Annotated in this window: 51 protein-coding genes and 1 pseudogene (2 of these 52 running past the window's edge); 23 read left to right on the top strand and 29 right to left on the bottom strand. The window is 71.5% G+C overall.

The window, feature by feature from the left end; translation table 11 throughout:
• The 5 genes in view from ACZ61C_RS32375 to ACZ61C_RS32355 are tightly spaced (at most 28 nt apart) and all read left to right on the top strand, a layout consistent with a single transcriptional unit that may run on beyond the window.
• Positions 1-434 carry the final stretch of a carbohydrate ABC transporter permease gene (locus ACZ61C_RS32375; protein WP_465311652.1) on the top strand. The gene continues 448 nt to the left of window position 1, outside the view, so 434 of the gene's 882 nt are visible here — the last part of the coding sequence; its start codon lies off the left edge, out of view; its stop codon occupies positions 432-434.
• Positions 434-2,722, top strand: a complete 2,289-nt coding sequence (locus tag ACZ61C_RS32370; RefSeq protein WP_465311651.1) for a glycosyl hydrolase family 95 catalytic domain-containing protein — start codon at positions 434-436, stop codon at positions 2,720-2,722. The genes ACZ61C_RS32375 and ACZ61C_RS32370 overlap by 1 nt, the downstream gene beginning before the upstream one ends.
• A complete protein-coding gene (locus ACZ61C_RS32365) occupies positions 2,722-3,681 on the top strand; it encodes an acetylxylan esterase (protein WP_465311650.1) in 960 nt (319 codons plus the stop codon). Before ACZ61C_RS32370 ends, ACZ61C_RS32365 begins: the two co-directional genes overlap by 1 nt.
• Position 3,682: 1 nt before the next feature.
• Positions 3,683-5,038, top strand: a complete 1,356-nt coding sequence (locus ACZ61C_RS32360) for an ABC transporter substrate-binding protein (RefSeq protein WP_465311649.1) — start codon at positions 3,683-3,685, stop codon at positions 5,036-5,038.
• Between the two features lie 28 nt (positions 5,039-5,066).
• Entirely contained in the window at positions 5,067-5,738 is a 672-nt protein-coding gene (locus ACZ61C_RS32355) for a GntR family transcriptional regulator (RefSeq protein ID WP_465311648.1), read from the top strand.
• 179 nt (positions 5,739-5,917) lie between these two features.
• On the opposite strand, the gene ACZ61C_RS32350 is transcribed toward ACZ61C_RS32355, so the two are convergent.
• Both ACZ61C_RS32350 and ACZ61C_RS32345 read right to left on the bottom strand, forming a co-directional pair.
• Positions 5,918-6,472, bottom strand: a complete 555-nt coding sequence (locus ACZ61C_RS32350) for a snapalysin family zinc-dependent metalloprotease (protein WP_465311647.1) — start codon at positions 6,470-6,472, stop codon at positions 5,918-5,920.
• Between the two features lie 175 nt (positions 6,473-6,647).
• Positions 6,648-7,139 carry a winged helix-turn-helix transcriptional regulator gene (locus ACZ61C_RS32345; protein WP_465311646.1) on the bottom strand — a complete coding sequence of 164 codons (492 nt, stop codon included), beginning with the start codon at positions 7,137-7,139 and terminating at the stop codon, positions 6,648-6,650.
• Positions 7,140-7,241: 102 nt separating this feature from the next.
• On the opposite strand from ACZ61C_RS32345, the gene ACZ61C_RS32340 reads away from it, so the two are divergent.
• The 3 genes from ACZ61C_RS32340 to ACZ61C_RS32330 all read left to right on the top strand — a co-directional run bounded on the left by ACZ61C_RS32340 (position 7,242) and on the right by ACZ61C_RS32330 (position 9,899).
• Positions 7,242-7,946, top strand: a complete 705-nt coding sequence (locus tag ACZ61C_RS32340) for an SDR family oxidoreductase (protein ID WP_465311645.1) — start codon at positions 7,242-7,244, stop codon at positions 7,944-7,946.
• A 126-nt stretch (positions 7,947-8,072) separates the two neighbouring features.
• Positions 8,073-8,636, top strand: a complete 564-nt coding sequence (locus ACZ61C_RS32335) for a TetR/AcrR family transcriptional regulator (RefSeq protein WP_465311759.1) — start codon at positions 8,073-8,075, stop codon at positions 8,634-8,636.
• A 99-nt stretch (positions 8,637-8,735) separates the two neighbouring features.
• Positions 8,736-9,899, top strand: a complete 1,164-nt coding sequence (locus ACZ61C_RS32330; protein WP_465311758.1) for a cytochrome P450 — start codon at positions 8,736-8,738, stop codon at positions 9,897-9,899.
• On the opposite strand, the gene ACZ61C_RS32325 is transcribed toward ACZ61C_RS32330, so the two are convergent.
• The 6 genes from ACZ61C_RS32325 to ACZ61C_RS32300 all read right to left on the bottom strand — a co-directional run bounded on the left by ACZ61C_RS32325 (position 9,866) and on the right by ACZ61C_RS32300 (position 21,762).
• Entirely contained in the window at positions 9,866-10,189 is a 324-nt protein-coding gene (locus ACZ61C_RS32325; protein WP_465311644.1) for a hypothetical protein, read from the bottom strand. The two genes, ACZ61C_RS32330 and ACZ61C_RS32325, sit on opposite strands and share 34 nt — an antisense overlap.
• A 21-nt stretch (positions 10,190-10,210) precedes the next feature.
• A complete protein-coding gene (locus ACZ61C_RS32320; protein ID WP_465311643.1) occupies positions 10,211-11,446 on the bottom strand; it encodes a hypothetical protein in 1,236 nt (411 codons plus the stop codon).
• A gap of 22 nt (positions 11,447-11,468) precedes the next feature.
• Positions 11,469-15,350, bottom strand: coding sequence for a hypothetical protein (locus tag ACZ61C_RS32315; RefSeq protein WP_465311642.1), 3,882 nt, complete (start codon positions 15,348-15,350; stop codon positions 11,469-11,471).
• A gap of 10 nt (positions 15,351-15,360) precedes the next feature.
• A complete protein-coding gene (locus ACZ61C_RS32310; protein ID WP_465311641.1) occupies positions 15,361-18,579 on the bottom strand; it encodes a hypothetical protein in 3,219 nt (1,072 codons plus the stop codon).
• A 118-nt stretch (positions 18,580-18,697) separates the two neighbouring features.
• Entirely contained in the window at positions 18,698-19,492 is a 795-nt protein-coding gene (locus tag ACZ61C_RS32305) for a siderophore-interacting protein (protein ID WP_465311640.1), read from the bottom strand.
• A complete protein-coding gene (locus tag ACZ61C_RS32300) occupies positions 19,489-21,762 on the bottom strand; it encodes an ATP-binding cassette domain-containing protein (RefSeq protein ID WP_465311639.1) in 2,274 nt (757 codons plus the stop codon). The genes ACZ61C_RS32305 and ACZ61C_RS32300 overlap by 4 nt, the downstream gene beginning before the upstream one ends.
• 76 nt (positions 21,763-21,838) lie before the next feature.
• Between ACZ61C_RS32300 and ACZ61C_RS32295 the strand changes: the two genes are divergently transcribed.
• Positions 21,839-22,627, top strand: coding sequence for a TetR/AcrR family transcriptional regulator C-terminal domain-containing protein (locus ACZ61C_RS32295; protein WP_465311638.1), 789 nt, complete (start codon positions 21,839-21,841; stop codon positions 22,625-22,627).
• Here the strand turns inward: ACZ61C_RS32295 and ACZ61C_RS32290 are convergent.
• The 7 genes and pseudogenes from ACZ61C_RS32290 to ACZ61C_RS32260 all read right to left on the bottom strand — a co-directional run bounded on the left by ACZ61C_RS32290 (position 22,605) and on the right by ACZ61C_RS32260 (position 29,634).
• Positions 22,605-23,372 carry a methyltransferase domain-containing protein gene (locus tag ACZ61C_RS32290; RefSeq protein WP_465311757.1) on the bottom strand — a complete coding sequence of 256 codons (768 nt, stop codon included), beginning with the start codon at positions 23,370-23,372 and terminating at the stop codon, positions 22,605-22,607. The genes ACZ61C_RS32295 and ACZ61C_RS32290 overlap by 23 nt on opposite strands.
• A 30-nt stretch (positions 23,373-23,402) precedes the next feature.
• A pseudogene (locus tag ACZ61C_RS32285) lies at positions 23,403-23,549 on the bottom strand (putative acetyltransferase); the annotation flags it as partial.
• The gene (locus ACZ61C_RS32280) at positions 23,546-23,776 is read right to left on the bottom strand and encodes a glutaredoxin domain-containing protein (protein WP_465311637.1); all 231 of its coding nucleotides are present in this window, start codon (positions 23,774-23,776) and stop codon (positions 23,546-23,548) included. The pseudogene ACZ61C_RS32285 and the gene ACZ61C_RS32280, both read right to left, overlap by 4 nt.
• Positions 23,773-25,887 carry a phage holin family protein gene (locus tag ACZ61C_RS32275; protein WP_465311636.1) on the bottom strand — a complete coding sequence of 705 codons (2,115 nt, stop codon included), beginning with the start codon at positions 25,885-25,887 and terminating at the stop codon, positions 23,773-23,775. Before ACZ61C_RS32275 ends, ACZ61C_RS32280 begins: the two co-directional genes overlap by 4 nt.
• Positions 25,884-26,477: a DedA family protein gene (locus ACZ61C_RS32270; protein WP_465311635.1), complete on the bottom strand. Its 594-nt coding sequence runs from the start codon at positions 26,475-26,477 to the stop codon at positions 25,884-25,886. The genes ACZ61C_RS32275 and ACZ61C_RS32270 overlap by 4 nt, the downstream gene beginning before the upstream one ends.
• Complete coding sequence (locus tag ACZ61C_RS32265; protein ID WP_465311634.1) at positions 26,474-27,265, bottom strand: MBL fold metallo-hydrolase; 792 nt, start codon at positions 27,263-27,265, stop codon at positions 26,474-26,476. The genes ACZ61C_RS32270 and ACZ61C_RS32265 overlap by 4 nt, the downstream gene beginning before the upstream one ends.
• A 200-nt stretch (positions 27,266-27,465) precedes the next feature.
• Positions 27,466-29,634, bottom strand: coding sequence for a terpene synthase family protein (locus tag ACZ61C_RS32260; protein ID WP_465311756.1), 2,169 nt, complete (start codon positions 29,632-29,634; stop codon positions 27,466-27,468).
• A 203-nt stretch (positions 29,635-29,837) separates the two neighbouring features.
• On the opposite strand from ACZ61C_RS32260, the gene ACZ61C_RS32255 reads away from it, so the two are divergent.
• Complete coding sequence (locus ACZ61C_RS32255; RefSeq protein WP_465311633.1) at positions 29,838-30,134, top strand: GNAT family N-acetyltransferase; 297 nt, start codon at positions 29,838-29,840, stop codon at positions 30,132-30,134.
• Positions 30,135-30,296: 162 nt separating this feature from the next.
• A complete protein-coding gene (locus tag ACZ61C_RS32250) occupies positions 30,297-31,313 on the top strand; it encodes a S1 family peptidase (protein WP_465311632.1) in 1,017 nt (338 codons plus the stop codon).
• Between the two features lie 60 nt (positions 31,314-31,373).
• Here ACZ61C_RS32250 and ACZ61C_RS32245 read toward each other — a convergent pair whose 3' ends face one another.
• Complete coding sequence (locus ACZ61C_RS32245) at positions 31,374-31,991, bottom strand: SAM-dependent methyltransferase (RefSeq protein WP_465311631.1); 618 nt, start codon at positions 31,989-31,991, stop codon at positions 31,374-31,376.
• A gap of 75 nt (positions 31,992-32,066) precedes the next feature.
• A complete protein-coding gene (locus ACZ61C_RS32240) occupies positions 32,067-33,650 on the bottom strand; it encodes a discoidin domain-containing protein (RefSeq protein ID WP_465311630.1) in 1,584 nt (527 codons plus the stop codon).
• A 171-nt stretch (positions 33,651-33,821) separates the two neighbouring features.
• Between ACZ61C_RS32240 and ACZ61C_RS32235 the strand changes: the two genes are divergently transcribed.
• The 3 genes from ACZ61C_RS32235 to ACZ61C_RS32225 all read left to right on the top strand — a co-directional run bounded on the left by ACZ61C_RS32235 (position 33,822) and on the right by ACZ61C_RS32225 (position 36,686).
• Positions 33,822-34,553, top strand: a complete 732-nt coding sequence (locus ACZ61C_RS32235; RefSeq protein ID WP_465311629.1) for an SDR family oxidoreductase — start codon at positions 33,822-33,824, stop codon at positions 34,551-34,553.
• Between the two features lie 97 nt (positions 34,554-34,650).
• The gene (locus tag ACZ61C_RS32230; RefSeq protein WP_465311628.1) at positions 34,651-35,859 is read left to right on the top strand and encodes a cytochrome P450; all 1,209 of its coding nucleotides are present in this window, start codon (positions 34,651-34,653) and stop codon (positions 35,857-35,859) included.
• Positions 35,856-36,686 (top strand): SCO6745 family protein, encoded by an 831-nt coding sequence (locus ACZ61C_RS32225; protein ID WP_465311627.1) that lies wholly within the window; start codon positions 35,856-35,858, stop codon positions 36,684-36,686. The genes ACZ61C_RS32230 and ACZ61C_RS32225 overlap by 4 nt, the downstream gene beginning before the upstream one ends.
• A 61-nt stretch (positions 36,687-36,747) precedes the next feature.
• Here the strand turns inward: ACZ61C_RS32225 and ACZ61C_RS32220 are convergent, their stop codons facing one another.
• Complete coding sequence (locus ACZ61C_RS32220; protein ID WP_465311626.1) at positions 36,748-37,572, bottom strand: hypothetical protein; 825 nt, start codon at positions 37,570-37,572, stop codon at positions 36,748-36,750.
• A gap of 18 nt (positions 37,573-37,590) precedes the next feature.
• Positions 37,591-38,751 carry an OmpA family protein gene (locus ACZ61C_RS32215; protein ID WP_465311625.1) on the bottom strand — a complete coding sequence of 387 codons (1,161 nt, stop codon included), beginning with the start codon at positions 38,749-38,751 and terminating at the stop codon, positions 37,591-37,593.
• Between the two features lie 365 nt (positions 38,752-39,116).
• On the opposite strand from ACZ61C_RS32215, the gene ACZ61C_RS32210 reads away from it, so the two are divergent.
• The 3 genes from ACZ61C_RS32210 (at position 39,117) to ACZ61C_RS32200 (ending at position 42,229) form a co-directional block, all read left to right on the top strand.
• Complete coding sequence (locus tag ACZ61C_RS32210) at positions 39,117-40,586, top strand: PfkB family carbohydrate kinase (RefSeq protein ID WP_465311624.1); 1,470 nt, start codon at positions 39,117-39,119, stop codon at positions 40,584-40,586.
• A complete protein-coding gene (locus tag ACZ61C_RS32205; protein WP_465311623.1) occupies positions 40,586-41,245 on the top strand; it encodes a GTP cyclohydrolase II in 660 nt (219 codons plus the stop codon). Before ACZ61C_RS32210 ends, ACZ61C_RS32205 begins: the two co-directional genes overlap by 1 nt.
• A 228-nt stretch (positions 41,246-41,473) precedes the next feature.
• Positions 41,474-42,229, top strand: a complete 756-nt coding sequence (locus ACZ61C_RS32200) for an SDR family NAD(P)-dependent oxidoreductase (RefSeq protein WP_465311622.1) — start codon at positions 41,474-41,476, stop codon at positions 42,227-42,229.
• Here ACZ61C_RS32200 and ACZ61C_RS32195 read toward each other — a convergent pair.
• Positions 42,204-42,632, bottom strand: coding sequence for a VOC family protein (locus ACZ61C_RS32195; protein ID WP_465311621.1), 429 nt, complete (start codon positions 42,630-42,632; stop codon positions 42,204-42,206). The two genes, ACZ61C_RS32200 and ACZ61C_RS32195, sit on opposite strands and share 26 nt — an antisense overlap.
• Before the next feature lie 71 nt (positions 42,633-42,703).
• Positions 42,704-43,264, bottom strand: coding sequence for a TetR/AcrR family transcriptional regulator (locus ACZ61C_RS32190; RefSeq protein WP_465311620.1), 561 nt, complete (start codon positions 43,262-43,264; stop codon positions 42,704-42,706).
• A 111-nt stretch (positions 43,265-43,375) separates the two neighbouring features.
• Here ACZ61C_RS32190 and ACZ61C_RS32185 point away from each other — a divergent pair, with 111 nt between their 5' ends.
• Positions 43,376-44,212, top strand: a complete 837-nt coding sequence (locus ACZ61C_RS32185; protein WP_465311619.1) for an oxidoreductase — start codon at positions 43,376-43,378, stop codon at positions 44,210-44,212.
• Positions 44,213-44,383: 171 nt separating this feature from the next.
• On the opposite strand, the gene ACZ61C_RS32180 is transcribed toward ACZ61C_RS32185, so the two are convergent.
• Positions 44,384-44,959, bottom strand: a complete 576-nt coding sequence (locus tag ACZ61C_RS32180; protein WP_465311618.1) for a CGNR zinc finger domain-containing protein — start codon at positions 44,957-44,959, stop codon at positions 44,384-44,386.
• A 102-nt stretch (positions 44,960-45,061) separates the two neighbouring features.
• Here ACZ61C_RS32180 and ACZ61C_RS32175 point away from each other — a divergent pair, with 102 nt between their 5' ends.
• Both ACZ61C_RS32175 and ACZ61C_RS32170 read left to right on the top strand, forming a co-directional pair.
• Positions 45,062-45,916 (top strand): alpha/beta fold hydrolase, encoded by an 855-nt coding sequence (locus tag ACZ61C_RS32175; protein WP_465311617.1) that lies wholly within the window; start codon positions 45,062-45,064, stop codon positions 45,914-45,916.
• 299 nt (positions 45,917-46,215) lie between these two features.
• Positions 46,216-48,303, top strand: coding sequence for a PQQ-dependent sugar dehydrogenase (locus ACZ61C_RS32170; protein WP_465311616.1), 2,088 nt, complete (start codon positions 46,216-46,218; stop codon positions 48,301-48,303).
• A gap of 137 nt (positions 48,304-48,440) precedes the next feature.
• Here ACZ61C_RS32170 and ACZ61C_RS32165 read toward each other — a convergent pair whose 3' ends face one another.
• The 5 genes from ACZ61C_RS32165 to ACZ61C_RS32145 form a co-directional block, all read right to left on the bottom strand.
• Positions 48,441-48,842: a hypothetical protein gene (locus ACZ61C_RS32165; protein WP_465311615.1), complete on the bottom strand. Its 402-nt coding sequence runs from the start codon at positions 48,840-48,842 to the stop codon at positions 48,441-48,443.
• On the bottom strand, positions 48,842-49,660 hold the full coding sequence (locus tag ACZ61C_RS32160; protein WP_364520978.1) for a heavy metal-binding domain-containing protein: 819 nt from the start codon (positions 49,658-49,660) through the stop codon (positions 48,842-48,844). Before ACZ61C_RS32160 ends, ACZ61C_RS32165 begins: the two co-directional genes overlap by 1 nt.
• 9 nt (positions 49,661-49,669) lie before the next feature.
• Positions 49,670-50,467: a heavy metal-binding domain-containing protein gene (locus tag ACZ61C_RS32155; RefSeq protein ID WP_465311614.1), complete on the bottom strand. Its 798-nt coding sequence runs from the start codon at positions 50,465-50,467 to the stop codon at positions 49,670-49,672.
• Positions 50,468-50,751: 284 nt separating this feature from the next.
• Entirely contained in the window at positions 50,752-51,462 is a 711-nt protein-coding gene (locus tag ACZ61C_RS32150; protein WP_465311613.1) for a heavy metal-binding domain-containing protein, read from the bottom strand.
• Entirely contained in the window at positions 51,462-52,490 is a 1,029-nt protein-coding gene (locus ACZ61C_RS32145; protein ID WP_465311612.1) for a carbohydrate kinase family protein, read from the bottom strand. Before ACZ61C_RS32145 ends, ACZ61C_RS32150 begins: the two co-directional genes overlap by 1 nt.
• 117 nt (positions 52,491-52,607) lie before the next feature.
• Between ACZ61C_RS32145 and ACZ61C_RS32140 the strand changes: the two genes are divergently transcribed.
• Together ACZ61C_RS32140 and ACZ61C_RS32135 are read left to right on the top strand one after the other, a co-directional pair.
• The gene (locus ACZ61C_RS32140; RefSeq protein WP_465311611.1) at positions 52,608-53,357 is read left to right on the top strand and encodes a DeoR/GlpR family DNA-binding transcription regulator; all 750 of its coding nucleotides are present in this window, start codon (positions 52,608-52,610) and stop codon (positions 53,355-53,357) included.
• Positions 53,354-54,631: a 6-phospho-beta-glucosidase gene (locus ACZ61C_RS32135; RefSeq protein ID WP_465311610.1), complete on the top strand. Its 1,278-nt coding sequence runs from the start codon at positions 53,354-53,356 to the stop codon at positions 54,629-54,631. Before ACZ61C_RS32140 ends, ACZ61C_RS32135 begins: the two co-directional genes overlap by 4 nt.
• Here ACZ61C_RS32135 and ACZ61C_RS32130 read toward each other — a convergent pair.
• Both ACZ61C_RS32130 and ACZ61C_RS32125 read right to left on the bottom strand, forming a co-directional pair.
• On the bottom strand, positions 54,628-55,353 hold the full coding sequence (locus ACZ61C_RS32130) for a nucleotidyltransferase domain-containing protein (RefSeq protein ID WP_465311609.1): 726 nt from the start codon (positions 55,351-55,353) through the stop codon (positions 54,628-54,630). The two genes, ACZ61C_RS32135 and ACZ61C_RS32130, sit on opposite strands and share 4 nt — an antisense overlap.
• 10 nt (positions 55,354-55,363) lie before the next feature.
• The gene (locus ACZ61C_RS32125; RefSeq protein ID WP_465311755.1) at positions 55,364-56,065 is read right to left on the bottom strand and encodes an SDR family oxidoreductase; all 702 of its coding nucleotides are present in this window, start codon (positions 56,063-56,065) and stop codon (positions 55,364-55,366) included.
• 179 nt (positions 56,066-56,244) lie between these two features.
• On the opposite strand from ACZ61C_RS32125, the gene kstD reads away from it, so the two are divergent.
• A protein-coding gene (gene kstD, locus ACZ61C_RS32120; RefSeq protein ID WP_465311608.1) for a 3-oxosteroid 1-dehydrogenase crosses the window boundary here: on the top strand, positions 56,245-56,490 show its start. It continues 1,476 nt past the right edge of the window; the window shows 246 of its 1,722 coding nt (coding positions 1-246); the start codon lies at positions 56,245-56,247; its stop codon lies beyond the right edge, outside the window.

Below are 56,490 nucleotides of genomic sequence, written 5' to 3'. Positions count from 1 at the left end.
TGCTCAACAGTTTCGGCGGGATGATCCTGCCCACGGCGTTCTTCTCCGCGTTCAACATCTTCTTCCTGCGCCAGTTCATGCTCGGGCTCAGCACCGAGATCGAGGAGGCCGCGATCATCGACGGCGCGGGCCCGCTGCGCGTCTGCTTCCGGATCGTGCTCCCGATGAGCGCCGCGCCGATCGCGACGCTCGCGCTGCTGACGTTCATCAACACCTGGAACGACTACCTCTGGCCGCTGCTGGTCACCAACGACGACACCGTCCGCCCGCTGACCCTGGCGCTCGCGGTGTTCAAGCAGTCCTCGCCGCAGGCGGCGCTGGACTGGTCCGGCCTGATGGCCGCCACGCTCGTCTCGGCGCTCCCGATGCTGCTGCTCTTCGTGGTGTTCGGCCGCCGGCTCGTCAATTCCATCGGCTTCACGGGACTCAAGTGATGGACGACCTCCTGCTCTCCTGGCCGGCCCCGGCCGCGGAATGGACCGAAGCGATGCCGGTCGGCAACGGCCGGCTCGGCGCGATGGTCTTCGGCGGCGCCGGGCGCACGCGGATCCAGGTCAACGACGCCACCGTCTGGTCCGGCACCCCGCTGGGGCCGGCGTCCGCCTTGAAGGACATCGACGCCGGTCCCGAGCGGCTCGCGGAAGTACGCGAAGCCGTGTCGGCAAAGGACTACCGGCGGGCCGAAGAACTCCTGATGGCCTTCGAAGGGCCGTACAGCCAGGAGTTCCTGCCCTATGTGGACCTCTGGCTGACGCTCCCGGAAGGGACGTCGCACGGCCGGACGCTCAACCTCGACAACGGCGTCACCACCGAGCGGCTCACCATCGACGGCCACGACGTCGAGCGGACGACCTGGGTGAGCCGGCCCGCGCAGGTCCTGTGTGTCGCGCTGTCCGGCCCGGTCGAGGTCGACGTCGACCTGTCGACACCGCTGCGCGAGGTGTCGCGTGACGGTCTCGACGTCGGCATCGAGATTCCCGTCGACGGCGCGCCGCGGCACGAACCGCAGGTCGAAGAGCCACTGCGGTACGGGACCGTCGAGGGGTACGACCCGTTCGCCGCGGTTTCGGTCCGGGTCGCGCGGACGGAGTCCGGCGTCCTGATCGTCCTGGCCAGCTCCACCAGCGCGTACGACGCCTGGATCGGCGACCGCCAGCACACGCGCGACGAGCACCGGCGCCGCGCGGCTGTCCTCGCCGAGCGGGCCGTCAAAACCGGCGCCGCGGAGCTGCGACGGGCCCACGAGGCCGACCTGCGGCCGCTGCTCGGCGCGTCGTCGCTCAAAATCGGTGAGCGCCGCGGCGGCACCCACGACGTCGCCGGGTTGCTGTCCGGAAAGGACGACCAGCTCACGGCGACCGTGCTCTTCCAGTACGGCCGGTACCTGCTGGCGAGCGCGTCCCGGCCGGGCGCGCCGCCCGCGAACCTGCAGGGCATCTGGAACGACGACCTCCGCCCGGCCTGGTCGTCGAACTACACGGTCAACATCAACACCCAGATGAACTACTGGGCCGCCGAGACGACCGGGCTCGGCGAATGCCACCTCCCGCTGTTCGACCTGCTCGGGAAGCTCGCGGTCACCGGCGCCGACGTCGCGCGGGAGCTGTACGGCGCCCGCGGCTGGGTCACCCACCACAACACCGACCCGTGGGGCTGGGCGCTGCCGGCCGGGATGGGGCACGGCAACCCGTCGTGGGCGATCTGGGCGATGGGCGGCGCGTGGCTGGTCCAGCACGCCTGGGACCACTACGACTTCACCCGCGACCGTGCCTTCCTCGAGCGGACGGCGTGGCCGCTGCTGCGCGGCTGCGCCGAGTTCTGCCTGGACTGGCTGGTCGACGGCCCGGACGGCTTCCTGGAGACGTGCCCGTCGACGTCCCCGGAGAACCTCTTCCTCTCCGAGGCCGGGACGAAGGAGTCGCTGACCTCGTCGGTGACGATGGACGTCGTCCTGATCCGCGCCGTGTTCGAGCGCAGCCTGGCCGCGGCCGAGGCGCTGGGCGCGCACGACCCGCTGTGCGCCCGGATCACCACCGCGCTGCCGCGGCTGCGCCCGCTGCCGGTGCTGCCGGACGGCCGGCTGGGGGAGTGGGCGAGCGACCTCCCCGAGGAGGACCCGGCCCACCGGCACATGTCACACATGATCGCGCTGTACCCGCTGGGCCGGATCGACGCCGTCGAGACGCCCGGGCTCGCGGAGGCGGCCCGCCGGGTCCTCGAGCGGCGCGGACCAGGCGCGATGGGCTGGTCGTGGGCGTGGAAGATCGCGCTGCGCGCCCGGCTCGGCGACGGCGAGACGGCGAGGAAGCTGCTGAGCGAGGCGTCCCAGCCGTTCACCGGCGACCGCCACCGCGACGCGCCGGTCGACGGTTCCGAGTGGGGCGGGCTGCTGCCCAACCTCTTCAGCACCCACCCGCCGTTCCAGATCGACGGCAACTACGGCTTCCCGGCCGGCCTCGCGGAACTGGTGCTGCAGAGCCAGAACGGCGTGCTTTCCCTGCTCCCCGCCCTGCCGGCGGACTGGCCGTCCGGGGAAGCGCGGGGGCTGCGCGGCCGCGGCGGGCTCGCGGTCGACGTCGAATGGCGTGACGGCGAGCTGCGCTACGCGGTCGTCCGGCGGCTGTCCGGGGACCCGGCCGAGCTGGTGCGCGTGCGCTACCGCGGCCGGGAGACCGAGCTGCGCCTGCGGTCCGGCGAATCGACCGTCCTGAAAGGACTGTGATGCTCACCGACCTAGGTCTCGACGCGCTGTGGGAGTACCGCAGCGACTACGTGCCACCGCCGGACTTCGACGAGTTCTGGACGTCTACTTTGGACTCCGCGCGGGCGTTCGACCTGGCCTTGGACTTGCGGCCGGTCGAGACGCCGCTGCGGACGCTCGACGTCTTCGACGTGACGTTCGCCGGCTTCGGCGGCCACCCGATCCGCGCGTGGCTGCGGCTGCCCCGGGGGGTCGAGGCGCCGCTGCCGGCGATCGTCCAGTTCCACGGGTACGGCGGCAGCCGGGGCAGCGCGCTGCAGGAGCTGACCTGGGCGTCCGCCGGGTACGCGCACCTGCAGGTCGACGTGCGCGGCCAAGGTGGGGTCACGGCCGATCCGGTGGGCAGCGGACCGGCGTACCCGGGCCACCTGACCCGCGGCATCGAGAGCCGCGAGACCTACGTCTACCGGCGGATCTTCACCGACGCGGCTCGCGCGGTCGACGCCGTGCGCGCGCTCCCGGCTGTTGATCCGGCGCGGGTGGCGGTGCTCGGCAACAGCCAGGGCGGCGGCATCGCGCTGGCCACGGCGGGGCTCGTCCCGGACGTGGCGGCCGTGCACGCGCAAGCGCCGTTCCTCTGCGACTTCCGGCGAGCGAGCCTCGTCGGCGGCGAGCGGCCCTACGTCGAACTGTCCCGGTACCTGGCGGACCACCGTGACGCCGTCTCGCGGGTGTTCGACGTGCTGTCCTATTTCGACGGTGTCGGGTTCGCCTCGCGCGCGACGGCCCCGGCCTGGTTCAGCGCCGGGCTGATGGATCCCGTCGTGCCGCCGTCCACGGTGTTCGGCGCCTACCACGTCTACAAGGGACAGAAACAGCTCGCCGTCTGGGCGTACAACGGCCACGAAGCCGGTGGCCCCGACGACGTTCAGGCGGTACTCGAAGGATTCCGGTCCATCCTGCGTCCACAATGGAGTTGACATGAAGTTTCGCGTAGTGGCGGCCGCCGGTCTGGCGGCGACGCTGGGAGCACTGGTGGCCGCCTGTGGTGGCGGCTCGGCGAGCGGCAGTGGGACCACCGTCAACTGGTGGACCTGGGACGACAAGCAGGCGGCGGCGTACCAGAGCTGCGTGTCGGCGTTCGAGAAGGCCAACCCGGGCACCACGGTGAAGATCACGCAGTACAATGTGGACGACTATTTCACCAAGCTGACCGCCGGGTTCGTCGGCGGCACCGCGCCGGACGCGTTCCAGAACAGCGTCCAGTACTTCCAGGCCTATGCTTCCCAGCACCAGCTGCTGCCGCTGGACGACCTGATCGCGCGGGACAAGTTCGACCTGAAGAAGTTCTCCGTCGGCGTCGACGCGTGGAAGTTCACCGACGGCAAGCAGTACGCGCTGCCGCTGGACTGGTCGGCGACCGGGCTCTACTACAGCGTCGACGCGATCACGAAGGCCGGGTACACGCCCGCGGACATCGCGAAGCTGACCTGGAACCCCGACGACGGCGGGACGTTCGAGCAGGTCGCGGCGCACCTGAGCGTCGACAAGAACGGCGTGCGCGGCGACCAGCCCGGGTTCGACAAGGACCACGTCGCGACCTACGGCACGGGGCAGCTCGCGTCGCGGGACTTCATCGGCGAGTCGACGTGGAGCTCCTTCGCGATGACGACCGGCTGGCGCCTGGCGGACAAGCAGTCCTGGCCGACGAAGTTCAGCTACGACGACCCGGTGTTCGCGAAGACGATGCGCTGGGTGCGGTCGCTGGCCGACCGCGGGTTCGCGCCGAAGATCGGCACGTTCACCACCGGTGGCCAGGCCACGATCAGCGACGTCGACCTGATCGGCTCGGGCAAGGTGGCGATGGAGACGGCCGGCTCGTGGTCGGCGAGCACGTTCGCGAAGCTGCCGGGGGTCAAGGTCGGGATCGCGCCGACGGTGCTCGGGCCGACGGGGAAGCGGGCTCTGCTGTCCAATTCGAACGGCAACAACGTCTGGGCGGGCACGAAGAACCCCGACCTGACGTGGAAGTGGGTGTCGTACATGGGTTCGCCGGAGTGCCAGTCGGCGGCCGGCGCGAGCGGCACGTTCTTCCCGTCGATCCCGGCGTCGATGGACACGGCTGCGTCGGCGATGAAGGGCCGGAGTGTCGACCTGTCGGTGTTCACCACGATGCTGAAGGACGGCTCGCTCGTCCCGGCGGTGGTCTACGGCAACGGCGCGGCCCTGCAGGACGCGGAGCGGCCGCTGTTCGAGGCGTACTTCGCCCACCAGCGCGACGACGACGTGTTCGCGGAGATGGCGTCGAAGAGCCGCGACGTGCTGGGCAAGCAGTAGCCTGTAGGCACAACACGTGAGGGGAGTCATGGTGGAGGGTCGGCGGCTCGAAGCCCTGCCGAACCGGCAGGTGCTGGCCGACGGCGTCTACGAGCAGATCCGGGCGCTGATCATGAACGACGGCATCGAGCCCGGCGCGCGGGTCAACATCGACGAGATCGCGCGCGAGCTCGGCGTCTCGGGCACCCCGGTGCGTGAGGCACTGGCGCGGCTGGAGTCCGAGGAGCTGGTCAGCAGGCTGCCGTTGCGCGGCTACCGCGTGACGGAACTGCTGAACCGCAAGGAAGTCGACGACATGTACGCGCTGCGGCTCCTGCTGGAGCCCCCGTCGGCGGCCCTGGCGGCGGCGGCGATGTCGGACGAAAACGTGGCTCTGCTCGAAGCCGAGCTGGCGACGTGCCCGACCGCGCCGATCGAGGACGCCTACAGCGACTACAAGGCGTTGACGGCCCATGACGCCCGGCTGCACGAGCTGATCCTGCGCATGGCGGGCAACGTGGCGGTGGAGCAGGCGTTCGCGCGCACCCACTGCCACCTGCACTTCTTCCGGCTGAACTACAACCAGCCGTTCGGGGAGCAGACGATCTCGGAGCACCGCGTGATCGTGGACGCCCTGGTGGCGGGCAACGCGGCCGCGGCCGGCAAGGCGATGACGGACCACCTCGAGGTGGCCCGGGACCGCCTCCTGTCCCGCCTCTGACGTGACAAAAGAGGCATCACGCGTGATTGGAGAGGCATCACGCGTGATCAGAAGGGCATCGCGGCTGATGCCCCTCCAGTCACGCGTGATGCCCGCCTGATCACGCGTGATGCCCCGTACGTGCGAAGGCCGCACCGGGCGTACCCGGTGCGGCCTCCCCCGACGACGTCAGACGAACGTCACTTGACCGGCATGGTCACTTCGTAGACGCGGGTCGGCGCCTTGCGCGCGCCGGCGAAGCCGTTGGCCCACAGGGATTCCACCTGCGAGGACTCCTCCGCGTTGGGGTTCGCGTTGGTGCACGACGGGCCGGGGCCGCCGCCCGACATCAGCTCGGAGCAGGGGCCCTCGTAGTGGTCCGGCAGGCCCAGCGCGTGACCGGTTTCGTGGGCCGCGATGCGGGTCTGGTTGTACTGCTCCGCCTGGGTGTAGTCGATGAAGATCGTGCCGCTGCCGTGGCCGTCGGTCTGGGCGTACGAGCCGCGCGGGTCGTTGCCCTCCGTGTAGTGCAGCGACGCGCCCGAGGAGCTTTCCTCGAGCTTGACGTTCGACACCGCCGCGTTCCAGTTCGCCGCGCCCGCGTTGATCACGTCGCGGAAGGTGGGGGCGTCCGAGGTGTCGTAGTAGACGACCGTGGCCGCTTCCGGGGCCGCGAAAGCCGGGCCGGCGGTGAGCGGGGTGGCGATCATCGCCAGCGCGACGGCGGCGCCGGGCAGCAGGTACTTCCTGGACATCGGGACGACTCCTTGCCGTGGGGAATTTGCCGGGTTTGCGCGCGCTGGGTGTCGAACTTACGGAACGTCCACGCGTTTGTGACCCGACTTTCGTACTGCGCTGCGAACGGTGATTTACCAACCATTTCGTCCGGTTGACATGCGCAGCCACGCATACAAGGATGCGCCGCCCGGCTCAGGCGACGGGGTCCGCCAGGGGGATCTCGCCTTCCGACAGCCACGAGCCGCGCCACGCCAGGTCGTCCCTGACCAGCGGTTTTCCGCAGGCGTCACACGTCTCGCCCGGCCGGGTGAGCCGGCCGCACGCCGTGTGGGCGAGCTTCATCGGGCCGGACGACGTCGCCGAGTCGGTGTGCGCGTTGCCCCACGTGCCGAGCGCGTGGATGACCGGCAGGGTGTCCGAACCGGCCTGCGTCAGCCGGTACTCGTGCCGGGTCCGGCCGCCGTCGCGGTAGGGGAGCTTCGTCAGCAGCCCGCGTTCGACGAGCTTCGCCAGCCGGGTCGTGAGCACGTTGTCGGCGATACCGAGCTCGGTGCGGAAGTCCTCGAACCGGGTGGTGCCGGCGGTCGCGTTGCGCAGGATCAGCAGCGTCCACGGCTCGGCCAGGACGTCGGCGGCGCGGGCGATCGGGCAGGAGGCGTCCTCCCAGGTGATGCGACGGCTCATGACGGTGATCCCTTCGAGCTGACTTGCTCCGAGCAAGTCTACGCCGTACAGTCGGCCGCAGCTAGCTTGCAACGAGCAAGCCAGGTGCGAGAGGAGCTCGTCATGGAGATCACGGGTGCGGTGGCGCTGGTCACCGGAGCCAACCGGGGCCTCGGCCGGCAGTTCGCCGCCGCTCTCCTGGAGCGCGGCGCGGCCAAGGTCTACGCGGCCGCGCGCAACCCCGAGTCGGTCGACCTGCCGGGCGTGGTGCCGCTGAAGCTGGACGTCACCGATCCGGCGTCGATCCGGGAAGCCGCCGCGCAAGCCGGCGACGTCACGCTGCTGGTGAACAACGCCGGGTCGTCCACCGGAGCGTCGCTGCTCGGCGGGTCCATCGCGGACATCAAGCTCGAGATGGACACGCACTACTTCGGCACCCTCGCGGTGACCCGCGAGTTCGCGCCAATCCTGGAGCGCAACGGCGGGGGTGCGGTGCTCAACGTCCTTTCGGTGCTTTCCTGGTTCACCGCGCCGCAGGTCGCCGCGTATTCGGCGGCGAAGTCGGCGGCCTGGTCGCTGACCAACGCCCTGCGCCTCGAGCTGGCGCCGCAGAAGACCCAGGTGACCGCGCTGCACGTCGGGTACATGGACACCGACATGGCCAAGCACGTCGACGAGCCGAAGACCGACCCGGCGGTGGTGGCCGGGCTCGCGCTCGACGGCGTCGAGCAGGGCCGGTTCGAGGTGCTTGCCGACGACGTCAGCCGAAACGTGCGGGCCGGGCTGTCCGGAGAGGTCGCCGGGCTGTACCCGGTGTTGCTTTCTTGAGTGTTTTTGCGCCTTTCCCACCCCGGAACGGCGGTGTGCCGGAGGCGGGCGTATGAATGGGCGGTGGCGGAGAAACTCGAAGTCGGAATCGGCCGCAGGAGGAACCGCTGGGGTGAAGGCGAGCGGCTGCGCGGGGAAATCCTGGCGGCCGCCGCTCGTCTCCTCGCCGAGCTCGGCGGCGAGGACGGGCTGACGATCCGCGGCGTGGCGCGCGCGGTCGGCATCGCCCCGGCCAGCATCTACCAGCATTTCTCCGATCGTGCGGAATTGGTGCGCGGACTGCTCGACCACGAATACGGCCGGTTGCGGGAATCGATGCGCGCGGCCGAGGAGACGCTCGGCGAAACCGACGTCGTCGGACGCGTCCGGGCGCAGATTCACGCCTACTGCGCGTTCGCCATGGAGAATCCGGGGCATTACCGCCTGATGCTCGCGAACGGCGCCACCCGGCCCGCGCCCGGGGCTCGCGCGGAAGGCCCGCTGCTCGACGTGATCGACTCGCTGACCGCGGGTTTCGAACGGTGCGTCGAGGCGGGTCACCCGCTGCGCGTGACGCCGGGCCGGGCGGCCGCGATGGTGTTCGTCGGGGCGCACGGGCGGGTCGCGTTGTTCCACAGCGTGCTCAACCGGACCGGCGCCGAGCTGGTTGAGCCGTTCGTGGACGAACTCGTGACGCTGGTCTTCGCCTGATCGGACCTGTGGCGGGATCGCCGGAAGATGCTTAGCATAGCTATGTAAATTTCCGGCGACTTCGGGAGGTACCCGGTGGACGGCGTTCCCGCGTTTCCGATGACCCGGCGGTGTCCGTTCGACCCGCCGGCCGAGCTGGGCGAGCTGCCGCCGGTGTCGCGCGTGCGGCTCTGGAACGGCAGCACGCCGTGGCTGGTCCGGCGCTACGACGACGTGCGCGCGCTGCTGCGCGACTCGCGGATCAGCGCCGACTCGGACCGGCCCGGGTATCCGCACCAGAGTGCCGCTTCGGCCGCGCGGCGCAAGCGCGCCAAGTCGTTCATCACCATGGACGGCGCCGAGCACGCGGCCCAGCGCCGCCTGCTCACCGGCGACTTCCTCGTGAAGAAGATGGAAGCGCTGCGCCCGGCGATCCAGCGCATCGTCGACGACCTCGTCGACGGGCTGCTGGCCGGCCCGAAGCCGGTCGACCTCGTGACGGCGTTCGCGTTGCCGGTGCCGTCACTGGTGATCTGCGAGCTGCTCGGGGTGCCCTACGACGACCGCGTGTTCTTCCAGGACATCACCAAGGTGATGGTGTCGCGGACGGCTACGCCCGAGGAGGCAGTCAAGGCCACCGACGACCTGCTCGGGTACCTCTCCGGCCTGGTCGAGCGGAAGGCGGCGGCGCCGGGTGACGACGTCCTGAGCAAGCTGGCGACGGCGCAGTACGCGACCGGGAAGATGACCGCCGAGGACGTCGCCTCGATGGGGCAGCTGCTCCTGGTGGCCGGCCACGAGACGACGGCGAACATGATCGCCCTCGGCACCGTGGCCCTGCTGGAGCACCCGGACCAGCTGGCGCTGGTGCGGGACGGCGACGCCGACCAGCTGCGTCGCGCGGTCGAGGAGTTGTTGCGGTACTTGAACATCACACACACCGGACGTCGTCGTGTCGCGGTCGAGGACATCGAGATCGGCGGCGAGGTCATCCGCGCGGGCGAGGGTGTCATCGCGGCCGGTGACGTCGCGAACCGCGACGAGGCGGCGTTCGCCGACCCGGACCGCCTCGACGTGACGCGCGAGGCCCGCCACCACGTCGCGTTCGGCTACGGCGTGCACCAGTGCCTCGGCCAGACGCTGGCCCGGGTGGAGCTGCAGGTGGTGTACGGCACGCTCTACCGCCGCATCCCCGGCCTGCGGCTCGCGGTGCCGCTGGAGGAGCTGGCCTTCAAGGACGACATGCTCGTCTACGGCGTGCATTGCCTGCCGGTGACCTGGTGACGGCTCACAGCTGACGGTGCACCGCGTCGAGGTCGGGGCGTGCGCGATCTCCGCCGCCGGGCACGGAAGGGGACGCCGTACCGCGCGGCGTCCGCCGGCACCGCAGCAGGAACCCCGGCCCGGCCCCGACCATCGGCGGCAGCGGGCGACGACGGCGCGATCTTGAGCACCAGCCGCCGGCCGTCCGCCAGCTGCAGGCGGACGGCGGTGTTGTAGGTGCCGCCGCCGATCCGCTCGGCGGACACCACCGAAGCCGGGTCGACGCCCGACGCCGCCAGTTCTTCGTGCACCGGCCCGAGTCTGGTACGCGCTCAGCGGTTGCCGGTCGAGCCCGCCCAGATCCCGTCGCCCGCGTAGGCCGCCGAGTAGCCGAGCAGCGCCGCCAGACCTTCCGGCAGCCCGCCGCACGAGGCGACGCCGTTCGTGTTCGTCGCCGCCGAACACAGGGTGCGGCCGCCGGCCGTGAACGTCAGTGTCCGGCCGGGCACCGGGCGGCCGTACCGCGTGTCCGTCAGGGTCGCACTCACCGCCGGGGAGCCCAGGCGGGCCGGCGCCACCACGATCGACGTCGGGTCCGGGGCCGTCGAGAACACCGACGCCGACGCGCGGAGCCCGGTGGTCCCGATCGTCGCCGGGGCGAACAGGTACTGCACCGCCGAGTCGGGGCCGGCCGGCGCCGGGCAGCCGGCTCCGGTCGTCGCGACGTCGATCGTCGGATCCGTCCGGTAGCGTCCCGGCGCCGCGCCGACCGCGCGCGGCCAGCAGACGAACTGGAGCGACTGGGGCGGGGTCGGCGGCGGGGTGGTCCGGGCCGGGCCGGTGCCGGTCAGGCCGTAGGACAGGCTCGGCCCGGCGGTGTTGTCGGCCAGCGCCACACTGTCCACACCGGACACCGTCAGCTCGCGCGTTTCCGAGGCGGTGAAAGGGTTGTACGCGCCGGTCTGCAGCACCGGGCCGTCGTCGGCGCCCGCCGCGGTGTCCCACAGGTACTGGACCTGGAAGGTGTCCGCGGTCTCGCCGGTGACCGTGGTGGTCACCTCGACGCTCGAGTCGGCGACGGTGCTCCCGTGCACCACGACGTCCTGGTCGACCTGGAAGGACTTGCCGTCCCCCGGGTCGTCCTCGGTGTAGTGCGACCAGTGGGTGCGCATCCCGGTCGTGCCGAGCGGCGTCTGCGTCAGGTACAGCACGCCGTCGAGCGCGACCTCGGTCGCCGTGGTCAGGTACTGGCCCTGCACGTAGTCGACCCCGGAGGTCAGGTCGCGCACGGTCATGAACGACGTGCCGGGCACCCCGCCGCCGAACAGCACGTCCCGGCCCACGCCCGCCGGGTGGTCCGGCCCGGTCCGCACGGTGAACGAGCCGACCCCGAGGCCTTGGGCCTGCTGGACGGAGACGCGGAAGACGCCGTTGCCGAAGGTGGCGGCCGCGGCCGCCGCGCGGAAGCCCGGCTTGCCCGGCGGGGGCGCCGCGGCCGCCGGGAGCGCGCCGGCCAGCAGCAGGGCCGACGCGGCGCCGGCCGCCCACAGCAGTCTGGTGCGGTTCATCAGATCCTCCACAATGGACGGTTCAGAAGGTGAGGGCGTCGGCGTAGACGAGCCGCGCGCCGCCCTGGTTCGGCAGTTCGGACTCGGTCAGCACCAGGCGGAACGGGCGGCTGCCGCGCGCCGCGGGCAAGGTCACCGTGCCGGTCCAGCCGGTGCTCGTGGCCGTCAGGACGACCGCGGAGCCGCTGTCCTGCCAGGCGACGTTCCCGCTCAGCGCCGGGTCGGCCACCTGCAGCCGTGCGCTGAGCTCGGCCGCGGACCCCGTCACCGGCGCGTACGTCGGGCCGGTCACGGTCAGCCGCACCGACGTCGGCGAGGTGAACACCGCCGTCGCGATCCGGTCGGGGGACAGCTGCGCGAACTGCGCCTGCACCACCGCGGACAGCTCGACGTCGGGCACCGACACCGGCTGGTAGCGGGCCAGCGCCAGCCGCACGAACGGCGTGTACGGCGAAGGCTGCGGAGCCGCGAAGGTGATGTCGCAGAACCAAAGCTTGCGCTCGGCGTCGTAAACGACGTCGTGCGGAGCCACGGCGACCGTCGAGGTGGCGCCCTCGACCAGCTTCAGGTCCGCCCGCGGGTGCACCGCCAGCGGGAAGTCCCCGGTCTGCGGCGGCCGGGTGAACGCCGCCGACTTCCACGCCGGGTCCTGCGCCCAGTCGGTGACGTACCGGGCCAGGTCCGCCGGCACCGACGGCCCGTCGGCCAGCAGCACCCCGAGCTGTTCCCCGTCGCCGGAGGAGTACCACGGCCGGTTGAGGAAGACCCGCAGGCCGTTGCCCCGCCGGGTGCTCGTCACCTGCGACGCCGTGGTCTCCGCGGTCCAGCCGAAGGTCGGCACGACGTAGGCGATGTCCGGCGCGGCCGGCCGCGCCGAGCTCGGCACGTCGACCGTCAGGGCCGCGCCCGCCCGCGTGATCGGCGGCGGCACGTAGGCGACCTCCACCGACGCGGGCGCCGGCGAAGCCCGCCAGGTGACCGTGCCCCGCACGTAGTCGACGTCGTAGTCGGCGCCGCGCACGAAGGTCGTCGACCCCGCCCGCACGACGTCGGACGCGGGCACGATGCCGCCCTTGTCCACGACGACCGCCGACGCGCCCGGCTTCACCGTCGCGCGCTGCAGGAAGTACTCCGCGAACCGCGAGGTGCCGATCGGCGTGTACGTCACGCGCCGGTACTTCGTGTCGTGGAACTCGTGCCGCTGGTCGACCGGCAGCACCTGGCCCAGCGGGTCGGCCGGCTGCGCGACCACGCCGAACGCCGCGGCCGCGCTCGGCGCCGGCACCGGCGCGGGCAGCGACGGCGTGTCGACCTGCTCGGTCCACGCGGCCTGGAGGTCGACGCGGCTGGTGCTCGGCCGGTCGAAGGCGAGCCGGTCGACGATCCGCGCGAACGTCTCACCCGGGCGCCGCACCGCGACCGGCTTGACCAGCGCGGGCGGGGTCAGCGGCTGCTTGATCGCGTGCACCAGGGTGAGCGTGCGGAACGGCGTGAGCTGCCACAGCCGGCCTTGGCGGGCCAGCGCCCGCAGCGACGCGAGCGTCGTCCCGGCCGGCAGCCGAACGGTGCCCGCGGCGACGGCGTCGGTCAGCCACTTCCACGGCCCGAGCAGGTCGACGTCGGCGTCGGCGAGCACGCTGCTGTAGTCGACGTCGAACGTCCGGCCCTTCGGGACCTGCACGGTCAGCACGCGGAACAGCGGGTCGAACTTCGGCTTGCCGGTGCCCTCGACCAGCCGCAGCCGGAACGGCCGGTAGTCCGGCCAGTTCCCGAGCAGCGGCACCGGGTCGAAGTCGCCGGTGACGACCTCGCCCTCGGCCGTGCCGGGCAGCCCGGTGAAGGCGGCGCCGCGGCTGAGCACGTCCGGCAGGTAGGGGAGCGTCAGCTGGTCGACGTCGAAGTACGGGATGCCGTAGGCGCCGGGGTCGGGGGTGCCCCCCTGGTCGAACGAGCCGGTGTCCTTCCGCTTGATCCGGCCGTAGGCGAGCTTGTCCATCATCGGCGGGGTCAGCAGCGTTGCCGGCAGGTCGAACAGGCCGTGCTGCTCGGCCAGCAGCTCCGCGATCCGGACGGGCGCGAGGTGGCGCTGGCAGTCCGCGGTCGCGGCGGTGTCGAAGTTGCTGCGGATCACCATGCGCTCCACCGATTCGCCCTCGGTGCGCGACTTGCGGAACAGCAGGTGCGGGGACACGACCGGTTCGAAGCGGGTGTACTTCACCGGCGCCGTCGCCCCGGCGTCGCCGGTGACGTCACCGAGGCCGGGGCCGTTGCCCGCGAGGTCGGCCGTCCGCGCGCGGAACCGGTACGAGCGCCCGAACCGCAGCCGCGGCAGGCTGCCCGGCTTGGCCTTGAACTTCACCCCGAGCGGGAACGCCGGGTCCGGCTCGGTCCCGTCACCCGCGACGAGCCCGCCATTGTCGTCGACGGCCTTGCCCGGCCGCGGCGCGACCAGGCTGTAACCGCTCCAGCGGGTCAGGGACTCGTGGAGGAACAACGTCTGCGTCGGGTCGTCGGGCTGCGCCGTGTGCCCGGTGGTGACCACCCCTTCGTCGCCGGCCGAGACCGTGGTCCCGGCGACGGTGTAGGTCCCCTGCCGCTGGCAGAGGCTGTGCCAGCCCTGCGAAACGTTGTCCCAGACGTCGATCCGGAGCCCGCGGGTCAGGTCCTCGGCACTCGCGGACGCGCCCTTCGCGAGCGCGTCGGCCTGGGCGACGGCGTCCCAGATCCGCTTGGCGCGCCCGGTCTCGGTGATCGAGAAGCCGTTGCTCTGCAACGCCGGCGGCGCGGCGGTGTCCGGCGCGTCGGACGGCGGGTGCCCGACCTCGCCGTGCGGGTCGAGCCGCGCGATGCTTTCGCCGAAGCCGAGCAGCTTCACCGCGGCCGAGTCGGGGTCGACCTCGGTGACGTCGAAGTCCGGGCCGCCCAGCTGCAGCAGCCCGCCGGCGAGCAGCGGCGTGCGGGCGTTCGCGGTGAACGTCGTGGCGGTGACCGTGCAGTCGGTCCGCGGCGCGGTCACCGTCGTCCCGGCGAGCACCGGGGTCACGCTCACCCAGGTCGGCCCGGCGGGCAGCGGGTCCGGCAGGGGCACGCGCAGGTCGCGGACCAGGCCGAACTTCCGCAGCAGCGCGGGGTACTGGCCGAGCGAGCCGACCACCGAGTGGAAGTTCGGCGGCTCCGGCGCGACGGCGGCCCGGAAGGGGTTCGCGACGCGGGAGCCGCCCGGGTCGGGGCGGGCCGCGGCGCTGCGGCCGTGGAAGTGCTCGGAGAGCAGGAAGTCGAGCTGCTGGTCGCTCAGGTAGTGCTCGTCGCGGATGCGGGCGAGCGCCGGGTCGTCGCGGTCGAAGAAGTTGGCGGTGAAGAAGTACCGGGCGAGGTCCTGGGTGACCGCGGCCTTCGTCAAGGGGGAGATCCAGGTGTCGTGCAGCCGGTAGCCGGTGGTGCCGCAGCGGTTGCCGCTCGTGCGGGCCGGCGCGAACCCGCCGGGAAGGCCGACGTAGTCGATGATCGTCGGGTGCGTGGTCGGGTTCCGCGCCGCCATCAGCGCGTACTGGTCGCGGACGAAGTTCCGCACGGTGCGCACGGGGTAAGAGCGCACGAACGTCTGCGCCGGAGGCATCGGCGGCGCGGTCGCCGCGCCCAGGACCGCGCCCGCGCCGAACAGCTTCTTCCACAGGTCCGAGCGCAGGTCCTGCGGCAGCTTCTCGGCGCGGGTGACCGTGCCGCCGAGCGAGACGTCGAACTCGACCTTCGCGGCGGGCCAGTCGAGCCAGTCCGGGAACGCGGCCAGGGTGTCCGCCCCGCTCAGCCGCGGGGAGAGGAACACCGACAGGTGCAGGAAGGTCCGGCCGGCGTCGGTGCGGACGCCGTTGGGCAGCGCGGTGCTCAGGATCGTCTGGGTGGCCATCACTGTCTCCTCAGGCCGCGAACGCGTCGCAGTAGGTGTTCCAGTCGTCCTGGCTCAGCTGGTCGCCGAAGGACGGCGAACCGCCGGCCGGCAAGGCCGCCGCGCCGGTCCGCTGGGCCAGCGACGAGGAACCGGGACCGGCGAAGGACTTGTGCACGGTGAGCGTGACCGACTTCGAGAAGAACAGGATGTCGATCTCGACGGTCAGCGACGCCTCACCCTCGACGAGGTTCTTCCCGCCGCCGCTGGTGTAGCTCAGCGCCAGGTAGAACTCGGCCGAGATGGTGATCAGGCCGAGGACGTTGAGCGAGCCGTTCGCGCGGACGTACCCGGTGAGGGTGATCTCGTCGTGCCCCCCGCCGTCGGGGTCCGGCAGGTGTTCGAGCTTGAAGTAGATCCCGGCCATCACCGAGACGGACCCGCTGGCGACGCCGAGGTTGAACGCCACCGCGCCGCCGAACTCGATCGACGCCTCCATCAGCTCGAAGCCGTCGGTGCCCACGGCCAGCGCGAAGAACCCGCCGCCGCCGAACAGCGAGACGCTGAGCGTGAACGGGTGCTCCCGGCTGCAGAACGCGAACCGCGCGCGGGCCGGGGTGCCGTCGAAGGGGATCGACAGCGCCGCGCTGAAGGCCAGGTGCTGCAGCGCGAACACCCCGACCCCGACGTCCGGGATCGCCAGCGTGTAGCCCGCGGTGATGCCCGAGGGCTGGACGTCGATGCCGAGGCCCTTGCCGGTGCTGACCAGGAACTGCTGCAGGGTGTTGACGAACTTCAGCGGGCCCTCGAACTCGATCTTGTCCAGCTCGACGTGGATCACCGGCTTGGCGCTGTCGTGCTGTTCGAAGGCGAACCGGCGGAAGGTGAGCTTGATGAACGACAGCGGGCCGGCGGGTGTGCCCTCTTCGGTGCCCCGGACCAGCTCGATCGCGAAGTCGCGCAGGTCGCCCTTGATCGTCGACGTCGTGGTGGCGCCGCTCCTGCCGAACACCGTGCGGTTCTCGCCGTGCAGCGTCAGGGTCGCGTGGGGACGGCCGCCGACCTGCGGGTGGAACACCTCGGCCGTCAGCTTGTCCGGCAGTTTCGGCCGCCAGTCGAGGACGGTCGTGACGGCGGTCGGCGGCGCGTCCTTGCCGTTGCCGTACTCCGGTGTCGTGACGATCTTCGGGCCGTTGTCGATCGGCAGCGTCAGCGCGTCCGGCAGCTTCGGGTCGAACCCGAGGATCTGGCCGAGGTCGAGGCCGCCGAGCAGCTTGGCGGAGAACTTGTCGAGGAACTTCCCGGGGTTGAACTCGCCGTCCGCGGCGATCTGGCTGATCGTCTCGACCGGCCCGGACAGCGGCCCGAGGGAGCGGGACAGGCCCCGGATGTTCATGTCGGGCGCGGCGATCCCGCCGAGCTGGGCGACGTTCCGGCCGAACGCGGTGTCCACCGCGCGGACGTCGGGCAGCGGGGTGCCGGCGACGAGCGCCTGCGTCAGCGCGCCGACGTCCGCGACCGCCGAGCTGACCCGGGCGAAGAGCTCACCCTTCACCTGCCCGAACGACGTCTTGACGTACTCGGGGTCGTACCCGATGGCCGTGGCGAGCGCCTGCCCGCCGGCCAGCGCCTCGACGGCGGGCATCCGGATCTCCGACGCCAGCATCTGCGGCGAGAACCCGACGTCGCCCTGCACCGCGACCTCGCGGCGTTTCATGTTCAGGTGCATCCGCACCGTGGGGAACGCCGTGTTGCGCGGGGCGCCGTCGTCGGCCGCGGCGACCAGGCCCTGCTTCGGGTCGACCGTGCCGCTGACCGGTGCGAACGCGACCTGCTGCCCGTTCAGCTCGTGGGTGCGCCGCGGGTGGATGGTGGTGAAGTCGTTGGGGTCGGCTTGCTTCTGCAGGGCGTCCAGCACGGCGGGCTTGACGGCGTCCTCCTCGACGACGAACGCGAGGTGCGCGACCGTGTCGACGCGGTTGCCCGCCCAGTCCGTGGCGATGATCGGGAAGGGGACGTCGACGGTCTTGTCTCCGGGTTTGTACTGCACCCAGAAGGCGTCCGTGCCCGGGATGCCCTCCCGGTCCGGCGACAGGTTCGGGGTCGTCGTCATGGTGATTTCGACCGATCGGAACGGGAACCCGTTGTCCTGGAACGACTTCACCGGCTCCAGGACCCGGACGTACTTGCGCTGCAGCAGCCGCGCGGCGCCGCCGGCGATGACGCGCTCGGTCTCGGTGACCAGGAGGCACCGGTGGCCGTAGGGGAAGAGGAACCCCCGTTCGTCGATGCGCACGTAGTTGTCGCGGCCGATCGCCGAGCGGTGCTGCCAGGCCGCGACGTTGCCCTCGGCCCAGACGCCGTTCAGCTCGAGCGACGAGCCGAGCGCGGAGAGCAGGACGAGACGGCCGTCCACCGCGCCGTCGCCGGTGTTGGACTGTTTGACGAGGTCGGTGAGCGTCCCCGTGCCGCGGCCGATCATGTCGTTGAAGCGCGGGTCGTCGGGGGTGTCGGTGGCCACCGCGCGGAGGTCGGCCGGGCCCCGCAGCGGGTCCGGGCGGCCGAAGTCGTCGCGGGGCGCGAGCCGGGTGTGCCACAGCTCGGTGCGCCCGGCCGACGTCACCGGGTGCGTGACGTGCGCCCACGACGTGTACTGCTCGGGGGTCAGGTGCAGCCAGTCGACCAGCAGCAGGTCGGTGGTCAGCGTGTCCGGGACGGCCGGCGCGCTCTTAGGCACCACCCGCATGACCCAGTTCGACCACGCGAGCAGACCTTCCTCGGTGTAGGGCAGTTCCTTCACCGTCGACGGCACGAGGAACGCGATCCGGCTCGGGGCGACCGCCCGGGTCGCGAGATCGCCCGGCGCGGGCAGGTTCGCCGGCGGGGCGCCGCCCGGGTCGGTGACGGCCGTCGTCTCCTCCATCAGGTGCTGGCTGTCGAACCCGACGACGACCAGCGCCTGCGCGCCCGGGTCGATCGGCACCAGCTTCGGCGGGCCCGCGGCCGTCGACCGCCGCAGGTTGAAGAACTCGAAGTGCAGCTTGAGCATGTCTTCGCGGCGCAGCAGGCCGAGCGTGAGGTCCGGCGTCGCGTCGGCGGCGAGCACGGCCGGCAGCGGCGTGTCCCCCGGCAGGTTCGCCAGCAGCAGCGCGGCGCCGCCGGCGACCAGGACCGTGCGCCGGTCGACACCGCGCTGCCAGAGCGGTCTCGGCGTGGTGTCTTCGATGGGGTGCGAAGCGGGTTCGGGCATGCTGGGGACCTCCCCGGAGCGAACTGAGCCCGATCACCGTCGCCCCGGGGTCCGGCCCCGGCAAGCGGCCCAGCCTGATACCTCCCCTTGGGGCAGTGTTGTCCGCCCCACCGGCCCGTCAGCCGCCCGCCCGGCCCACCTTTTCGGCCGCGTCGGCCAGGTCTTCGGGGGTCGGCGCGTCGTCCTGGGTCAGCTTGCGCCGCCAGTACCCGGTGAACTCGACGACGTCCTTGGCCAGGCCCCGCTCGCCCACGAGATGCCGCCGCAGCGCCCGGACCATCCCGGCTTCCCCGGCGAGCCACGCGGCCGACCCCGGACCGAGCGGGGCGCCGCGGACGGCGTCGAGCAGCTTGGCCCCGTGGGGCGCGCCGTCCCGGCGCAGCCAGCGGACGGGCAGCGGCTGCTCCTCGGCCTCGTCCGCCACCTCCACGAACACCAGCGCGTTGTCCACTTCGGACAGCAAGGTGGCGATCGCGGGCAGCGCGGTCTCGTCACCGGCCAGCAGCACCGGGTCCCCGGACGGCGCCGGACGCCGGTAGACCGGGTCCGGGCCGTACCGGCCGAGGACGTCACCGGGCGCGGCCGTGCGGGCCCACGCCGTCGCCGGGCCGTCCGCGCCGCCGGAGTGCAGGACGAACTCCACGTCGATCGTCCCGCCGTCCCGGCTGCGCACGGTGTAGCTGCGCATCACCGGGCGCTCGTCCTCCGGGATCGCGAGGAACGCCTGGTACCAGCGCATGACGTCGCCGTCGCCCGCCGGCAGGCGCACCGGGCGGCCCGGCGGCGGGACCAGGAGCTTGAGCTGCTGGTCCGGCCACGACTCCCATTCCTCGGCGCCGGAGAAGGTGACCCGCACGGTCCGCGGGGTCGGCCGCCGGACCGCTGTCACTTCGAGCAGGCCGGTCGGGTTCACGGCTTCCCCAGGTATTCGCGCAGGTGACGGGCGGTGAGCGTGGAGGCGTTCTCGACAAGCGCGGCCGGCGTCCCTTCGAACACCACGCGGCCGCCGTCGTGGCCGGCGCCGGGGCCGAGGTCGATCAGCCAGTCGGCGTGGGCCATCACGGCCTGGTGGTGCTCGATGACGATCACCGTGTTGCCCGCGTCGACGATCCGGTCGAGCAGCGCCAGCAGCTGGTCGACGTCGGCGAGGTGCAACCCGGTCGTCGGCTCGTCGAGGATGTAGGTCGAGCCCTTCTCGGCCATCCGGATCGCCAGCTTGAGCCGCTGCCGCTCGCCACCGGACAGCGTGGTGAGCGGCTGCCCGAGCGTCAGGTAGCCGAGGCCGACGTCACCGAGCCGGTCGAGCACCGTCCGCGCCGAGCCCGACGGGAAGAACTCGCGCGCCTCGGCGACCGACATCGCCAGCACCTCGCTGATGTTCTTGCCGCGCAACTGGAACAGCAGCACCTTGGGCGTGAACCGCTTGCCCTCGCACTCTTCGCAGACCGACGCGACGCCGGCCATCATCGCCAGGTCGGTGTAGATCACGCCGAGGCCCTTGCAGTGCGGGCAGGCGCCCTCGGAGTTGGCGCTGAACAGGCTCGCCTTGACGCCGTTGGCCTTGGCGAACGCCGTGCGGATCGGGTCGAGCAGGCCGGTGTAGGTCGCCGGGTTGGACCGCCGGGAGCCGCGGATCGCCGACTGGTCGACCACGACGACGTCGTCTCGGTTCGCCAAGGAGCCGTGGATCAGCGATGACTTCCCGGAACCCGCCACACCGGTGACCACGGTCAGCACGCCGAGCGGGACGTCCACGCTGACGTCACGCAGGTTGTGCAGCTTCGCGCCGGCGATCTTCACCTGTCCGGTGGGCGTGCGTACCCGGGAGCGCAGCGTGACGCGGTGGTCGAAGTGGCGGCCGGTGAGCGTGCCGGACGCGCGCAGGCCGTCGACGCTCCCGGTGTAGCAGAGCCGCCCGCCGTCGGCGCCCGCGCCGGGGCCGAGGTCGACGACGTGGTCGGCGATCCGGATGGTCTCCGGCTTGTGCTCGACGACCAGGATCGTGTTCCCCTTGTCCCGCAGGCAAAGGAGCAGGTTGTTCATCCGCTCGATGTCGTGCGGGTGCAGCCCGACGGTCGGCTCGTCGAAGACGTACGTGACGTCGGTGAGGCTGGATCCCAGGTGCCGCACCATCTTCACGCGCTGCGCCTCTCCGCCCGAGAGCGTCGCGGACTCCCGGTCGAGAGAGAGGTAGCCGAGGCCGATCTCGACCAGCGAGTCGAGCGTGTCGCGCAGGGTGCCCAGCAGTGGCCGGATCGACGGCGCGTCGAGGCTCCGGACGAACTCGGCGAGGTCGCTGATCTGCAGGGCAGCGCAGTCGGCGATGTTCTTGCCGTCGATCTTGGCCGACAGCGCGGCCCGGTTCAGCCGGGCGCCGCCGCACTCGTCACACGTCTTGAAGGTCGCCGCCTTCTCGATGAACGCGCGCAGCCTCGGTTGCAGCGACTCAGTGTCCTTCTGTAGGTAGAGCCGCCGGACCTTTACCGCGAGGCCCTCGTAGGTGATGTTGGTCTTGCCGACCTTCACCTTGCACGGGCCCTTGTGCAGCAGGTCGTCGAGCTGCTGAGGCGTGAAGTCGCGGATCGGGGTGTCCGGGTCGAAGAAGCCGCACGAAAGGTAGGTCTGCACGTACCAGTTGTCCGGGGTGAAGCCGGGGACCTGGATCGCGCCGTCGTGCAGTGAGCGGTCGAAGTCGAGCAGGGCGTGGACGTCGAGGTCCGACACCCGGCCGAGGCCCTCGCACGCCGGGCACATGCCCTCGGGCAGGTTGAAGCTGAACGCGCCGGACGTGCCGACGTGCGGTTCGCCGAGCCGCGAGAAGGCGATCCGCAGCATCGCGTAGGCGTCGGTCGCGGTGCCGACCGTGGAGCGCGAGTTGGCGCCCATGCGTTCCTGGTCGACGACGATGGCCGCGCTGAGGTTCTCCAGCACGTCGACGTCCGGGCGCGACAGGCTGGGCATGAACGACTGGAGGAACGCGCTGTAGGTCTCGTTGATCAGCCGCTGGGACTCGGCCGCGATGGTGCCGAAGACCAGGGACGACTTGCCGGAGCCGGACACGCCCGTGAACACCGTGAGCCGGCGCTTCGGGATGTCCAGGTCGACGCCGGTCAGGTTGTTCTCCCGGGCCCCCCGGACCTCGATCACGTCGTGGGTGTCGGCGGCCCGCCTGGGTGAGGTCATGCTGTCCTTCTTGATACTTTAGGCTGTAAAGTGATTGTTCAGCGTACAATACTTTAGGGTGTAAGGAGTCGGCAAGGTGGTCGTCTTCGCGGGTCAGGGCGACGCCCGCCGGTCCATGGAGCTGCTGTGGGGGCCGCGCGTGGTCGCGCCGCGCACCGGCCCGGGGCCCAAGCCGGGCCTGTCCGTCGAGGCGATCGTCGCGGCCGCGATCGACATCGCCGACGCCGAGGGCATGCCGGCGCTGTCGATGCGCACGGTCGGCGAGCGGCTCGGCCGCACGGCGATGGCGCTCTACACGTACGTGCCGGGCAAGACCGAGCTGGTCGACCTCATGTACGACCGGACGCTGGGGGAGCTGCCGACGTCGTACCCGGTGAGCTCGGGGTGGCGCGTCGCCGCGCTGGCGCTGGCGGACGAGCTGTGGGACCTGCACCTGCGCCACCCCTGGCTGCTGCAGGTCTCCCCGGCGCGCCCGGTGCTCGGGCCGGGGGAGTTCCACGTGCAGGAGACGCTGCTGTCCGTCCTGGCCGCGACCGGCTTGCCCCTGTCCCGCGTCCGCTGGGTGGTGTCGGCGCTGTTCAACGTCGTCCGCGGCTCGGTCCAGACGGCGGCGGAGTCCCGGCAGGCCGCGCGGGAGACCGGACAGTCCGAAGAGGACTGGTGGTCCGCGCGCTCGGCGCTGCTCGGCGAGCTCGTCCCGGACCTGACAGCCCGGTTCCCGACGGTGGCGCGGATGAGCGCGCCGGTCGAGGCTTCGGACGAGCCCTACCTGGAGCGGGAGGCCCGGCTGTCGTTCGAAGCGGGCCTGGAGCTGCTGCTGGACGGCGTCGAGACGGCGATCGTCAAGGCTTCCGGGCCTCGATGAGGAACCGCGCCGTGTGCGCGACGAACGGGCCGTCGCGCTCGATCTGCTCGTGCAGCTCCCGCAGCCGGTCGAGGTGCTGCGCCACGGTGAACCCCGGCACCATCCAGATCACCTTGCGCAGGAAGTAGACCACCGCGCCGATGTCGGAGAACTCGGTGCGCAGCGACTCCGACCGCAGGTCGACCACCTCCAGGCCGGCTTCTTCGGCGTTCTTCACCGCGTCGTCGGGATGACGGCCGTTGCGGACTTCGGGCGGCTGCGGGCCGAGGAAGAACTCGACCAGCTCGAACACGCTCGACGGGCCGACCTGCTGGGAGAAGTAGCTCCCGCCCGGCCGCAGGACCCGCGCGATCCCGGCCCAGTCCGTGGTGACGGGGTGGCGGCTGGACACCAGGTCGAAAACGTCGTCGCCGAAGGGAATGCCTTCGGTGGCCACCACGACGACCCCGCGCGGCCGCAGCCGGGCCGACGCCTTGGCGACGTTCGGCGGCCACGACTCCGTGGCGGCCATCAGCGGCGGCAGGGACGGGCAGCCGTCGAGCACCTCGCCGCCGCCGGTCTCCAGGTCGAGCGCCGCGTGGACCCGCCCGAGGCGGTCGCCGAGCAGGCGCTGGTAACCCCAGGAAGGCCGGGCTTCGGTCGCGCGGCCGTCGAGCCAGGAGAAGTCCCAGCCGTCGACGGACACCGCGTCGGCCTCGGCCACCAGGTCGTCGAACCTCGACTTCCGCCGAGGTGGCGGTGGCACCGGTTTGGCCAGGGTGACGGCGTCGAACGCCACCACCACCGGGCCGCGCCGGGTTTGCACCGTGCACGTGGTTTCGTCGCGGGCCACCAGGTCGCCGAGCGCGTCGGTGAACCCGCCCTCGATCCGGTGGCGCACCACGACCCGCGTGCCGAGCGGCAGCTCTCGCAGCAGTTTCACAGCCGCTCGCTCAGCTCCGCGTCGGACGGCTCGACCAGGAAGCTGCCGTCCTCCCAGACGATCGTCGGGATCTTGCGCGCGCCGTCCTGCAGCTCCCGCACCCGGCGCTCGGCAGCCGCGTCCGCCTCGACGTCCACATAGGAGTATTCGACGCCTTCGCGGTCGAGCAGCGCGCGGCTGCGCTTCACGTCCGGGCACCAGCTCGCGCCGTAGACCGTCAGCTTCACGAAACGACCTCCGAGATCGGGGTTTCCACGGGGGTGGGCTCGGGCTGGCCCAGGTAAGTGAGCCAGCCGCGGAACACGCGGTGCAGCGCCTCCGCGCCGACGACGTCACCGGGCAGGGCGAGCCCGCGCGGGTGCACGACAAAACCGTGCTGCTGCGGGCCGCCGAGACCGCCGTGCGAGCCGACGTGCGTCTCGAACGGCGACGCCTGGTCCGTTTCCGGGTCGTACCGGCTGTTGATCATGACGTCCGCGCAGTGCGGGTAGGTGTCGACCCGCCGGACGAGGTCCGCGGCGTGCGGGCCGTACGGCGGCAGCGGGTCCTCGCCGATGACCACGCCGGTCGCGAGCCGGTGCAGCCCGTCGCGGCCCAGCACCACCGGCCCGAACTCGCGGCTGCGCACCAGCAGGAACCCGACGCCGGGGTGGTCCACCAGCGACGGCAGCAGGTCGGGGTGCTCCCGCTCGATCGTCTCGAGCTCGACGCGGCCCTCGTGCTCGGTGAAGGAGATCATCGCGGTGTGGCCGGACACGACCACCACCACACCCGGCGCCACCCGGGTGACCGCGCCCGGCGAGCCGGATGTGGTGCGCGGCCGGTCTTCGGCGCACTCCGCGTCCTCCACCCGGGCCCGCAGCCGGCGCGCGATCAGGCCGCCGCCCTGGGTCGCCTCCGCCAGCGCGGCGTTGATCTGCCAGCTCTCGGCCTGCCGCCGCTTCCCGGCGGACGGGGACGGCTCGCCGCCGCACAGCCGTCCGACGTACGCCTCGATCGTCTCGCCGAACCGCTCCGAAAACGCCTGCCCCTGCGTCTGGCCGTGGTCCGACAGCGCCACGACGTGGTAGCGGCGCGGCGCCAGCCGGCTCGCCCGGTGCAGCCGCGCGATCTGCTGGTCGATCGAGCGCAGCACGGCGAGCGTGTCGAAGCGTTCGATGCCGGAGTGGTGCGCGACCTCGTCGTAGCCGAGGAAGTCCGCGTACACGACCGGCCGCCCGGCCAGCATGTCACCGAGGATGGCCGACACGACGACGTCCCGCGCGATCACCGTGGTGCCCGGCCGGGCCAGCGGGTACCAGCCGCCGCGCGGGATCCGCGGCACGACACCGGCCCGGCGCTGGCGGACCGACGCGCTGATCTCGCGGAAGACGTCGGCGAGCGCGACGACGAACGTCCGCAGCGCGTTGATCGGGTTCGCGAAGTAGGCGTAGTAGCCCGCGCCGAGCCGGTCGCGCTGACGGTGGCGCAGGCCTTTCGGCACGAGGACCGGGATCGAGCTCATGGTGAGGCTGACGTGGTCGGCGTCGCCGGAGAAGAGGTTGCCGCGGCTCGCGCCGTCCCCGGCGAGCAGGCCGCGGCCGTCGGAGTGCCGCCGTTCGATCTCGGCCGCGTCGGCCGGGTGGGCGCACGCCATCACGTGGTCGCGGTCCTTCTCGTACCAGCGGAAGCCGAGGATGTCGTGGTTGGAGCCGTGCAGGATGCCGCAGACGCTCGCGCCGGTCTGGGAGCTCCAGTCGGTGTGCCAGCGCGAGAGCGTGTGGCTGTCTTCGGCGAGCCAGGCGGCGAAGGTCGGCATGTCGCCGTCGCGGATCGCGCGGCGGACGGTGTCGTACCCGAGGCCGTCGATCTGCAGGAACAGCACCCCGGGCGGTTGGTCGGCCTCACCGGGCGCGGCGGCGTGCCGGCGACGCCGGCGGTTCGCGCGGCGGAAGAAGATCTCGTCCTCGTCGATCGCGAGCAGGCTGGAGATCAGCGCGCCGACCCCGGCCATCGCTACGGTGACGATCACCGCGGTCCGCATGTCCGCGATCTCGACCCCCGGCACGGTCCGGAACACCGCGAGCGTCCCGGCGCCCAGCAGCAGGAACCCGAAGAGGCCGAAGGTGAAGAACGCCAGCGGGTAGGCGATCCGCATGACCAGCGGCCAGACGACCCCGGCGAGCAGGCCGAGCAGCAGCGCGCAGACCGTCGGCTGCCACCAGTGGGTCATCCGGAAGCCGGAGAGCAGCACGTCGAGCAGGCGCAGCGCGCCGGTCACGGCGGCCCACACCAGCAGGACGCGGGCGACGACCCGGCCACCCCGCAGCAGCCGGCCCTTCGGGGCGGACGTCGTCACACTCGCTCTCCCGTCTTCTCCTTGGCCTTGCGCCGCCACCGCGCGATCAGGTTCAGCAGGACGGTGACGAGCAGGACGAGGACCGTCGCCAGCACCGTCGCGATGACCGGTGAGTCGAAGATGCCCCCGCTGACGATGCCAAGCAAGGAGTAGGCGACCGCCCAGAGCACACACGCGATGAGCGAAGTGGGCAGCAGGCGCCGCCACGGGTAGCTCAGCGCGGCGGCGGCGAGCAGCACCGGGATCCGGCCGGCCGGGACGAGCCGGCCGACCACGACGATCTGCCAGCCGCGCCGGGTGAACTGGTCGCGGGCCTTTTCGAGGCGTTCGGCGGGCTGGCGCCGGCTGATCCAGCGGAAGGCGGCTTCGCTGCCCAGACGCGGGATCCCGAATGTCACGACGTCGCCGACGTACGCGCCGAGCGTGGCGAGGACGATCACCAGCGGCAGGGAGAGGTGGTCGGTGGTGGTCGCGACGGCGGCCGCGGCGCCGACCACCGCGCCGGTGGGCACGATCGGGATGATCGAGCCGAGCAGCACCCCGCCGAACAGGGCCGGGTACCCGATGGCGGCCGGGTCGGTCCAGTTCACGGGCGGTCCGTCGGAGCGGGGAGGACGACGTCGGCGCCGGGCTCGGTGAACAGCACTTCGGTGGCTCCTCCGGCGGCTTGCACTTCGGCGGCGAACACGCGAGGCGGATCGGCGAGCAGCCGCCGCATCTTGGCGGTCCGCCGCAACCCGGGCACGGCGAGCGTGCCCCAGTGCACGGGAACGGCGGCCCGGGCCTGGAGCACGGCGGCAGCCCGAGCGGCCCGGGCGGGGTCCAGGTGCCCGGGCCCGAGGTTCGGCCCCCAGCCCCAGACGGGCAGCAGCGCGACGTCGACCGGGCCGAGCTCGGCCATCCCGTCGAAGAGGTCGGTGTCGCCGGCGTTGTAGACCGTCGTGCCCTCGGCCCGGATCAGGTGCCCGATGGCGGGACTCTGCGGACCATGGGTGAGCCGCGGCCCCCACCGGTGCCCGGAGTGGACGGCCTCGGTGGCGGTGACGTCCAGCGCGCCTTCGCTGAGGGTCTCCCCGGGCGCGATCTCCTCGACGTTGCCGAAGCCCTTCCTGGTGAGCCAGCGCCCGGCCCCGCGCGGGACGACGATCCGGGTGTCCGTGCCCAGCATCCGCAGCGACGGCAGGTGCAGGTGGTCACCGTGCAGGTGGGAGAGCAGGACGAGGTCGACCCCGGCATAACTCTCCGCCGCCGGGACGGGAACAACCCGGCTCAGCCCGCCGACGCGCGCGGTGAGCACGGGATCGGTCAGCACAACCCGGCCACCGAGCTCGAGCCGGACGGTCGAATGGCCGAGGAAACGCAGGTTGAAGCCGCTCACGCTGTCGAGTATCGCCTCCTGCCCGCCCCCATGCCCGGCGGAGTGGCACGAGCAACGCTGCCCAGTGACCCCGCGGCCCGCGTGACCAGAGAGCCGACACGCGTGACTAGGGAGTCGACACGCGTGATGGGGAGGTCGACACGGCGCCGCTGCCTGCCGCAAGCCGTGTCGACTCTCCAATCACGCGAGTTGACCTTCGGTCACACCGGGGCCGCCGGGAGCAGGGACGAGATCCGCAGTGAGGACGTCCCGATCCCCGTCGGCCCGCCGAACCCGGACCCACCGACCGGGTGGTACCTCAGCTCCGTCTCCGTGTAGCGCCCCACGTTCTCGTGCCAGTGCAGGATCCCCGACATCCAGCTGCGGAACTCCTCGACGTACGCCAGCAGCGTCTCCTGCACCTCCGGCGCCACGTCGTAGTCGCGGAACAGGGCCGGCAGCTCGATCGACGCCGCGTGGCGGAACTCCGCCAGGCGGGCCGCCATCAGGTCCGTCACCACCTCGAACGCGCGCTGCTCGGAGCAGTCGAGGAAGTTCCGGACCACCAGGACGCCGTTGTTGAGCTCGCCCTCGAACTGGATCTCCTTCTGGTAGGAGAACACGTCGTTGAGCAGGCACGCGTAGTCCGTCGCCGAGTGCTCGATCGCCTGGACCGGCCGCGTCCGGTACAGCTCGGGCGGGACCGTGCGTCCGTGGGACAGCCGGGACAGGCTCATCGTGAGGTCCGAGCCGAACGTCCGGCGCCGCATCTCGACGTAGTCGATCGGGTCCGGGATCCGGTTCTCCGCCTGGTTCTTCAGCTCCCACAGCCAGCTCGACGTCATCGTGTCGACCGACCGCCGCAGTGCCGACCGGGCCGCCGGGTCCAGCTCCGCCGTCGTCCGCGCCCAAATGTCGGCCAGCCCGGCCTCCAGCTGGGTCGACGGGGTGGCCGTGCCCGCCATGATCGCCGACAGCCGCAGGTTGCACGCCTTCGCCGCCACCAGGTCGCGGGTCGCGCCGAACATCAGCGGGTAGTAGTCGTCGGCGTAGGTGCCCCAGGTCAGCCAGTCGCTGGTGACGTCGAGCTCGTCGGCCGTCGCGTCCGGGTGGATGCCGGCCGCGCACAGCGGCAGGTCCGCCGCGCGCAGCTTCCGCTCGTCCCACACGACTCCGTCGAGCAGCCCGGTCCGCCGCGCCCAGTCGACGTTGCGGACCCGGCACGCGTCCAGGTGCGGGTTCAGCCGCAGCGGGAACGGCGTCTCGAACGACGGCCGCGGCGGCGAAACCACCCGGAACGGCGTGTGCCCGTACGCGCGCAGCCGTTGCGGCGCGGTGGCGAGCACCGAGGTGAAGATGCGCGCCGCGGACGTCCCGATGCCGGACGCGCCACCCGGCTCCGGGCCGCCGCGGCCGGCCAGTGCCCCCTCGTTCATGTAGCGGCTCGAGCGCAGGTGCCATTCGTGCCCGCCGGACTGCCAGTCCTGCAGGCCCTTGACGTAGGCGAACGTCGCCGCGCGCGCGGCCGGGTCGACGCCGTGCTCGTCGAACAGGCCGGGGACCTCGGTGAGCGCGGTGTGCTCGAACTGGTGCAGCCGCGAGGTGATCAGGCTGTTGACGGCGTCCGCCGCTTCCTGCGTGGTCAGCCCGAGGAACTTCTCGAACACGAGCACGCCGTTGGACAGCTCACCCTCGTCCTGCACCTCCCGTTGGTAGGAGAACAGGTCGTTGCGCAGGTGGACGCTGTCGGCGAAGCAGTCGCGCAGGACCTCCATCGGCCTCGACGCGGCGATCTCGTCCGGCACCTCGGCGTGCACCGAGTGCTCGACGAGGTTCGCCGACCACGGCGCGCCGCCGACCTTCCGCCGCATCTCGACGTACTCGATCGGGTTGGCCAGCCGGCCTTCGGTGATGTTGGCGAGCTCCCACAGCGATTCTTCGAGCAGCGCCTTCGTGCTCTCGACGAACCGCCGCCGCCAGCCGTCGGTGCGGTGCGGGATGGTGCGGTTCCACAGGTCGGTCAGGCCGCGCTCGACCGGGTTCTTCGGTGTCGCGGTGATCTCGCCTTCGGCGGGCATGAACAGGTCGAGCCGGTCGAGGTAGGTGCGCGCGCTTTCGATGTCGCCGGTGCGCTTGTACAGCTCGAGGAAGTGGTCGTCGAAGTAGAAGACCCAGACGTACCAGTCGGTGATCAGGTCGAGCTCGCCGGCGCCGGCGTCCGGGTGGGTGTAGGCGCAGAGCAGCGCGTAGTCGTGGGAGTCGAGGTCGTGCTCGGTCCAGATCACCTTGCCGTGCTGCGGGACGTCGATCATGTCGAACTCGCGCGCCCACGCCTTGCTGTGCGCGCGGGCGCCGTCGAGATGCGGGTTCAGCCGGGCGGGGTACGGCATGTAGAACTCGGGGAGGACGAACGGCTGCTGAGGCACCCCGTGAGGCAACCAAACCGCGCTGGTGTCCGCCAAGAGGAACAGCGGCGATGCACACGAACGGGCCGACGGCGTCCCCCGGCCGGCCCAGCGGGGTGCACGGGCCGGTCAGCACCCGGCCGCCCGCCGTCGCACGATGGGGGACGACCCCGACCGAGGAGAACCCGATGACCGACCGGACCCGAGTGGCCGACAACCCCGACGAGAGCCGCTACGACCTGTGGGTGGGCGAGAAGCTGGCGGGCTCCGCCTACTACGACCTCCGTGGGGATCTCACGGTGTTCACCCACACGGAGATCGACGACGCGTTCAGCGGGCAGGGGCTCGGCAAGGTCCTAGCCGCCGCCGCGCTGGACGACGTCGTCACGCGGGGCCGGACGATCGTGCCGGTCTGCCCCTTCATCGCCGGATATCTGAAGAAGAACCCGGGCTATGAGGACCACGTTCGCTGGCCGAAGGGGTGAGTGTTACGCCGAAAGGCGCAGCGTCACGAGGCCGTTCGGGTCTGGCTTGAGAGGTATGTCCGGATCTGCTGGTTATTAACCAACCTTAGTCGGTGGTGCGTTGGTTGCCCGGCAACGAAAGTGACCGGCGCAGGCTTCGAACCGGCAAACTGGAGGAAGTTGATGACTCCCCGGAAGACCGCCCTCAAGACCTTCGCCGTCTTGTCGGCCGCCGCGCTGACCTCCGGCGTGTGCGCGTCAGCGGCCACTGCGTCCCCACTGGCCTTCTCCGAGATGCAGGCCAACGCCGTCAGCAACGCCACGCAGGTGGCGAGCACCCTCGGCGCCACCTCCGGCGGCATCTACCTGGAGAACGGCAAGGCCGTCGTCAACGTCACCGATGACGCGTCCGTGCAGAAGGTGCAGGCCGCCGGCCTGACCGCGAAGAAGGTCAAGCACACCTTCGCCGCGCTCACCGGCGTCAAGAACCAGCTGGACGCGGTCAAGAACGTCCCGCAGACCGCGTGGGGCATCGACACCAAGACCAACCAGGTCGTGGTGAAGGTCTACGACGCGGCCAGCAAGGAGACCGCGGACAAGGTCAACGCGGCCGCCGCGAAGTACGGCGACAGCGTCCGCGTCGAGCACCGCACCGGCAAGCTGGAACTGCACATCGCCGACGGCGACGCGATCCAGAACGACCAGGGCCGCTGCTCGCTCGGCTTCAACGTGACGCGCGGCGGTTCGCCGTTCCTGCTCACCGCGGGCCACTGCACCAACCTCGGCGGCACCTGGGCCGGCGGCGACGTCTCCGGCGCGCAGGTCGTCGAGAGCGACTGCCCCGATGCGGACTCCGGCCTGCTGACCCGCCCGAACGGCTCCGGCCCCGGCGAGATCAACACCGGCCAGGCGATCACCAGCGCCGCGGAGCCGACCGTCGGCGAGCAGATGCAGAAGCAGGGCTCGACCACCGGTGGCGGCAGCGGCGAGATCACCTCGGTCGACGAGTCGGTCAACTTCGACGTCGGCGTCCTGAACCACGAGTTCGGCACCACCGCGCACACCGACCACGGTGACTCGGGCGGCCCGGCCTACGACGGTTCGAAGGGCCTCGGCACGCTGTCCGGCGGCGACACCGTGACCAGCTACTTCTACCCGCTCACCCTCGAGCTGCAGGCCTACGGCCTCGAGCTCGCCTGATAAAGCCCGCAGGGCCCCTTCACACGCGTCGAGGGCGCGTGAAGGGGCCCTGCTTCCATTTCAGAGCCGCTTCGCGCGGTAGACGGCGTCGGTGTGGTGGCCCTCTCCGCGCGTCTCGCACGTCTCGACGAGCCACTCCCAGGCGTCGCCGAGGTAGCTCGTGATCTCTTCCGGCTCGAAGAACAGCTCGATCGGCGGCGTCTGGCCGTCGAACTCGCGCATGGCCTTCGGCGAGTGCCCGACGACCAGCAGCGAACCGCCCGGCCGGATCGCCGCCGCGGCCGCGGTGAAGACGTCGCGGCGCAGGTCCGGCGGCAGGTGCATGTACTGCGCGGAGATCAGGTCGTACTGCTCCTCCGGCCGCCACTCCAGGATGTTCTTGTGGAGCCAGCGGACGGTCACGCCCGCTTCCTTGCCGGCTTCCTCGGCGCGGGCGAGCGCGATGGTCGAGATGTCGGCGCCGTCGACCGTCCAGCCGTGCTTCGCGAGCCAGATCGCGTCGCCGCCTTCGCCGCTGCCCAGGTCGAGGGCGTGCCCGGGGGTCAGTCCCTCGACCTCGGCGCGCAGGTTCGCGTTGACGCTCCCGCTCCAGATCCGGTGCTCGTCCCGCTGGTACATCGCTTCCCAGAAGTCCTGCTTCAGCATGTCTTCGACGATCATGGGGCCCTCGTGCGGCATGGTTCCTCCTCGGTGACGTCCCCAGCATGCGGAGGACGTCACCGAGGAGGCAAATCGTGTTGCCGATCCGGCAACTCAGGCCGGGCCGTACACCTGCATCTCGTACAGCGAGTAGCCGTACGACGTCCCGCGCGTGACGCCGTTCATCCGCACGTAGCGGCCGCTGCCGGTCAGCCCGGTGAGGTCGTCGGTGGCGCCGTTGCCCGTCGTGGTGGTGTAGATCGTCGTCCAGTTCGTGCCGTCGGCCGACGTCTGGATGGTGTACCCCTTGCCGTACGCGGCTTCCCAGGACAGCTTGACGTGCGAAACCGTCTTCGTGGCGCCGAGGTCGACGCGCAGCCACTCGCTCGCGGAGCCTTCCTTCGAGGCCCAGCGGGTGCTCGTCAGGTTGCCGTCGAAGGCCGCGCTCGCCGGGTAGGACGACGACTCGGTCGACGACGCCGTCGCCGTTTTGCCCTGGGAGAGCAGGGTTTCCTGGCCGCCGCCCCCGCCGGTGACCGTGACGCCGAGCGAAGCGGTCTTCGTCCCGCCGGTGATGGTGACCGTCGCCGAGCCGGGGGTGGCGTTCGCGGCGGCCGCGACCGTGACGGTCGAGGTGCCGCCGGCCGGCACCGACGTCGGCGAGAAGGACACGGTGACACCCGCGGGAGCGCCGCCCGCGGACAGCGAGACGGCGTCCGAGCTGGTGACGGTGGCCGTCGCCGACGCGCCCGGCGCGACCGAAACCGCCGACGGCGTCACGCTGAGGCTGCTCGGGGCGCCCGCCGCGGTGAACGTCCAGCGCGCCTGGGTTCCGGAGCAGCTGCCCGCGGTGAGCGTCGTGCCCGAGGCGCGGAAGCACTTCTTGCTCGTCTGGATGTCCGAGATCGTGCCGTCGGGGTTGATCGACCACTGCTGGGCGGGCCCGCCGGTGCAGGTCTGCAGCACGATCGAGCTGCCGGAGATGCCCGCGCACTTGTCGTTGATCACGAGGAACGCGCCGTGGAAGGTGAACCGCTGGGCGTCGCTTTCGGCGCACGCGGCCACTTTCAGCGTCGTCCCGCTGCTCGGGGCTTCCAGGCAGGTGCCGGTGGAGGTGTTCTTGTACTGGCCGACGGTCGTGTTCGGCTGCGCGCCGCCCCAGCATTCACCGGTGCCGGTGTTGAAGATCGGCGTCGCGTCGTAGGGCTCGTTCGACGGCGGGTCGACGACCACCGGCTCCATGACCGGCGTGTTGTCCGCGTTGTAGTGCGTGAGCGCGTCTTCGCAGTCGATCGCGTCGAAGGCGCTGCCGCCCTTGCCACCGAGCCAGAGGTCGATGTGGCGCAGGCCGGGACCGCCGTTGGGGCCCTGGCTGTTCCAGTCGTCGGAACACTCGTCGCAGCCGTCCTCCATGATGAAGTACTTCTTCACCCGCGGCACCCAGACCTTGGTGCCCGGCTTGAGCTCGTCGCTGCTGGTGGCGAAGGTGATCGGGTCGGCGTAGCTGCCCTTGCCGCCCGCGGTGTCGTGGATCTGCGGGTAGGCGACGTCCCCGCCGGGCGGGGTGTTGTCCCACCAGCCGTAGAAGGTGAGGAAGGTCGGCTGCGTGGTGGCCGCGTTCGCCGTGCTTCCGCCGGCGAGGGCGGTGGCCAGGGCGAGGAACAGGGTCACGACGAGCACGAGCGCGCGCCGGGTCATGCTGCCTCCGGGAGGGGGTGGGGCGGACGGTGGACGCGGCGTGCGTCCAGGTTCGCCGCGCGGGGGCCCGCCGTCAAGACTTGTTCGTAAAGTTTCCTAACTAACTCGGTTGGTGTTCCGGTCGCCGGGAAACCCGTGCGGGGGACCGCTTTCCTCGGCGAAGATGGCGTCATGAGCGAACAGCGGGAAATCGTGGTCACTGGGGGCGGCACCGGCATCGGGCTGGCGATCGCCGCCCGGTTCGCGGCGGCGGGCGAGCGGGTGACCGTCACCGGGCGGCGCAAGGACGTGCTCGAAGCCGCGGCGGAGAAGATCGGCGCGCGGGCGGTGGCCTTCGACGCGAGCGACCCGGCGGCGGTGCGGGCGGCGCTGGCCGAGCTGCCCGCACGGGTGGACGTGCTGGTCAACAACGCCGGCGGCAACACCGACCGGGTCCGGGAGGCCCCGGCGCCGGGCGACCTCGCCGGGCTGGCGGACGCGTGGCGCGCGAACTTCGAAGCCAACGTCGTCTCCGCCGTTCTCGTGACTACCGCCTTGAAGCCGCGCTTCGCGGACAACGTGAGGGTTGTGACTCTCGGCTCCATCGCGGCGAAGCAGGGCTCCGGCTCCTACGGCGCGGCGAAAGCGGCGATCGAGGCGTGGAACACCGACCTCGCGCGGCAGCTCGGCCCGGCCGGGGGCAGCGCCAACGTCGTGGCGCCCGGCGTCACCCTCGACACGGAGTTCTTCCACGGCACGGTCACCCAGGAGTGGGTCGACGCGCGGGTCGCCGTCGCGTTCGACAAGCGCGCCGGGCAACCGGAAGAAGTCGCGGAAACCGTGCAGTTCCTGGCAGCGCCGGGCGCCGGGCACATCACCGGTCAGGTCGTGCACGTGAACGGCGGCGCGTACGGCGCCCGCTAGGCCATCCGGGTCGGAAGTGGGTCGAACGTCCCACGACGGCCCCGGTTCTCTCCATGGTGGAGGTGTCCAGACCACCGGCAGAGAGGTGTGATCCGCCGTGACGGCGACATCCGAAACCCCGGCCCTCCCGACGACACGACCGGCCGGATGCCCGTTCGACCCGCCCGAGAACTACGCCGCGCTGCGGGAAGCCGCGCCGACGTCGCAGGTGCGCTGCCCGGCCGGCATGGACGCCTGGCTGGTGACGCGCTACAGCGACGTCCGCGCGGTGCTCGCCGACCGCACGATGAGCTCGCGCGGCGCGTCTTCGGTGCACGTGAACCCGAACGCCGACCTCGACGAGGAGGTCAGCCCGGGCTCGATCATCCAGCTCGACGGCAAGGAGCACTCGCGCATCCGCAAGATGGTGATCGCGGAGTTCACCGTGCGGCGCGTGGAGGCGATGCGCGAGTACGTCCAGGAGCTGGTGGAGAGCCACCTGGACGCGATGCTCGCCCGGCCGGGCGAAGCCGATCTCGTGCGGGACTTCGCGTTGCCGATCCCGTCGCTGGTGATCTGCGAGCTGCTCGGCGTCCCGTACGCGGACCGCTCGCGGTTCCAGCGGCAGAGCGGGTTCCTCGTCAGCACCGACGCGACGCCCGAGGAGGGGAAACAGGCCTACGACGAGCTTTCCGGGTTCCTGGCGGAGCTGTTCACCGAGAAGCAGCGGAACCCGCAGGACGACCTGTTCAGCCGGCTGATCGCACGCGGTGAGGCGTCCGGCGACCCGCTCACGATGGAGGAGCTGGTGGTGCTCGGCCTCAGCCTCCTGGTGGCCGGCCACGAGACGACGGCCAACATGATCGCGTTGAGCACGCTGGTGCTGCTGGAACACCCGTCGCAGCGCGACGTCGTGCTGGCGGCGCCGGAGCGGGCGGTCGAGGAGCTGCTGCGGTACCTGTCGGTGGTCCAGTTCGGCGTGCTGCGCTACGCGACTTCCGACGTCCAGGTGGGTTCGCGCTCGGTCAAGGCCGGGGAGTGGCTGGTCGCGGCGCTCAACTCGGCGAACCGGGACGAGGAGCTGTTCCCGGGAGCGGACAAGCTCGACTTCCACCGCGAATCGCCGCGCACGCACGTGGCGTTCGGGTTCGGCGCGCACCAGTGCATCGGCCAGCAGCTGGCGCGCGTCGAGCTGCAGGAGGCGTTGACGCGGCTGTTCCGCCGGGTGCCGGACCTGCGCCTGGCGGTGCCGCGGGAGTCGTTGGTGTACAAGCACAACACGCTGGTCTACGGGGTGCGAGAGCTGCCGGTAGCCTGGGGTTCGTGACAGCGCGAGAGCTCTGGGCGGCGGTGGAGCCGCTGCACGCGGCGGTCTACTTCGCACCCGAAACGGCGGCAGCGGCGAAGGAAGCGGGCCTGCGCGGGTACTGGATGGGGTACTTCGCGGGCCGCCTGGCCCCGCTGGGCCCGATCGGCCCGGCGCCGGCGACGTCGGTGCTGTTCGGCTTCGCCCCGGCGATGGTGGCCCGCGCCGTGCCGGACGCGTGGTCGTTCGCCGCGCCGGAGCAGGTTCTCCGGTCCCGGCTCGACGCGGTGGAAGCCGCGCTGAGCCGGGCCGTGGGACCGGACCACGAAGAGCTGGCGGGCTTGCTCGAGCGAGCGGTTTCGGCCTGCCGCTTCGACGGCCGCCCGCTGGCGGCGGCGTGGGCGTCGGTCCCGAAGCCGTCGAGCGCCCTGGGCCGCATCTGGCTGGCGGCAACGGTCCTGCGCGAGCACCGAGGCGACGGCCACGTCCTGTCGGCGGTCCACGCGGGCCTGACGGGCCTGGAGACAACGCTCACCCACATCGGCGACGGAGTGATCACCCGAGCGGACGTCCAGCCGCACCGAGGGTGGTCGGATCCCGCGTGGGATGCAGCGATCTCGGGGTTGCGAAGCCGTGGGCTTTTGGACACCGAGGGACTTCTGACGCCTTTGGGTGCGGCGTTGCGCCGTCGCGTCGAGGAGGACACGGACCGGCTGGCGGCGGCGCTGGTCGAGGAGCTGGGCGAGGATTTGGGGCGGACGCTGGAGCTGGCGGTCCCGCTGAGCCGGACGGTGATCGACGCGGGCTTGGTCCCGGTGCCGAACCCGATGGGCGTCCCGCGCCCGTGACGTCACCCGGGCCGGCGGGCAGCCCCAGCCCGCCGGCCCGGGTCCCCGGGTTCCCCCGAGGTCACTCGTCCCCGCCGCGGCGGCGCAGCAGGTCGTACTGGCAGCTCAGCTCGTGCGCCTGGTCCTCGTACTCGCGTCTCGCCGCGAGGAAGGGCCGCACGCAGTCGCTGTAGTGGCGCAGGTCGTCCTGCTCGAGTGAGCCGTCGCGGAACGCCGTCCAGAACACCAGCGTCGCCGAAACGACCATGACCAGCGCGACCAGCACCGCCATCAGCACGGCCAGGTCGTTCATCCCCGACAGCACACCCTCGGTGTAGACGCGCACGAACATCACCACGCCCATCAGCCCGACCAGCAGCCCGACCGTGACCAGGCTCAGCTTCGAGCCGACCGACAGCTTCGGCCAGTCCAGCTGCCGCTTGGCGTTCTTGTGCTGGCGCTGGTTGTGGCCGAGGTGGTGCAACGCCGTCGCCGCGCCGCCGGTCGCCAGCACCGAGATGACGATGCTGATCGCCAGCGGCAGCCCGAGCGGGTCGCTCCAGTCGACGTTGAACACCGAGCTGGCCAGCCACAGCATGATCGGCAGGTCGACGACGGTCACCGTGAGCAGCGTCAGCACCCGGGTCACCCGGCCGACGCGCCGGTGGCGCAGGCTCCCGCGCATCTGCTCGAGCCCGATGAGCCGGTCGATCAGGTCGGCGCGGGCCTCCGCCTCGCCGACGGTCAGGTTCTGGCCGTGCGGGCCGACGACGTGGCCGTCCATCGCGCGGGCGGCGCGGTAGGTCAGCTCCTGGATCCGGGCCTGCAGCAGGTCGCCCGCCGGGGTCTCCGCGCGGCGCCGCGGCTGCGGCAGGGGGAGGTTTCGTGTTTCGTCGATGCTGGTCATGACTGCCTCCTGGTCTGGCTACGAGCTCGGGCCGGGGCCCTGGTACGTGATCTCCACCCGCCTCATCCGGGCCGCCGCCGCTTCGTCGAACCGCCCGCCGGCCATCGCGGTGACCCCGGGCTGCGTCCCGGTGCCGGTGGCGTCGACCCGCTGGGTCACCCCGGCCCCGGTGAGCGCGCCGGCGACGGCACGCGCTCGCTGTTCCGCCAGTTCCCGCCGCCCCGCGTCGGTCGACCCCGGTGGATCGGCCGCGAAGCCGCGGACGGTGACCGGCGCGGTGCCGCGACCGGCCGTGATGCTGCCCGCGAGCGACCGGAGGAGGTCGCGGGCCGATTCGGACAGCACCGCGGAGTCCCCGGCGAAGCCGAGCGCGGCGTCCGAAACCGTGGTGGTGACCTCGCCCCGCGGGCCGGTCACCGACGTCACCCCGGGCACCGGCACGACCGGCGTCGCCACGGTCGCCCGCGACGGCTCGGCCGGGACCCGGCTCTGGTCGACGTCGCACGACGCGGCCCCGGCCGCCCGGCAGATCGCCTGCCAGTACGCGGCCAGCCGGTCGTGAGCCGGCGCGGGCAGCGGCGGCTGCACGCCGGCGACTGAACCGAGCCCGGCGAAGAGCACCCGCCAGCCGGTCAGCCGCGGCACCTGCCCGGCGGCGGCCAGCTGGGCGGCGACGGCGGCGGGGTCGGCCGTCCAGCCGACCTGACGCAGGTCGAACGCGCCCCCGGTGCTGAGCCCGCTGCTGTCGACCACGAGCGTCCCGGCGGGCAGCCCGCGGACGGCGTCGGTGAGGCCGGCGAGCAGGTCGAGCCCGCTCTTGCCGGCCGCGGTGGCGCCGATGGCGTCGACGGCACTGGCGACGTTCCGGTCGATCAGCGACGGCCGGGAGAGCCCGTGTTCCAGCGAGCCGTCGGCCCGCCGCGGCGTGAGCACGACCGACCGCCGGTCCCCGCCGTCCGCGGCCGACACCAGCACGACGCTGCTCTTGCCCGAGCCCTGCTGGGAGACGTTCCCGCTGTTCGCGGCGTCGCGCAGCACGGCGAGGACGGCATCGGTGACGGCCGGCCGAGGCTCGTTCGCCGTCCCGCTGACGACCACGACGACCCGGTCGCCCCCGCTGGGGGTCACGGTGCGCGCCGGCAGCGCGCAACCGCTGACGACGGCACCGAAAACGATCATCCCGGCAAATGACGCCCGAGTGGCACGCTGGCTGCCGGACGTCGAGTTGTTCAAGCCCAGCTGGGGCTTCGAAGGCCGGACTCCCCGTGCCGACCTGGTGTTCCGAGGCTGCATGACGACCTCCCAGGGGTCCATGAGCACCTTCAGCGTGACATTTGCCCGGTAACGATGTCAATTGACAGAACGATGTCACCTGCACGGTTCTCCCTGCTCAAGGCATGCGCACGGCCCATCGTCCGACACGGCCTCCCCGAATGCCGGGGTCAAACGGGCCGAACGGAGTAACTTGCCGGTGGGCGGTAGGAATCTTCACAGCAAGTGGCAGGCGAAGAAGGGCAAGTGACGGAGAGAGGTAGGCTGAGGCGATGGCGAGGTACGACGCCAACGTCGAAGGTGTCCGGAACGTCTTCCTCAAGCTGAGGACGCGCAGCGGGCTGACCGTGGAGCGCCTCGAGACCACCGAGGTCGACGTCCGGCTGCTCGCCGAGCTGCCCGCCGTCCGGCGCCACATCGGGGACACCGGGGTGTCCGAAGGCGAAGCGATCGTGGACGTCGTGACCACGGTCGTCGCCGGCCTCGACCCGAACGACCTGCTGATCGCGGACGCCGCACTGGCCCTCGGCGTCCTCCGCGCACGCGTGAGCCCGGGCGCGGAGATCGGCCGGCTGTACGCGGAGGACCTGGGGGAGCGCCGCCGCGCGCTGGCCGAGGGCTGGGACGCGCTGCACGCGCTGCTCGGCGTCACGAGCGACTACCCGGCGCCGACGGTCCGGAGCCTGCGCGGCTCGATCGAAACCCGGGCGCTGGGCGTGCTGGCCGAACGCTGCGTGCGGGACGCGGAGCCCGTCGAAGCCGAACCCGCCGGGGAGACGGTGGGCACCGTGGTGGTGGTGGGCGGCGCGTCGACCGACCACGTCGTCGTCGCCGACCAATGGCCCGACGTCAGCGAAGCGATCCAGGCCCAGTCCTTCGACGTGCACCCAGGGGGCAAGGGGCTGAACCTGGCCGTCGCGGGGCGTCGTCTCGGGCTGGACGCGCGGCTGGTGGCCGCCGTCGGCGGTGACTCTCAGGCCGGCGACCTCCTGCAGTTCATGCGCAAGGAGTCCTTGTCGACCGATCTGGTGAAAGGGACGCCGGGAGCGGCGAGCCCGCGGGCCCTGGTGCTCGTCGGCCCGACGGGCGAGACGCGGTACCTCGGCTGGATGAACGAGCTCGAGGTCTCACTGTCCAGAGAGGACCTTCGCACGCCTCGCGTGCGGGAAGCGATGGCCGAGGCGGACGCCGTGCTGGTGACCCTCGAGCCGCCGATGGAAACGATCAAGTGGGCGCTCTCGGCCGCTACCGCGCAACCGAAGAAGCCCTTGGTGCTGCTGCAGGCCTCGCCACCCCGTGAGGCGCCGCAGCAGCTCTACCGGCTCCTGCGCGGGGTGGACTACCTCGTCGGCCGCGAAGGCGAGCTGCGCAGGCTGCTGTCCGATCCGGACAGTCCGCGCACCGTCGACGACCTGGCCCGGTCCCTGCTGTCCCTCGGGGTGGGCGCGGTCTGTGTCGTCGAAAGTTTCGGTTGTAGGATCCGCTCGAGCGCGATCTCCCAAGACATCGAGGGCCCGCCGGTCCCGCTCGACGACGCACCGGGCGTCCGCGAAGCTTTTTCCGCGGCGCTCGTCCAAAAACTCATTCAAGAGGGTGCCGGCCGAAGCCGCGAAGAAGCCCTGCGCTGGGCGATCGCGGCGATGGCGACCAATCCGTCACTGGACGAGATCGTCGAGTCCATGCCGGGTCTCGACGAGGTCGAGCGCACCCTCGAGACCGACCAAAAGCTGGAGAACCCGTGATGGCAGCAGTGGAACACGAACTGGTGGGCGCCGACGGGGCGTTCAGGGCCGTCGTCCTCGATGACGGGGTGGACCGCATGAATCCGCCGTGCGCGGCGGTGTACGGCGTTCCGCTCGACGGCTGCCCGGTCCGGGTCCATTCCCGTTGCGTTTACGGCGAGATCTTCGAATCGACGAACTGCGACTGTCTCTGGCAGCTGCGGGAATCACGTCGCATCATCCGGGAACACGGCTCCGGCGTGCTCGTCTACCTGGACCAGGAGGGCCGCGGCGCCGGCCTGCTGGCCAAAGCCAGGGGGCACCGGATTTCCCAGGAGAAGCACCTCGACACCTTCGCGAGCTACAAGGCGCTGGGGTTGAAGCCGGACAGCCGGCACTACGACGACGCCGCCGCGTTGCTGAGCCAGCTGGGACTGCGAGAAGTCAAGCTGCTGACGAACAATCCCGCCAAGGTGGCCGCCCTGCTGGCCGCGGACATCAAGGTCGACCAGCAGCTGCTGACGATGCCGGACCCCGGGGAGAAGGCACGGGACTACATCTCGGCCAAGGAGCGGGCCGGTTGGGCGATCGCGGCGCCGTCGACGCCGCAGCTGGTGGCGCCGCCGCTGGTTGCGCCGGAGCACACCGGGGTTCGACCAGCGGACCGCGTGAGCGCCTAAGCCGATCGTTGCCGACCCGACAACCTCGGGCCGGCTCCGCGGAACCGCTGGTGCCGCTCGCGGCCCGGGTTCGACTTCCGGCTGGACACCACCCCGTCCTCGTCCGCAGTCTCTGTTGCGCCTGGGCCAAACGCTGATCCCGTGGTCGGACGCGACGACCCCGCCGTGTCGATTTCGGCGTCGCACGTTCGACGCAGGGACGAACGCACCCGGACATCGGAGGTACTCATGACCTTGCTCGCGGGCAAGAACGCGATCGTCTACGGCGGCGGAGGGCGGATCGGCAGCGCCGTGGCCTGCGCTTTCGCCGAGGAAGGCGCGACCGTCTTCCTCGCCGGGCGGACGCTCGGCCGGCTCGACGCGGTCGCCGAGCGGATCAGGGCGGCCGGTGGGCGGGCCGAGACCGCCGAGGTCGACGCGTTGGACGAGCGGGCCGTCGACGAGCACGCCGGCTCCGTTGCCGGCCGAGGGGGCATCGATGTCTCCTTCAACCTCATCACCCACGGGGACGTGCAGGGCACGCCGTTGCTCGACATGACGCTCGCCGACTACGAGCGGCCCGTGGTCACCGCGGTGCGGACGAACTTCCTGACTGCTCGCGCCGCCGCGAGGCACATGGTGAAGCAGCAGTCGGGCGTGGTCCTGTTCTTCGGCGGCGCGGGCGACCCCGTGCGCGAGTTCTCCGTCGGCGGGCTGCAGGTCGCGTTCCACGCGCTCGAGGCGATGCGCCGGCAGATCGCCGCCGAGCTGGGGCCGCGGGGAGTGCGGACCGTGACGCTGCGGACCGGTGGCATTCCCGAAACCCTGCCCGCGGACTTCGCGGAGCGTCAGGTGGTCGAGGACAGCATCACCGGCCAGACGATGCTGGGCCGCGCGGCGACGCTGGCCGACGTCGGCGCGGTTGCCGCCTTCGTCGCCTCGGATCGGGCGCGCTCGATGACGGCGTCGACCGTCAATGTCAGCTGCGGGGCTCTCGTCGACTAGGCGCGGGCCGTGATCTGCTGGATCGTCCACGCGTTGCCGTCGGGGTCGGCGAAGTGCACAAACCCACGTTGTTCAGGTCTGCTTCGCCGTCCCAGGCGCCCATGCCGTAGACCTGGATTCCGCTGACCTCGACGCCGCGCTCGGTGAGCGCCGCGTGGGCCTTCGGCAGGTTGTTGACCACCAGCTGGAGTCCCTTGAGCGAACCCGGCGGCATGTCCGGCACGGCGCCCTTGCCGATCGCCACCGAGCAGCCCGACGCCGGTGGAGTCAGCTGCACGAGCCGCGTGCTCTCGTCGATCCTCGTGTCGTGGTCGACGGCGAACCCGAGACGGTCGGCGTAGAAGGCCTTCGCACGGTCCACATCGGACACCGGAACCACGACTACTTCGAGCGTCCAGTCCATCAGGTGTCCTTGCGCCGGCCCGCTTGGCGGACCACACGCTACCCGTGCTCGCAGCCTCCGAGTACCGCTCGTCACTGCTCCGCGATCAGCCTCCTGACTGCGTCCACCACCAGCGCCCGCCGCTGGTCGCGGGGGATCGCCGTGCGGACGCCGAGCTCCGAATTGGTCGTTGTCCACGCCGTCGAGACCGACTGGATCAGCACCAGCAGCTCCATGGGTGTGTAGTGCTTGGTCAACCTCCCGTCGTCCTGTGCTCGTTTCAGGTCGTCCAGCCGGATCTCGTTGGCCAGCACGATTTCCGTGACCCACTTGCCTTCGGGCCGCTCCAGCCGGTGCCACACCGCCAGCCGCAGCGCGTCCGGGCGCTCTTCGTACCGGTCGAAGAGCTTGCCGGCGTACTCCGGCAGGTCACCGGCGTCGAGCGGGACGTCGATGACGAACCGCGCGACCGACTCGCCGAACACCGCGTCGAACAGCTTGTCCTTGCTGCCGAAGTAGGTGTAGATCATCGCCTTGTTGCACTCCGCGGCGGCCGCGATCCGGTCTACGCGGGCGCCCGCGATGCCCCGTTCGGCGAACTCCTCGGTGGCGGCGGCCAGCAATCGCCTCTTGGTCTCGGCCGCGTCTCTCATGTCACCACTCTATCAACTGACTGGTTAGTTGACAAACGCGGACGTGGGGTGTTTCCTGGAGCTAACCAACCGGTTGGTTGTGACCGGTCGGAGAGTGAGGAGAGGGACATCATGAGCAGGACGTGGCTGATCACCGGCAGCTCTCGCGGGTTCGGGCGCGAGCTGGCCAGGGTCGCGCTGGAGACCGGTGACCGCGTGGTCGCGACCGCGCGCCGCACGGAGCAGCTGAAGGATCTCGTAGCCGAGCATGGGGAGGCGGTCCGTGTGTTCGCGCTGGACGTCACGGATCCCGCGGCCGCGCGCGAGGCGGTCGCGTTCGCGGTGCGGGAGTTCGGCGGGCTCGACGTAGTGGTCAACAACGCCGGGTACGCGAACAGCGCGCCGATCGAAGACATGGCGGAAGACGACTTCCGGGCGCAGGTCGAGGCGAACTTCTTCGGCGTTGTCAACGTCACCCGGGCGGCCCTGCCGGTGTTCCGCGAGCAGGGCTCGGGGCACTTCCTGCAGTTCTCGTCGGTCGGCGGCCGGGTCGGCGGCTCACCGGGGCTGGGCGCCTACCAGGCCGCCAAGTTCGCCGTGGAGGGCTTTTCCGAGGTGCTCAACGCGGAGGTGAAACCGTTCGGCGTCAAGGTCACGATCGTCGAGCCGGGCGCGTTCCGCACGGACTGGCAGGGTGCCTCGATGGAACGCGCGACGGTCCGCCCGGAATACGACGCATCGGTGGGGGAGATGCACCGCCTGCGCGACGCGAGCGACGGCAAACAGGCCGGCGACCCGGCCAAGGCGGCCCACATCCTCACCGACCTGGTCCGCCTCGACAAACCCCCGCTCCGGCTGCTGCTCGGCGCGGACGCGGTCGAAGCCGTGCAACGGTCGGAACGCGCTCGCGGCGCCGAAGTGGCCGAATGGGCGGAGGTGAGCCGCTCGGCGGTGTTCACAACGGAGTGATCTGCGCTCGCGGTGTTGTCGAAGGAGCTGTGCGGGCGGCCTGAGCGGAATGAACTGGGCTCGTGGTGTTGTCGAAGCGAGCCGTGTGAGCGGCCTGAGCGCAGCGAACTGTCCTCGCGCTGTTGTTGAAGGAGCTGCGTTGGCAGCTTCGGCGTAGCGAACGAGGCTGGGTCAGGACCGCTCTGCGGAGGACTCCCGTTGCTCCACCACCAACCGCTGGTGGCGGGCCGCGCGGACCCGGTCGCCGCAGGTCGTCGAGCACCAGCGGCGGCGGGCGTGCTCGCGGAAGAAGAACCGGACGCAGCCGTGGGCCTCGCACGGGCGCGCGAGCCGGCCGAGGTCACCGCTGACCACGTCGATCGCGTCGCGGGCGAGGGCGGCCAGGGCCTCGTCGGCGCTGCCGGGGTGGGCACTGTGCCACTCGAGGCTGGGACCGGCCGGCCACGCGAGCTGGGGTGCGGCCCGGTCGGCGCGGGCTGCCGCATTCACCGTCTCGAGGGCACCGGCGTCCGGTGAGCGGTCCTCGGCCAGGGCCGACAGCAGTTCGCGGACCGCGGCGCGGAGGCCGGTCAAGCGGCTCAGGTCGTCGACGCTGACGGAAGCCGCCGGGAGTTCGTGCCGGCGCATCCACGCGGTGGCCTCGCGGGGCTCGGCGAGGTCGTCGACCTCCTCGCCGGCGTTGAGCCGTCGGGTGTTGACCAGCGCCAGGGCCGGCGAACGCTCCTCGCCGGGTGCTGCAGTGACCACGTTCGCCTCCCGAGTCCAGTGTCCAGTGTCCCCGACCCGTTGACAGCTTACCTCGTCTCATGGATAAATAAAAAAGTCTCCATGAGACGCGAGGAGAAACCGATGGTCACCGTGCATCACCGCTACGCCACCGTCGCCGGGCACCGGCTGTTCTACCGGGAGGCCGGGCCCGCCGGCGCGCCCACGATCGTGCTGCTCCACGGCTTCCCGACCAGCTCGCACATGTACCGGCACCTCATCCCGGCGCTTGCCGACCGCTACCACGTCGTCGCGCCCGACTACCTGGGCGCGGGCGCGTCCGACGCGCCGTCGGTCGACGAGTTCACCTACACCTTCGATGCGCTCGCCGAGCTCACGACGGGCCTGCTCGACCAGCTCGGCCTCGATCGCTTCGCGCTCTACATCCAGGACTTCGGCTCCCCGGTCGGGCTGCGCGTCGCGGCCGGGAACCCGGACCGGATCACCGCGATCGTCACGCAGAACGGCAACGCCTACGTCGAGGGCCTGGGCGCCGGGCTCCCGCAGCGGCTCGCGGCCGGCACGCTCACCGAGGAGGACCTGCGCGCCATGGTCACCCTCGAGGCGACGAAGGCGCAGTACCTGGACGGCTCGCCCGACCCGGAGCTGGTCAGCCCGGACGTCTGGATCCACGACCAGGCCCTGCTCGACCGGCCCGGCGGCGCCGAGATCCAGATGGCGCTGCTCGCCGACTACCACCACAACATCGGCCTCTACCCGAAGTTCCACGAGTACTTCCGGACCAGCCAGGTCCCGCTGCTGGCGGTCTGGGGCGGCAACGACGAGATCTTCATCGCCGACGGCGCCCGCGCGTACGCCCGTGATCTGCCCGACGCCGAGATCCACCTGCTGGACGCGGGCCACTTCGCGCTGGAGACGCACCTGGACACCATCGCCGGGTACATCCGGGGCTTCCTGGGCCGGGTGGTGCCGAACTGAAATTCGTTCTCCCTCAACGGTTTCACGGCGCTGCCCGGTGAGCGGGACGCCGGTCCGGCGCCGGTTGACCGGCCGGACGTTCCGCTCGTAGGGTTCTGACGAGATCGCCCTGCCCAGGTCGGTCCCGGTCCCGGAGAACCCCGCCGTCGTCGTCAGGCATCCGCCTCTGCCTGCGCCGACGGGTCGTTCGCCGACGGGCCCGGGCGTGCGAGCAGCAGACCGGGGCCGTGGCGGCACGACTGTGTTCCGCGGAGGCCTCGCAGTGGTCGATCCTCCGCGCCGGCTGTGTGGAGGACGGGATGACCGGACGGATTCGGGTGGGGACGATCGTGGCCGCGGTGGCCGCGCTCGTCGCCGGGACGATCGGCGTGACGGGGTCGGCGCAAGCCGCAGACCCCTTGCTGTCGCAGGGAAAGCCGGTGACGGCGTCGTCGGCGGGCGGGTGCTGTCCGGCGCCGGACGCCGTCGACGGCGACTCGGCGACCCGCTGGGCCAGCGCGGCCGGTGTGGATCCGCAGTGGATCTATGTCGACCTCGGCGTGACCGCGCACGTCAGCCGGGTCCGCCTGCAGTGGGACGCCTCTTGCGCCACCGCCTACGAAATCGACACGTCCGCCGACCACGTCACGTGGACGCGGATCTACGCGACCACCACCGGAAAGGGGGGCGTCGAGGACCTGACCTCGCTCGACGGCACCGGCCGCTACGTGCGGGTGTACGGCACAAAACGCTGCCGCACGGACGCGTCGAAGGGCTACTCGCTGCAGGAGTTCGGCGTTTACGGTTCGACCGGCGACGTCGAGCCGCCGTCACCGCCCGGCACGCCGACGCTCGTCGGGGTCACGCCCACCAGCGCGACCATCGCATGGACCGCGGCGACCGACAACGCCGGTGTCGCGGGTTACGACGTCTATCGGGACGGGCAGCTCTGCGCCAGCACCACCGGCGCGCTCACCGCCTCCTGCGGCAACCTCAGCCCGAACGGCAACTATGGCTTCTACGTCAACGCGCGCGACGCGGCCGGGAACGTGTCACAAGCCAGCGGCACGCTCGCCGTGAAGACACCGCCGTCGGACGACCACACACCGCCGTCCGTGCCGGGGAACGTGCACACGACCGCGGTCAACAGCACGTCGATCGGGCTCGCGTGGACCGCTTCGACCGACGAGGTCGGGGTTACCGGCTACCGGATCTTGACCGTCGTCAGCGGCGCCGCCACCCAGATCGGCACCTCCGACACGGCGAACACCACGCTCGGCGGACTGACCCCGAACACCGCCTACCACCTGCAGGTGCGGGCCTTCGACGGGAACGGCAACCTGAGTGAGCCCAGTACGCCGGTCCTGGACGTCACCACCACCGCCGGGTCGACCTGTTCGCCGTCGCAGGGTGTGTGCGGCGCGACGCAGGTCGGCACCGACGACGACGTCGTGTGGGGCCTGGTCACCCTGCCGGACGGCACGATCCTCTACAACCAGCGTGACGCGCACTCGATCGTCCACCTGAACCCGAAGACCGGCGCGAAGAAGACGATCGGGACCGTGCCGAACGTCCAGAGCACCGACGGCGAAGGCGGCCTGACCGGCCTGGAGATCAACCCGGCGTCCTTCGCCTCCGACCACTGGCTCTACATCATGCACACCTCGCCGAACGACAACCGGATCGTCCGGATCAAGTACGACCCCGCCGCCGATTCGCTGTCCACCAGCACCGAACAGATCCTGGTGACGGGCATCGCGCGCAACAAGTTCCACAACGGCGGGCGGCTGCGTTTCAGCCCGGACGGCCGGTACCTGTTCGCCGGCACGGGTGACGCGCAGAACGGCGACAACGCGTCGAACACCAGCAGCCTCAACGGAAAGGTGCTGCGGATCAACCCGGACGGCACGATCCCGGCGGACAACCCGTTCCACAACGCGGTGTGGAGCTACGGGCACCGCAACGTGCAGGGGCTGGCGTTCGACTCGCAGGGCCGGTTGTGGGAGCAGGAGTTCGGCAACAGCGTCATGGACGAGACGAACCTGATCACGAAGGGCGGCAACTACGGCTGGCCGTCGTGCGAAGGGACTTCGGGGTCGTGCGGCACCGCCGGGTTCATCGCGCCGAAGAAGACGTACCCGGTGGCGCAGGGTTCGTGCAGCGGCATCACGATCATCCGCGACGCGCTGTACGTCGCCTGCCAGCGCGGCACGCGGCTCTACCGCGCGGTGATCAGCGGCAGCTCGCTGACGAACTTCCAGACGTTCTTCAACGGAACGTACGGCAGGCTCCGCACGGTGGAGCCGGCCCCGGACGGCCAGATGTGGCTGGCGACCAGTGTGGACGGTGACAAGGACAGCACCCCGCACAACAGCCACAACAAGATTCTGCGGGTGTCAGTGGGGTAAGCCCCACCGAGGAGCCGGCCGGCCACGCGTCCCGGCCGGCTCCGGCGCCACCGTTTTGTCGTACCCTCAAGCTAGGCTGTACATCGGGGGCGCGCGTTCAGGCCCCCGATGTACTTCCCTTGAGTGCCAACGATTTCTCAACCACCCAGCAGCCGCGACAGCGCATCCCGGGCTTTCGCGTCCTTCGACGCCAGCGTCGTCAGCTCCTGGGCCAGCGCCTCGAGCCAGTCGTCGATCGCGGCTTCCTTGCGGCTGATCACCACGCCCCGCACGACCTGGCGGATCTCCGCGTCGACCCCGCCGTGCTTGCCCGCGCTCAGCACCAGCACCCGGTCCGGCGTGGTGACCTGCACCGAAACCGCTTGCCCGGCGCGACCCGCGACGCGGTCGGCGAACGTGCGGCGGCGGGAAACCTCGACCATTCCCGGCGGGAGCGCGTCGCCCAATGTCTCGGACAGGACGCGGTGGTACGACTCGACGTCCGCGCGGTCCGAACGCAGCGCCGCGACCAGCAGGTGGAACTCCAGCTCGGCGCCCATCAGTCGGTGAGGGGCAGGACGAGCTGCGGTTTGGCGATGTGGTGGTCGGCGCGCAACGGCTTCACCGCGGTGCCGATCGCGAAGAACTCCGTCGTGTGGCCGCCCCACCGGTGGGGCAGGGACAGCAGCTGCACCCCGACGATGCCCTCCGCCTCGAGCTGCTCGGCCTCGGTCTGCATGCGCGACATCGCCAGCTCGCGCGCGTCGTACAACGCCTCGGTGTACTGCGGGATCTCGACGTTCTGGCCGATGTTCCCCATCATCTGCCGGAACCGCTGGTGCGCGATGTGGTAGACGCACGTCCCCATCACCATGCCGAGCGGCGCGTAGCCCGCCTGCACCAGCGTCCAGAAGTCCTGGCCGGACAGGTCGGAGGTGAACGGCTTCCCCGTGTTGTTGCGCCATTCGCCCGGTTCGTCGGCCTTGACCGCCGTGCCGACCGCGATGAACTCGGCGAGGTCGCTGCCGAACTCCTTGAACTCGATCTCGAGCCGGACCGCGACGATGCCGTCCGCGCCGAGGACGTCCGCCTCCGCCTCCATCCGCGACATTGCGAGCTCGCGGGCGTGGTACATGGCCTGGGAAAGCCGGTCGAGCTCCTGGTTCTTGCTCCACCGTCCCATCTGGAACCCGACGTGGTAGATGCTCGAGCCGAGCACGAGCCCCAGCGGCCGGAACCCGGCTTCGCGCACGAGGAGGAACTCGTTGACGCTCAGGTCCGAGGTGAACAGGCTGGTCTTCTGGCCAGGTCGCATCTCGGCGAGCCGGCGCATCGCATCCTCGGGGATGTGCTGCGCGGCGGGATCCGCGGTGGTCACGAAGCCTCCTCAGGAACGGTTCAACGGCAGGATCTTGAGCGCGGCGGTCGGCGCGGCGGCGCCGGTGTGGAACTGGGCGATCGCGGTGCCGGTCACGGTCGCGACGCCGGCGACGGCGACCTGCTGGACGGGCCAGGACTGCAGGGTCATGGCGGAGACGATGCCGCCGTCGGCGCCGCAGTCGCGGATCGCGCGGCCGAACTCGGCACGCGCGGCGGCTCGCGCTTCGGTGACGACCTTCGTGGGCGCGTCGACCTCGATGTTCCCGGCCCACGCGACGGTCTGGTTCGGCATGTTGTAGTCGAACTCCGCGCGGCCGGCGACCCCGAACGCGACGCTCACCGGGACCCAGCCCGCCTGCATCAGCTTGCCGACGTCCTGGCCCGCCAGACCGGTGGTGAACACCCGCCGCGGCCGTTGTTTCGTTTCGGCGCGGACGGCGGTGCCGAGGGCGACGAACTCCTGCATGACGTCGTCGAGCGAGGTGATGGTGAACCCGATCCCGAGCACACCGTCGGCGCCGAGCGCGGTCGCTTCCTGGACGAGCCGGTCGAGCGCGGTCTTGTAGCCCTGGCGCAGCATGCCCGACAGCAGCTTGACCTGGTCGGCGGCCCAGGTGCCCGGGCCGGCCCAGCCGATCCGCTGCACAACACAGCCCATGACCTCGCCGACGGCGGTGAAGCCGGCCACCTCGGCCCCGACGGCGCCGGGCACGGTGAGCAGCGAGGTCTTCAGCCCGGAGGAGGCAAAGCGTTCGACCCGCGCCCGCGCCACGGGCGGCAGGCCACGACCGTCCCAGTCGGGCACTTCGGACCTCCTTCGCCGGGCTCACCTCCCATCGTGGCACGGATCCGCGCGGGGAAGAGGTGGGCGAGGGGTGATCGACGGGGTATGTCCGGAAGGTCCCCTCGGCGAGGAGTGTCGGCCGACCGGCTCGCCGGCCGCCGGTGCCGACGGCCGGACGCGAGCGACCGGAAGATCGCCTCAGGCCGGCCGGCGGCAGCTAGCGTTCGATGCGGCGATGCGGCGATGCGGCGATGCGGCGATGCGGCGATGCGGCGGACGATCGCCTGGCTCGGCAGCACCCCCCGTCAACCCCCTCCGCCCGGCGGCCCGCCATCCACCGGCACCACCGCACGAACCCCCGCCCGGCCATCGCCGCACCGGGCGATCGCCGTGCCGAACACTCCCGCCACTGCCGCTGCTCCCGTACGGCCCAGAGCCCACGCTCGCAACGTTGTCGACGACACCAGCCCGCCATCCGCGCCGGACGACCGAACCGCCGCCGCGAACTCCTCGCGGGCCGCCGCTCTTACCCTCGTCACCAGCTCCGTCGGGGCCGTCGCCTCCTGGCCCGGACGGTCCGTCATCGCGATGTCGTACACCTCGCCGCCGTGGATACCTATCGCCAACCTCACCGGGACCCAGCCCGACAGCAGGAGCTTGGCCACCTCCGGACCCGACAGCCCCGTCGTGAACGGCTCTTCCGGACGCGGGCCGCGGCTGGCGCGGACCGCCGTGCCGAGGGCCACGAACTCCTGGATCGTCCGGCGTGGGTGGGTTGCCGTGCAGCTGATCGCCAGGACGCCGTCCGCGCCGAGAGATCTGGCCTCCGTGCGAAGGCGGTCCAGCGCCGTCGCGTAGCCGGTGCGCATGCTCGACGTCAGGTCCTCCGAGCGGGTTACGACGCAGCCCATCACCTCGCCGATCGGCCGGAGCCCGACCGCTTCCGCACCCACCGCGCCGGGGACCGTCAGCAGGGAGGTCCGGAGGCCGGATGCCGTGTAGCGGTGGGCTCGCATCAGTGCCAGTCGTCCTCGCCGAAGCCCAGCGTCACCGGGCCTCGGCGGGTGATCGCCGCGATGGTCTCCGCTGGGAGGACGTCGTCGAGGAACTCGTAGTCCGGGCGGCGGTTGCGCGCGTGCCACTCCGCTATCTCGTGCCAGCCGGGCGCGGCCAGCGCGCCGCCGAAGTGCTGGACCGACAGGCTGGCCGTGAGGCACGCGAACCGCAGGCGCTCGGCCAGGGACCAGCCCGTCAGGGTGGCCGCGACGAACCCCGCGCCGAAGACGTCGCCCGCGCCCGTCGCGTCGAGGACCTCCACCGGCAGGGCCGGGACGGCCGCCGTCTCGCCGGTGATGCCGTCGACCGCCAGGACGCCGTCGCCGCCGCGGGTGATCACCGCGATCGGGACCAGCTCAGCCAGCGCAGACAACGCCGCTTCGGGCGTGCCGGTGCGGGTGTAGCGCATCGCTTCGACGTCGTTCGGCAGGAACGCGTGGCAGCACGCCAGCTGCTCCAGCAACGCCGGCGACCAGGCCTCCGACGGGTCCCAGCCGACGTCGGCGAACACCAGGCTGCCGTTCTGGTGCGCCGCGTGGACCCACTCGGCGGTGTCGAGCCCGATGTGCGCGACCGTCGCCCGGCTCGTCGGCGGGGACCCGGCCAGCTCCGCGACGGGCACGGGCGGCGGGTGGCCGTGGGTGACCATCGCACGGTCGCCGGCGTAGGCGAGCGACACGGTCACGGGGGAGTGCCACTCCGGGAACTGCCGCGACCGCGAAAGGTCGATGCGCTCCTGCCGGGCCAGCACGTCCCAGCAGTAACGCCCGTAGACGTCGGTGCCGAACGCGGCCGCCAGTGACGTCCGCAGGCCGAGCCGGCTCAGCGCCACCGCGAAGTTCGCGATGCCGCCCGGCCCCGAGCCCATGCCGCCCGTCCACACCTCCGTGCCCGGCGCCGGCGGTTGTTCGAGCCCGGTGAACACCAGGTCGAAGAACAGCAGACCGGACAGGAAGACGTCGATCTCGGGTGCGGGCTCAGCGGTCACGGGCGCCTCCACGAATCGCGCATGGGTGCGCACGAGCGTGCTTCAGATGCGCAAAATGCGCAAGAGCCGCTCAAAGTTGCCCGTGAAGTGAGCGAGTTTGACTGCTATGGTCGCCGGATGCTGCCCCAGCGTCGCCACGAGCTGATCCTGCGGGCCCTCCGCGCGGACGGGCCGGTGCCCGTCGGCGCGCTCGCCGAGCGGCTCGGGGTCAGCCCGGCCACCGTGCGGCGCGACCTGGTGCAGCTCGACCGCGAAGGCCGCCTGACCCGCGTCTACGGCGGGGCGATGGCGGCGGCCGAGGACGACGAGCCGTTCGCCCGCGTGGCCGCCGAACGTGCCGAGGAGAAGGACGCCGTCGCCCGGCGCGCGGCGAGCCTGGTCGGGGACGGCGAGACCGTGCTCCTCGACATCGGCACCACCGCGCACCGGCTGGCGCGGCACCTGCGCGACCGCGCGCTCACCGTGATCACCAGCAGCCTCGCCGTCTACGAAGAGCTGAAGGACGCCGAAGACGTCCAGCTGGTCCTGCTCGGCGGTGTGGTGCGGCGAAGTTATCACTCGATGGTGGGATTCCTGACCGAGGACGCGCTGCGCCAGGTGCACGCCGACACGGTTTTCCTCGGCGCGAGCGGTGTCCGCAACGACGGACAGGTGATGGACTCGACGGTGGTCGAGGTGCCGGTGAAACGCGCGATGGTCGCCGCCGCCGACCGGGTCGTGCTGCTCGCCGACGCGGGCAAGTTCCCCGGCACCGGCCTGGCCAAGGTCTGCGGGCCGGACGCGCTCGACGTGGTCGTCACCAGCGCCGGAGCCGACGGGCCGACGTGCGCGGCGCTGGGCGAGGCCGGCGTCGAGGTGCTGCGGTGAGGCTCACGATCCTCGGCGGCGGCGGGTTCCGCGTGCCGCTGGTGCACGGCGCGCTGCTGGCCGGCGGTGACGTCACCGAGCTGGTCCTGCACGACGTCGACGCCGGGCGGCTCGCCGCGATCGAGCGGGTGCTCGCCGAGCAGGCGGCCGGAGCGGCGAACGCGCCGCGCGTGCGCACGACCACCGACCTCGCCGAAGCACTGTCCGATGTGGACTTCGTCTTCTCGGCCGTCCGGGTCGGCGGGCTGCACGGCCGGCGGCTGGACGAGCGGATCGCGCACGCGGAAGGCGTGCTGGGCCAGGAAACCGTCGGCGCGGGCGGCATCGCCTACGGGCTGCGAACGGTCCCGGTCGCGGTCGCCCTCGCGCGGAAGATCCGGGAGCTCGCGCCCCGCGCGTGGGTCATCAACTTCACCAACCCCGCCGGAATGGTCACCGAAGCGATGGCCGCGGAGCTCGGTGGCCGCGTGATCGGCATCTGCGACTCGCCGGTCGGGCTGTGCCGCCGGGTCGCCCGCGCCCTCGGCGTCGACCCGGCGACCGCGGAGTTCGACTACGCGGGCCTCAACCACCTGGGCTGGCTGCGCGCGGTCCGGGTCGGCGGGGAGGACGTGCTGCCCCGGCTGCTCGCCGACGCGGCCGCGTGCGAGTCGTTCGAGGAGGGCAAGCTCTTCGGCGCGGACTGGCTGCGTGTGCTCGGCGCCTTCCCGAACGAATACCTGCACTATTACTACTTCGCCCGCGAAGGCGGCGAGGAGTCGCGCGGCGCCCAGTTGCTGGAGCAGCAACGCGGGTTCTACGCCGAGCCGTCGTTGACGTCGTGGGAGCGCACGCGCCTGGAGCGCGAAGCGACGTACATGGCCGAGACGCGCGAAGGTGAGCGAGACGATCTCGAGGGCGGCGGCTACGAAAAGGTCGCGCTGGCGTTGATGCGCGCCCTCGCACGCGGCGAACGCACCACGCTGATCCTCAACGTCCGCAACGGATCCGCGCTCCCGGGCCTGCCATCGGACGCGGTGGTCGAGGTCCCGTGCGTCGTCGGCTCGAACGGCGCCCGGCCGCTCGCCGCCGCGCCCCTGCCCGGCCACGCGCTGGGCCTGGTGACCGCGGTCAAGGCCGTCGAGCGGGCGACGATCGAAGCGGCGACCACGGGTTCGCGCGACGCGGCGCTGCGCGCGTTCGCCCTGCACCCACTGGTCGGCTCGGTGCCGGTGGCGCGGCGGCTGCTGGCCGCCTACGCCGCCGCGCACCCGGAACTCGCTTACCTGGCTTAGGAAAGTTCGCGCAGCAGCGGCGCCAAGCGACGAGCCAGGCCGGCGTCGACCAGCTCGATCTCGCCGATGAAGAGCTCCGTGACGGCGCGGAAGGGACCGCGGAGATCGTCGAGCCCGCGGACGAGGGTCGCCTCGAACGGCCGGGTGACCTCGGCCGGGAGCCGGTCGAGCCCGCGGCCCTCGACCGCGGGCAGACCGTGGCGGACGCATGCCAGGGCCAGCGTGTGCTCCCGGACGCGGCCGATCATGTACTCGGCCTGCCAGCCGCGGCCGCGTTCGATGCTCGACCGCGCGTGCAGCGCGTGCAGCCAGGCCAGGTCGACCAGCCGCCGCGGGTCCGCCGGCGGCGACTGCGGGCGGTCCCGCGCCGTGCCGAACAGCAGCCGGAACTTCGGCGTGGTCGCGCCGAAGTCCGCTGCCGGCCAGAACGCCAGGTCGACCTGCATTGTGTTCGCCAGCAGGAAAACGCGGAACACCGTCCGTTCGAACACGACGTCCATGTGGTGCACGGCTTCGTGTTCGCGGTACATCCGCGTGGTGAAGTCCGCGAGCACCGGCTCGGGCTCGCCGGTGACCGCGAACGCGAGGTCGATGTCGGACCACTCGTCCTCGGCGTCGAGCGCGGCCGAGCCGGTGAGCGCGGCGCCGGTGACCCGCTCGTCGGACCGGGCCGCCTCGACCAGGGCTTCGCGGAGCAGGTGACGATCCCCCGGGGTGAACATGATCCCCAGGTTAGGCGGTGACCCCGACGAACTCCGCCTCGGCTTCGTCGCGTTCGACGCGCAGGGTCCAGGCCCGCTCGGCGATCGTGTCGGGATCGAGGGTGCCGGGGACGAAACCCTGGTCCTGCTCGAGGAACATCCGGTGGATGTCCCCGCCTTCGATGAGCCCGCCGATGGTCAGCGCGCCCGCGTAGACGCCGGTCTCGCGCAGGGCCTCGTTGAGCGTCAGGACGTACATGCGCAGCGCCGCCGAGGCCGGGGCGAAGCTGCCGAGCAGAGGCATCGGGTACTTGCCGCTGAGGCCGCCGGCGAACAGGAGCGACCCGCCGCCGCGTGCCAGCATCCCGGGCAGCACGGCCTGGGTGAGCTGCGCCGCGGGCAGCACGATCGACTCGAACGGCACCCGCAGGTTCTCGACGCCGGCTTCGGGCAGGGGCGCCATGGCCGCGCCGACCGCCATGTCGGCCGGTCCGAAGTAGACGGTGTCGAGCTCGCCGGCGTCCGTCCTGATCCGGTCGAGGACCGCGTCCAGCTGGGTTTTGTCGGTGACGTCGGCCGTGTAGGTGTGCGTGGTGATCCCGGACAGCGACTCGCGGTACGCCGGGTGCCGCGAGCCGGACCGCGACACCAGCGCCACCGTGAAGCCTTCGCGGCCGAACCGGCGGGCGATCGACAGGCCCAGCCCGGGCCCGACGCCCAAGACGGCGATCACAGGGGACAAGAGAACCTCCTCGAGAGAACTTGAGACTGAGCTCAAGTTATCCGGAAAATGAGGGAACCGTCAACTTGCGTGGCGAACGGCGTTACGGGTTCGGACCAGTGGCCTACCGGGCTGCTCCAAGCGGGTAGAACAGGTTTCAGTTTTGCCGGGGTGCCGACACGATGTCCGCCATGGGAACCGATCTGACCCGCCGCCAGGTCCTGCGCGGCACCGCGGCGGGCGTGGGCCTCGCCGTGACGTCCGGGCTCGCGACAGCGCCGTCCGCGGGCGCCGCGCCGCTGCTGGGCGAGTACGACGTCGTGGTCGTCGGCTCGGGCGCGGCCGGGATGACCGCGGCGCTGACGGCGGCCGCCCGCGGGCTGAGCGTCGTCGTGGTCGAGAAGGCGCCGACCTTCGGCGGCTCCGCGGCCCGCTCC

The organism is Amycolatopsis sp. NPDC104587 (genome assembly GCF_055583645.1).
The sequence above is the reverse complement of the archived record's forward strand: the minus strand, read 5'-3'. Positions and strand labels throughout refer to the sequence as shown.

Excerpts from the sequence above, each read along its gene's own strand:
- ACZ61C_RS32245 (WP_465311631.1), bottom strand. The coding sequence starts at position 31,991 with ATGCCGCACGAGGGCCCCATGATCGTCGAAGACATGCTGAAGCAGGAC.
- ACZ61C_RS32315 (WP_465311642.1), bottom strand. The coding sequence starts at position 15,350 with ATGGCCACCCAGACGATCCTGAGCACCGCGCTGCCCAACGGCGTCCGC.
- ACZ61C_RS32170 (WP_465311616.1), top strand. The coding sequence starts at position 46,216 with ATGACCGGACGGATTCGGGTGGGGACGATCGTGGCCGCGGTGGCCGCG.
- ACZ61C_RS32355 (WP_465311648.1), top strand. The coding sequence starts at position 5,067 with ATGGTGGAGGGTCGGCGGCTCGAAGCCCTGCCGAACCGGCAGGTGCTG.
- ACZ61C_RS32360 (WP_465311649.1), top strand. The coding sequence starts at position 3,683 with ATGAAGTTTCGCGTAGTGGCGGCCGCCGGTCTGGCGGCGACGCTGGGA.
- ACZ61C_RS32140 (WP_465311611.1), top strand. The coding sequence starts at position 52,608 with ATGCTGCCCCAGCGTCGCCACGAGCTGATCCTGCGGGCCCTCCGCGCG.
- ACZ61C_RS32235 (WP_465311629.1), top strand. The coding sequence starts at position 33,822 with ATGAGCGAACAGCGGGAAATCGTGGTCACTGGGGGCGGCACCGGCATC.
- ACZ61C_RS32195 (WP_465311621.1), bottom strand. The coding sequence starts at position 42,632 with ATGGACTGGACGCTCGAAGTAGTCGTGGTTCCGGTGTCCGATGTGGAC.
- ACZ61C_RS32370 (WP_465311651.1), top strand. The coding sequence starts at position 434 with ATGGACGACCTCCTGCTCTCCTGGCCGGCCCCGGCCGCGGAATGGACC.
- ACZ61C_RS32165 (WP_465311615.1), bottom strand. The coding sequence starts at position 48,842 with ATGGGCGCCGAGCTGGAGTTCCACCTGCTGGTCGCGGCGCTGCGTTCG.
- ACZ61C_RS32260 (WP_465311756.1), bottom strand. The coding sequence starts at position 29,634 with ATGCCGTACCCCGCCCGGCTGAACCCGCATCTCGACGGCGCCCGCGCG.
- ACZ61C_RS32320 (WP_465311643.1), bottom strand. The coding sequence starts at position 11,446 with ATGAACCGCACCAGACTGCTGTGGGCGGCCGGCGCCGCGTCGGCCCTG.
- ACZ61C_RS32205 (WP_465311623.1), top strand. The coding sequence starts at position 40,586 with ATGGCAGCAGTGGAACACGAACTGGTGGGCGCCGACGGGGCGTTCAGG.
- ACZ61C_RS32200 (WP_465311622.1), top strand. The coding sequence starts at position 41,474 with ATGACCTTGCTCGCGGGCAAGAACGCGATCGTCTACGGCGGCGGAGGG.
- ACZ61C_RS32210 (WP_465311624.1), top strand. The coding sequence starts at position 39,117 with ATGGCGAGGTACGACGCCAACGTCGAAGGTGTCCGGAACGTCTTCCTC.
- ACZ61C_RS32175 (WP_465311617.1), top strand. The coding sequence starts at position 45,062 with ATGGTCACCGTGCATCACCGCTACGCCACCGTCGCCGGGCACCGGCTG.
- ACZ61C_RS32185 (WP_465311619.1), top strand. The coding sequence starts at position 43,376 with ATGAGCAGGACGTGGCTGATCACCGGCAGCTCTCGCGGGTTCGGGCGC.
- ACZ61C_RS32240 (WP_465311630.1), bottom strand. The coding sequence starts at position 33,650 with ATGACCCGGCGCGCGCTCGTGCTCGTCGTGACCCTGTTCCTCGCCCTG.
- ACZ61C_RS32150 (WP_465311613.1), bottom strand. The coding sequence starts at position 51,462 with ATGCGAGCCCACCGCTACACGGCATCCGGCCTCCGGACCTCCCTGCTG.
- ACZ61C_RS32365 (WP_465311650.1), top strand. The coding sequence starts at position 2,722 with ATGCTCACCGACCTAGGTCTCGACGCGCTGTGGGAGTACCGCAGCGAC.
- ACZ61C_RS32255 (WP_465311633.1), top strand. The coding sequence starts at position 29,838 with ATGACCGACCGGACCCGAGTGGCCGACAACCCCGACGAGAGCCGCTAC.
- ACZ61C_RS32220 (WP_465311626.1), bottom strand. The coding sequence starts at position 37,572 with ATGACCAGCATCGACGAAACACGAAACCTCCCCCTGCCGCAGCCGCGG.
- ACZ61C_RS32350 (WP_465311647.1), bottom strand. The coding sequence starts at position 6,472 with ATGTCCAGGAAGTACCTGCTGCCCGGCGCCGCCGTCGCGCTGGCGATG.
- ACZ61C_RS32300 (WP_465311639.1), bottom strand. The coding sequence starts at position 21,762 with ATGACCTCACCCAGGCGGGCCGCCGACACCCACGACGTGATCGAGGTC.
- ACZ61C_RS32190 (WP_465311620.1), bottom strand. The coding sequence starts at position 43,264 with ATGAGAGACGCGGCCGAGACCAAGAGGCGATTGCTGGCCGCCGCCACC.
- ACZ61C_RS32215 (WP_465311625.1), bottom strand. The coding sequence starts at position 38,751 with ATGATCGTTTTCGGTGCCGTCGTCAGCGGTTGCGCGCTGCCGGCGCGC.
- ACZ61C_RS32330 (WP_465311758.1), top strand. The coding sequence starts at position 8,736 with ATGACCCGGCGGTGTCCGTTCGACCCGCCGGCCGAGCTGGGCGAGCTG.
- ACZ61C_RS32340 (WP_465311645.1), top strand. The coding sequence starts at position 7,242 with ATGGAGATCACGGGTGCGGTGGCGCTGGTCACCGGAGCCAACCGGGGC.
- ACZ61C_RS32345 (WP_465311646.1), bottom strand. The coding sequence starts at position 7,139 with ATGAGCCGTCGCATCACCTGGGAGGACGCCTCCTGCCCGATCGCCCGC.
- ACZ61C_RS32310 (WP_465311641.1), bottom strand. The coding sequence starts at position 18,579 with ATGCCCGAACCCGCTTCGCACCCCATCGAAGACACCACGCCGAGACCG.
- ACZ61C_RS32250 (WP_465311632.1), top strand. The coding sequence starts at position 30,297 with ATGACTCCCCGGAAGACCGCCCTCAAGACCTTCGCCGTCTTGTCGGCC.
- ACZ61C_RS32130 (WP_465311609.1), bottom strand. The coding sequence starts at position 55,353 with ATGTTCACCCCGGGGGATCGTCACCTGCTCCGCGAAGCCCTGGTCGAG.